Genomic DNA, 56851 nt, shown 5'->3' with positions numbered 1-56851 from the left:
TTTCGTGGACTTCCAGAACGGCAAGAATATTGTCCTCGACAGTCAGGCCGCGAAAGATCGATGCTTCCTGTGGAAGGTAGCCGACGCCAAGACGCGCACGGCGATACATCGGCATACCGGTCACATCGTTGCCGTTGATCGCGATCTTGCCGTCATCCACCGGCACGAGGCCGGTGATCATGTAAAAACAGGTTGTCTTGCCGGCACCGTTCGGCCCGAGAAGCCCGACAGCTTCCCCACGGCGCACGACGAGCGACACGCCATTGACGACACGGCGCGTATTATACGTCTTTGTCAGGCCATGCGCGATCAGCGTGCCTTCATAGCGAGCCTTCTCGGCTGCGCTCGCCGCATCTGCGGACGGACGTGCGGAATCTCTGCCAAGCAGCTTTGAAATCGAAGGCATTTTCACGATGATCAGACTTACTGCTTTTTCTGCGACTTGGGATCGAGCATGATGCGGACCGGGCCGCCACAGCTTTCAAGCTTCGCTTCGCCAGTATTCATCAGCACGGTCAGCTTGCAGCCGGTAAACACGTTGGTGTCCTGTGACAGGACGACTTGTTTGCCGGAAAGAGTGAAGGTCTGCGACGCCATGTCGAATTCGCCATGATCGGCGGTCGCCTTTTGCGTACCGGATGTGAGGTAAACTGAGTTGTCGACAAAAATTTTGTCGATATCAGCGTTGCCGCCGGTGACCGATGTCGTCTGCCCGTCACCCTTGTTCTTGTAGAGAACCGTCATCTTGCCGGCCTGCAGCGTCGTGGTTCCCTGAACCACTTTCACGTTGCCCGTGAAGTAGGCCTTGTGCTCCTGGTCGCGAACCTCGAGCTGATCGCTTTCAATCGCAATCGGCTGGTCGCTGGAAAGCTTCATGCCGTCCATCTTGCTGGTCGTGTTCTGCGCCAATGCTGGGGCAGCCAGGCACGACAGGAGAAAGAGTGCCGGGATGCCGGCGGTCGTCTTGAAGTGGGACTTGCGGGAAATCTGCATCATCTGGTCGGGCTCTCACTTGCCTGCGTTCTGAATGGTGGATGCAGCAATACGAGCTCGTACCTGCCCCGAAAATACAATCGTTTTGCCATTATCGGCTATGCGTAGGCTTTCCGCAACAATCGAGCCCTCCTTCGTGGTGATGTCGACCCGCTGGTCGCTCTCCATCGTTCCCGCTTTAAGGTCGACGTTTGCAGACTGAAATCTGGCTTTTAGGCCATTGCTCAGATTGATGTCAAAGGGCGCGGTCATTTTCAACCGATTTGTCGTCCTGTCCAGGATGCCTTCCTGCGCCACCACCTGCGCCACGATATCGTTCATAGGTACGGCTGCCAACACTTTCTCCAGCGTCATGAGGTTGGGACTGGAGATATCCTGCAAGGCCCGATCGGCATTCATCGAATAATCGAAACCCTTGTTGTTTCGCCCCGCGAGAGCCGGTTTCTCCATCACGATCTTGCCGTCCTCGATCGAGGCGCTCTGTAGCGAGACCTCATCCGGAATCCATGTGCGGGCGAGCGATACTCCAATAAAGGCAAGCGAAATAGCGGTTGCCGCAATCGGAAGCGCGACCTTCAGCCGTCTCACGCGCGCAGAGTGCCGCTTAGCCATAGCATACGCGTCTGACATCTTGTCAGCCGCCGCCATGCCGGGTGCCGCCTGGTTAAGTCTTTCGAGCATTCGTCAAATCCGGGGACCTCCTCATACACTCCAAGGTGGTATGCTGGCCCTCTACATGTTTATCTAATGTGTTTGGCACGATGGCCTTGCTCTGCCAATATGGTTTTTCTCAGAAAGAGCGCAAGAGCCGGGTGTTTTTTATAAATTTCAACCATCGTTAAGGTCTTGCGCTTGCAAGAGGCCGTTACAAGGTTCATATGCCGGAGGCGAGATTGGAGCTTGGAGCGCCTGGCGTCCATGGACGCAAAAAGGCCGCTCTGCCTTTTTTAATTTACGCATCGTGCTTTGCGAAAACCGTTCCGATTTTCGTGCCGATGCTGTTGTTGCCCTGAAGCGAAGGTGATTTGATGGACCAGATGGCAATCGCAGACCGCAGGCAACTGCGCCGCAAGCTCACATTCTGGCGGGTGGCTGCTGTTCTGTTGGCTGTTGCGGCTCTCTTTGCCCTTTACCGATTCACACTCGCAGCGCCTGAATCGAGTGCTCGGCCCCACATCGCCAAGATCGAGATCAGTGGCTTGATCCAGGACGACACCGAGCTCTTGGAGCGGCTTCAGAAAATCGCCGACAGCACCAGCGCTCAAGGCCTGATCGTCTCCATTTCTTCGCCCGGGGGCACGACTTACGGCGGCGAGCGCATTTTCAAGGCGATCCGCGCGGTGTCTGAGAAAAAGCCTGTCGTATCCGATGTCCGCACGCTTGCGGCGTCTGCCGGATATATGATCGCCACCGCTGGAGATACCATCATTGCGGGCGACACATCCATCACCGGTTCCATCGGCGTCATCTTCCAATACCCGCAAGTCGGGCCGCTGCTCGATAAGCTCGGCGTATCGCTACAGGAAATCAAATCCTCCCCGATGAAGGCGGAGCCGTCTCCTTTCCACGAACCGCCCGAAGAATCGAAAGTCATGATCCGCAATATGATCATGGACAGCTACAACTGGTTTGTGGATCTGGTGGCCGATCGCAGAAAGCTTCCTCGCGAAGAGGTGTTGAAGCTTGCTGACGGATCGATTTTCACCGGCCGTCAGGCTATTGCGGTCAAACTTATCGATACGCTGGGCGGCGAAAAGGAGATCAAATCCTATTTCGAAAGCCGCGGCCTGCCCAAGGATCTGCCGATCGTTGAATGGACTGCCCCCTCGAAGCGCTCGCCCTTTTCCATCTTCAGCATCGCAGGCCTTGCAAAAATGCTGGGCCTCGACGCGTTTTTGCCGATTGCAGCGCCGAGCCAACTCAGCACCGACAAGTTGTTTCTTGACGGTCTTGTTTCGGTTTGGCAGGTTGATGGCCGTTAAAAGACCAATCCTTTCAGGGGGCAATCGTGATTAAGTCTGAACTGGTGCAGATTGTTGCTGCGCGTAACCCGCACCTGTATCACCGCGATGTCGAAAATATCGTCAACGCGGTTCTCGATGAAATCACCGATGCGCTCGCAGCCGGTAACCGGGTCGAACTCCGCGGATTTGGCGCTTTCTCCGTCAAGAACCGGCCCTCTCGTTCTGGACGGAACCCGCGCACGGGTGAGTCCGTTTTTGTCGAGGAAAAATGGGTTCCCTTCTTCAAGACCGGCAAAGAGCTTCGCGAAAGGCTCAACCCGGGCATGGGCGACGTCGAAGACGAGGATTGAGCGTAATCGACGCTCGACAATCCTTAAGTCCGGCGTGACGTTCGTCCAGATTGCATGAAGGCCCCCAAAGACGGAGTACCTTGAATGTCGAAGAAGATCGTCAACCTGTTGATCCTTTTGCCACTGGCCATCATTCTGATCATCCTGTGCGTGGCAAACCGCGAGAGTGTGACACTGGCGCTCAATCCGTTCCAACCCAGTGACAGCGTTCTCTCGTTTACCGCACCCTTCTTCGTTTTCATTTTTCTGTCGGTTTTGTTCGGCATTCTGCTCGGCTCTGCAGCGACCTGGATTTCGCAGGGCAAGCACCGCAAGCGCGCTCGTCTCGAGGCGCGAGAAGCCATTCGCTGGCACGATGAGGCCACCAAGGCAGCGGCTAACACGCAAACGGCATCACCCGTTTCGAGACAGCTTGCCGCAAAATAGGCGGCGGCTCTTGGTTCTTTGATCCGTCGCCAAGGCGCATCATTTTGCCACGCCCTTTGATAATCCCCCATTCTAGTGATATGCGCTTTCCAACCGCATCCGGGCCGCCGTTGGCCCGGGATGCAGACAGGAAAGCGCGAGTGGTATGGCCATTCTCCGTACCTCTCGCGTCGAGACGTGGAAAGACCGTCGTTGAAGAAGAAAGACAACCGCCAGGGCGCAAAACCGCGCGCCGGACAGGACAATCGCTCAGGCAAGCTCGGCAGCAAGCCGCCTCGCCAGAAGGACGCTGCGCGCGCACGCGCTCCAGATTACGTTCGCCCCGCTGCCACCGCCCAAAAGGAAAAGGTGCAAGCCTCCGCTCCAGCCGTCGAAGCAACCCCTCCACGCCCGTTGAAGGAGCGTTCCGGGACACTTCCGACAGAACAGGTGCCGGTCATCCTCGAATCGCTCGGCGCCGGTGACTTTCACCTGATCGACAGCGGCAACGGCCTGAAGCTCGAACAATATGGCGAGTACCGAGTCGTTCGCCCCGAAGCGCAGGCGCTCTGGCGCCCAAGCTTGGCGGAGCGCGTGTGGGACAATGCCGATGCGATCTTTACCGGCGATACGGATGAAGAAGGCAGTGGCCGTTGGCGTTTTCCCAAACAGGCGCTTGGCGAGACATGGCCGCTCTCTCTGCTCGGCGTTGATTTTCTTGGCCGCTTCACCGCGTTTCGCCATGTTGGTGTTTTCCCGGAACAGATCGTTCATTGGGAATGGCTGAAGCAGACCATCGAGAAGGCCGACCGCCCGCTCAAGGTTCTGAACCTGTTCGGGTACACCGGTGTCGCCTCGCTTGTCGCGGCTTCCGCGGGAGCGGAAGTCACCCATGTGGACGCGTCGAAGAAGGCGATTGGCTGGGCGCGCGAAAACCAGAGGCTTGCTGGGCTTGAAAACGCGCCGATCCGCTGGATCTGCGAAGACGCCATGAAATTTATCTTGCGCGAGGAGCGTCGTGGCAACAGCTACGACATCGTCCTTACCGATCCACCGAAGTTTGGCCGCGGAACCCATGGCGAGATCTGGGATCTCTACGATCACCTGCCGCTAATGCTGGATGTCTGCCGCGAGATCCTGTCGCCCAAGGCGCTCGGCTTCGTGCTGACCGCCTATTCCATTCGCGCCAGCTTCTATTCCATGCATGAGTTGATGCGCGAAACCATGCGCGGTGCAGGCGGCGAAGTGGCCTCAGGCGAACTGGTGATCCGCGAAGCGGGTCTCGATGGGAAGACGCCGGGCCGCGTGCTTTCAACCTCTCTCTTCAGCCGTTGGGTGCCGAAATGAACGACCGCCATGAAAACGGCCCACGCAGGGTGGGGCAGGTCAAGGAAGTCACCAGCCTTGCCAACCCCATCATCAAGGACATCAAGAACCTTACCCAGAAAAAAGGCCGCGAAGAAAGCGGTACCTTCATGGCGGAAGGGCTGAAGCTCGTCATCGATGCGCTGGAGCTTGGCTGGACGATCCGCACGCTGGTCTATGCCAAGGCCGCCAAGGGCAAGCCGCTGGTCGAGCAGACCGCGGTCAAGACGGTGGCGTCGGGCGGTCTCGTGCTTGAAGTCAGCGAGAAAGTCATCTCGTCCATCACCCGTCGCGATAATCCGCAGATGGTCGTCGGCATATTCGACCAGAAATGGAAGCCTCTTCGAGACATCAGACCGGCTGCGGGCGAAACTTATGTCGCGCTCGACCGGGTGCGCGACCCCGGCAATCTCGGCACGATCATCCGCACGGCGGATGCAGCCGGTGCCTCGGGCGTGATCCTTGTCGGCGAGTGTACCGATCCCTTCTCCCTCGAAACCGTGCGTGCCACCATGGGTTCAGTCTTCGCCATGCCAGTGGCGCGCGCTTCGGTCGACGAGTTCCTGAGCTGGCGAAAGGGTGCTGGTGTCAGTGTCGTCGCAACCCATCTTGCCGGCTCGGTGGACTACCGCACGATCGATTACAAGCGGAAGCCGGTCGTGCTCCTCATGGGCAACGAGCAGTCGGGCCTTCCGCCGGAGCTTTCCTCTCAGGCCGACCAGCTTGCCCGCATCCCGCAACAGGGCCGCGCCGACTCTCTCAATCTGGCGATCGCAAGCGCAGTCATGCTGTTTGAAGCGCGCCGTCATCTTCTCGAACTTGCGACGGTAAAGTAATGGCTAAGCCCGCTCTCTTCTCCAGACCCGCTCCCGCCATCGCTTTTATTCTTCTGGCGGTGATTGCTGATCAGGTGATCAAGCTTCTGGTGGAAAAATATCTCCCTTTGCAGGAGATGGTGCCGGTCATTCCGTTTCTGGCGCTTTACCGCACCTATAATCTCGGCGTGGCCTTTTCCATGTTGTCTGGCATGGAGGGCTGGGCCATCGTCACCATGCGGCTCCTGATTGTCGCCTTCGTCATTTGGCTCTGGCGCAAGACCGATGGTGAGCGCACCTTCGCCCATCTCGGCTTTGCGCTGATCATCGCGGGTGCTGCTGGAAACATCTTCGACCGTTTTCTCTACGGGCATGTGGTGGACTACATTCTCTTCCACACCGACACATGGTCGTTTGCCGTCTTCAACCTAGCCGATTCCTTCATCACCATCGGTGCGGGCTGCGTCATTCTCGACGAATTGCTCCATGCAAAGTCAGCGAGAAAGAAGACTTAACGCACCTCCTGAGACAGTGCGCGGCAAAATTTAACTTACGCTACGTCACTTACGCGGCTAACTGTCACTGTTTTGTCGTCAAGAAGTGATTTATGACGCCAAGATCAAACGGTGGCGGGGCGATTCTCCATGGTCTCGGAAGTTCTGGAACGCAGCATCATTGGCAAGAGCTTGGGCGGCGCTGTTTTGCCGGCTGCCGAAATGCGAGAGACCGATGTTTTTGGCCGTATCGGCTCCCTCGAAACGCGCCTTGCCAGAAACGAACGCGAGATTGACGCGGCCCAGCAGGTCCGCTTCCGCGTCTTCGTCGATGAAATGGGTGCGAGGCTTCCGGCAGAGGCGATGCGCCGAGGACGCGATATCGATGCCTTCGATGCCGTTTGCGACCATCTTCTTGTTCTCGACAACGCTATCGAAGGGGATCCCGAAGATCAGATCGTCGGGACATATCGCCTGCTGAGGCAAGAGACGGCGCAGGCAAACAAGGGTTTTTATTCGGCGAGCGAGTTCAATATCGAAGGCCTGATTGCGCGCCATCCGGGCAAGCGCTTTATGGAGCTCGGCCGCTCCTGCGTCCTGCCGGAATACCGCACGAAGAGAACTGTCGAGCTCCTGTGGCAGGGCAACTGGGCCTATGCCGTTCGTCATCGCATGGATGCGATGATCGGCTGTGCATCCTTCCCCGGCATCCAGCCGGAAGCCCATGCGCTGGCGCTCTCCTTCCTGCATCACACCTGCGGTGCCAAGGACGACTGGCGCGCTGAAGCGTTGCCGGAACTCTATCGCGAGATGGACATGATGCCGCTCGAAGCCATCAATCCGCGCCGGGCGCTGAATGCCATGCCGCCGCTGATCAAGGGCTATATGCGCCTTGGTGCCATGTTCGGCACAGGAGCTGTGGTCGATCAGGCTTTCAATACCACCGACGTCCTGGTCATTCTGCCGGTGTCGTCGATAGCCGGTCGCTACATCACCTACTATGGCGGGGATGCCGAGCGCTTTAACGGCTGATGCCGTCCGAACCTTGCCGTCGATTGACGGTGGTTCTTGCGCAGACTGTCAAGCTTCCTGTGGGTTCGTCGTTGTGCGTGTTGTCCTTGAGGGATCGCACCGGTAGTCTCCGGCTTTGTTTTCTTGAGCCTCAAGCAGATACGATCAAGCCATTGACGGACGTCCATTCCACCGCCTCGCTCATTTCCGAAGAAAGCCGCGCATCGGCAACGCCGATGATGGAGCAGTATATCGAGATCAAGGCGAATAACCCCGGTTCGCTGCTTTTCTATCGCATGGGCGATTTCTACGAACTGTTCTTCGAAGATGCGGTGGAAGCGTCGAGGGCGCTCGGGATCACGCTAACCAAGCGTGGCCAGCATATGGGCCAGGATATCGCCATGTGCGGCGTGCCGGTTCATGCGGCGGACGACTATCTTCAAAAGCTCATCATGCGCGGTTATCGCGTTGCCGTCTGCGAGCAGGTGGAAGATCCTGCAGAAGCCAAGAAGCGCGGGTCGAAATCCGTCGTCAAACGCGATGTCGTGCGACTCGTGACCCCCGGTACCCTGACCGAGGAAAAGCTGCTCTCGCCGACTGAATCCAACTATCTTATGGCGCTTGCCCGCATCCGCGGCAGTTCGGAAGCGCAATTCGCGCTTGCCTGGATTGATATTTCCACCGGCGTTTTCCGGCTGGCGGAAACCACGCTGACACGTCTGCTTGCCGATATATGGCGCATCGATCCGCGTGAGCTGATCGTGGCGGACAGCCTGTTTCACGATGAGGAACTGCGCCCGACCTTCGACATGCTGGGTCGCGTGGCCGTCCCGCAGCCTGCCGTCCTCTTCGATAGCGCGACCGCAGAGGGGCGCATCGCCCGCTACTTCAACGTTTCGACGCTGGATGGCTTCGGCGCGTTCTCTCGCGTGGAACTGGCCGCCGCCGCCGCCGCCGTGGCCTATGTGGAGAAGACCCAGATTGCCGAACGTCCGCCGCTCGGTGCGCCGGAACGGGAAAGCTCTGCCTCGACGCTGTTCATCGATCCTGCCACCCGCGCAAACTTGGAGCTGACCAGGACGCTTGCCGGAGAGCGGGACGGATCGCTGCTTCAGGCCATCAACCGCACGGTCACCGGCGGTGGAGCGCGGTTACTGGCCGAAAGGTTGATGTCGCCGCTGACCGATCCCGACAGGATCAACGCTCGTCTCGATGCGGTCGCGTATCTGATCGACGATGTGTCCTTGAGCGATGGCTTGCGCGACGCGCTGAAACAGGTGGCGGACATGCCGCGTGCGCTGTCACGCCTGGCGCTCGAGCGTGGTGGACCGCGTGATCTTGGCGCCATCCGCCAAGGACTGGCCGCTGCGGCCATCGTCGGGCAATTGCTCGACCAGGGGCTGTTGCCGAATGAGTTGGCCGAGGCGCTCGCCGATCTGAAAGCATTGCCTTCTGCGCTCGAAGCCATGCTGTCGGAGATGTTGGCGGACGATCTGCCACTTCTGAAGCGCGATGGTGGCTTCGTCCGTGAAGGGTCGAATGCCGAGCTTGACGAGGTGCGTGCATTGCGCGACCAGTCGCGCCGGGTGATTGCCGGGCTGCAACTGCAATATGCAGAAGAGACCGGCATCAAGTCGCTGAAGATCAAGCATAATAATGTGCTCGGCTACTTCATAGAGGTCACGGCTGGCAATGCGGACGTGATGATGGGCAGCGACGAGGCCAAGGCCCGCTTCATTCATCGCCAGACAATGGCGGGCGCCATGCGCTTCACGACGACTGAGCTTGCCGATCTGGAAAGCCGTATCGCCAATGCCGCCGCCCAGGCACTGACCATGGAATTGCAGGCTTTCGATCGGATGGTGCAGGCGGTCGTGGCTGAGGCCGAAGTCATCAAGGCGGGCGCACTGGCGCTTGCGGCCATCGATGTCGCGACAAGCCTCGCGCATCTAGCCTCCGAGCAGGCCTATTGCCGCCCGGTGGTCGATAGCTCCATGACGTTTGCGATCCGCGGTGGGCGTCATCCGGTTGTGGAGCAGGCGCTGCGCCGACAGTCGAGCGGTCCTTTCATCGCGAACAACTGCGATCTCTCTGCCACCGACGGCAATCGCAATGGCGCGATCTGGATGCTGACCGGCCCGAACATGGGTGGTAAGTCCACCTTCCTGCGCCAGAATGCGCTGATCGCCATCCTCGCCCAGATCGGCTCCTTCGTGCCGGCGGAAGCCGCCCATATCGGCATTGTCGACCGCTTGTTCTCGCGCGTCGGCGCTTCCGACGATCTTGCCCGTGGCCGCTCCACCTTCATGGTGGAAATGGTCGAGACGGCGGCGATCCTTAATCAGGCAACCGAACGTTCGCTTGTCATTCTCGATGAGATCGGACGCGGCACCGCGACCTTCGATGGTCTCTCGATTGCTTGGGCAACGGTTGAGCATCTGCATGAGGTCAACCGCTGCCGCGGTCTTTTCGCCACCCACTTCCATGAGTTGACGGTACTCTCCGAAAAGCTCGGACGTCTTTCCAACGTGACGATGAAAGTGCGCGAATGGGAAAGCGATGTTATCTTTCTGCATGAGGTCGGACCAGGGGCCGCAGATCGCTCCTATGGCATTCAGGTGGCGAAGCTTGCAGGTCTCCCTTCCGCTGTGGTGGAGCGCGCGCGAGAAGTTCTAAATCAGCTTGAAGATGCCGATCGCAAGAACCCGGCGAGCCAGTTGATCGACGATCTGCCGCTTTTTCAGGTGGCGGTCAGGCGCGAAGCGGCGCGGGCAGGTGGCAACTCCCAGGTGGATGAGGCGTTGAAAGCGCTCAACCCCGATGAGATGACACCACGCGAGGCACTGGACGCGCTCTATGCGCTCAAGAAACAACTTGGCAATGCTTGACGCGTAGAGTGCCTGTCCATTCGGCCTAAAAATCGCTATAGCGCTGTGCCAGCAGCGCAAGACGCATGGAATGGATACCGCCTCAATGGCCTCTAAGGATTTGGATTTCTCCGCGATACTGGATGTCGCACCACTCAAGCACGAATGCGACCTCGTCTTTCAAGGCGATGGAAAGCGCGTTTCCGATGTGCGTTCCGATCTTCTGCCGATCTTCAAAAAGGCGAGCAATGATGGGCGGCAGAGAGCGCGTGATCTGTTGGATTCTGAAGGCGGCGGCATCGACTGCGCGCGGCGCATTTCCTGGCTCCAGGATCGTTTGATCGAGGTGCTGTACGATCTGGCCTGCCAATATGTTTATCCAAAGGATGCGCCCCACATCGCAATTACCGCTGTCGGTGGTTATGGACGCGGAACGCTGGCGCCGGGCTCGGACATCGACCTCCTGTTCTTGCTGCCGCTGAAGAACACGCCGGATATGCACAAGGCGATCGAGTTCATTCTCTACATTCTCTGGGATGTGGGGTTCAAGGTCGGTCACGCCACCCGTACTGTGGACGAGTGCATCAAACTGTCCAAGGCGGATATGACGATCCGTACCGCCATCCTCGAAATGCGTCCGATCTGCGGAAAGAAGTCTCTCGGCGACGAGCTGGAGCGACGCTTCGAAACCGAGGTCGTTACCAGTAGCGGCCCAGAATTCATCGCCGCCAAGCTTGCCGAGCGCGACCAGCGCCACCGCAAGGCAGGCGACACGCGCTATCTGGTCGAACCAAATGTGAAGGAAGGTAAAGGCGGTCTTCGCGACCTGCACACACTGTTCTGGATCGCCAAGTATTACTACCATGTGCGCGATACGGCGGAACTCGTAAAGCTCGGCGTTCTGTCCAGAAGCGAACTGAAGCTGTTCGAAAAGGCCGATGATTTTCTCTGGGCGGTGCGCTGCCAGATGCATTTCATCACTGGCAAGGCAGAGGAGCGTCTGTCCTTCGACATCCAGCGCGAAATCGCAGCTGCCTTGCACTATCAGCCACGACCCGGCCTATCGGCGGTCGAACGCTTCATGAAGCATTACTTCCTCGTGGCCAAGGATGTCGGCGACCTGACACGCATTCTCTGCGCCGCGCTTGAGGATCGTCAGGCGAAGGACGTTCCAGGCCTCTCCGGAGTCCTCAGCCGTTTTGCCCATCGGCTTCGCAAGATTCCTGGCTCCACCGAGTTCGTCGAAGATCGCGGCCGCATTGCGCTTGCCAATGCCGATGTCTTCCGCAACGATCCGGTCAGCCTGATCCGGCTCTTCCATGTGGCCGATATCAACAATCTCGAGCTACACCCGGATGCCCTTCGTGTCGTCACCCGCTCGCTCGGTCTCATCAATCACGAGCTTCGCGAGAATGAGGAAGCCAATAGGCTGTTTCTTGCGATCCTCACCTCGAAGCGCGATCCCGCGCTGACGCTGCGGCGGATGAACGAGGCTGGCGTTCTTGGCAAGTTCATTCCCGAGTTTGGCAAGATCGTCGCGATGATGCAGTTCAACATGTATCACCACTATACGGTCGATGAGCATCTGATCCGCTCGGTGGCCGTTCTCTCCGAGATCGAGAAGGGTCAGGCGATCGATACCCACCCGCTCGTCAATCAGTTGATGCCAGGCATCGAGGATCGCGACGCTCTCTATGTGGCTGTCCTTCTCCACGACGTGGCGAAAGGCAGGCAGGAGGATCACTCGATTGCCGGCGCGCGCGTTGCGCGTAAGCTCTGCCAGCGCTTCCGCCTCTCCACCAAGCAGACCGAAACGGTCATGTGGCTGATCGAGCAGCACCTCCTGATGTCGATGGTGGCGCAGACCCGCGATCTGCACGACCGCAAGACGATCACCGATTTTGCCGACAAGGTGCAGTCGATGGAGCGGTTGAAGATGCTCTTGATTCTGACCGTTTGCGATATTCGCGCCGTCGGGCCGGATGTCTGGAATGGCTGGAAGGGGCAGTTGCTGCGTACGCTGTACTACGAAACCGAGCTTCTTCTCTCCGGCGGCTTTTCGGAAAGCTCACGCAAGGAGCGTGCGAAGGTCGCCCGTCAGCGCCTTTACGATGCACTGGACGACTGGGGTCAGAAAGCACGGCGCAAATACATCAACCTGCATTACGATGCTTATCTGCTCTCGGTCGCGCTCGAAGACCAGATCCGCCACACCCGCTTCCTGCGCGAGGCGGACAAGCAGGAAAAAGCGTTGGCCACGATGGCCCGCACCCATTCCTTTCACGCCATCACCGAGATCACCGTCCTGGCGCCCGACCATCCGCGGCTGCTGTCAATCATCACCGGTGCATGTTCGGCCGCCGGCGCCAATATCGCCGATGCGCAGATCTTTACCACATCGGATGGCCGCGCACTCGACACCATCCTGATCAACCGCGAGTTCCCTATCGACGAGGATGAAACTCGCCGCGCCAATAATATCGGCAAGCTGATCGAAGAGGTTCTGGCTGGCAAGAAGCGGCTTCCGGAAATCATTGCGACGCGCACCAAGAGCCGCAAGAAGAGCAAGACTTTCAACATCCCGCCATCCGTCACCATCTCCAACGGGCTTTCCAACAAGTTCACCGTCATCGAGGTGGAATGCCTTGACCGCCCGGGCCTGCTTGCAGATATGACGGCGGTGCTGGCGGATCTGTCGCTCGACATCACCTCGGCACGCATTACCACCTTCGGCGAAAAAGTCATTGATACCTTTTACGTCACTGATCTCTTCGGCCAGAAGGTGATGACCGAAAACCGCCAATCCAACATCGCGCTGCGGCTGAAAGCCGTCATGGCCGAGCAGGAAGACGAGTTACGCGACCGCATGCCATCCGGCATCATCGCGCATCCCGATGTGGCAGCACTTCCTGCAGCCCGAACCGCAAAGGTTTGAACATAAAATGAGTCTGATCGGCAAATTCGCCACCGTCGGTAGCGCGACGCTCGGGAGCCGCCTGTTCGGCTTCATCCGTGAAATGCTAATGGCGGCGGCTGTGGGAACGGGACCGGTGGCGGATGCTTTCAATGCAGCCTTCCGTTTTCCCAATACATTTCGTCGCCTCTTTGCCGAAGGGGCCTTCAACTCCGCCTTCGTGCCGCTTTTTGCCAAGGAAATCGAAGCCCATGGCATGGAGGGAGCGCGCCGTTTCTCCGAAGAGGTCTTTGGGGTTCTGTTCACGGTTTTGATGGCGCTCACCATCATCATGGAGCTCTCCATGCCATTTCTGGTGCGCACCGTGATCGCGCCGGGCTTCGTGGAAGATCCCACGAAGTTTGAGAATACGGTGCGTCTCGCCACCATCATGTTCCCCTATCTCGCCTGCATGTCACTGGCGGCAATGATGGGCGGAATGCTCAATTCGCTGCATCGCTATTTCGCCGCCGCCATTGCGCCCGTCTTTCTCAACGTCATCCTGATCGGGGTGCTGGCGCTCGCGTGGTGGAAAAATTACGATCCGTTGCAGGTCGGCTACGCACTGTCCTGGGGTGTGATGGCCGCAGGTTTCGTTCAGCTTGCCATCGTCTGGGTGGCTGTACGTCATGCCGGAATTCGCATCGGCTTTCGCCGTCCAAAACTGACGAGCAACGTCAAGCGTCTGCTGATTCTGGCGCTCCCTGCGGCAATCACCGGCGGGATCACTCAGATCAATCTTTTGATCAACACCAACATCGCCTCCGGCGGCAATGGCGTGATCTCGTCGCTTGCCTATGCCGATCGCATCTATCAGTTGCCGCTCGGCGTCGTGGGGATTGCAGTGGCAACCGTCCTGTTGCCTGAATTGGCGCGCGCGCTACGCGGCGGCCAAGCGGCGGAAGCGGCCAATCTGCAGAACCGCTCGGTCGAATTCGTTCTGTTCCTGACCCTGCCTGCGGCAGCCGCGTTGCTCGTGATGGCAGAGCCAATCGTCCGCTTTTTGTATGAGCGCGGCAACTTCCAGCCCTCGGCCACAATCACGGTTTCGCAAATCCTTGGCATCTATGGTCTTGGTCTGCCGGCCTTCGTGCTGATCAAGGCCTTCATTCCCGGCTTCTTCGCCCGCGAAGATACGCGAACTCCTATGATTTTCGCTGCCATTTCCGTAGTGGTGAATGTCTCGCTGGCCTTGACGCTCTTCCCCATCTACGGCGGTCCGGGAATTGCTACGGCGGAAATTACTGCCGGCTGGGTCAATGCCGCACTGCTCTTCGGCATGCTGATGTGGCGCGGCCACTGGACGCTCGACATGCCGCTTCTTCTGCGCATTCCACGGCTCATTCTGGCGGCAGGGCTTATGGCGCTCGCTATTCACTATGCGCTATCTTACTTCTCCTATGAGCTGTCGTCCGCTTCCAATCTTGCGGTTAGGGCAGGGACGCTGCTCGCGCTCGTCTTCGGTGCCATGATCATCTATTTCGGCGTGGCCTTTGCCTCCGGCGGTGCAAATCTCGGCATGGTGAAACGCGGTCTGAAGCGCAAGGGCAAGGTCAAGTCGGATGTAAAGGCCGAGGCAGATACATGACGTCCGGCTTTACGTCTCTACGACACATTGCGCTCGTCTCGCTTGTTGTTGACGATTACGATCGCGCAAAGGCGTTTTATTGCGGCAGCCTCGGTTTCGAGTGCCTGTCCGATCAGTCGCTGCCGGACGGCAAACGCTGGCTTGTCGTCAGACCTAAAGGCCAAGCTGCAACCGGTCTGCTGCTGGCCCAGGCCGATGGCAAAGAGCAGACCGTCACTATTGGTAATCAAACGGGCGGGCGCGTTGGCTTCTTCCTTTATACGGATGATTTCAACGCCGATTTTCGCCGGATGAAAGACAACGGTATTTGCTTTCTGGAACAGCCCCGCCACGAGATTTACGGCACGGTTGCCGTTTTCGAAGACCTCTACGGCAACAAATGGGATCTGCTGCAGCCAGCCGCTGAAACCGCTTGATTGCAACGGGTTCCGGGTGCATAAGCGCGGGCCACATAACAGCGCGGGGCAAGGCCCTCCACAAGCCTTTTCGAGGACGATCATGAACGCATTCAAGCCGCTGGTTTTCTCCGGGGTCCAGCCGACCGGTAATCTCCACCTCGGCAATTATCTCGGTGCTATCCGCAAATTCGTCGCCCTGCAGGAAGACAATGACTGCATCTACTGCGTCGTCGATATGCATGCGATTACAGCGCAGCTCGTCCATTCCGACCTGAAGGCGCAGACACGCTCAATTGCTGCCGCCTTCATCGCGGCAGGCATTGATCCGGTCAAGCACATCGTCTTCAACCAGTCGGCTGTACCGCAGCACGCCGAGCTTGCCTGGGTATTCAACTGCGTGGCGCGCATCGGCTGGATGGAGCGCATGACCCAGTTCAAGGACAAGTCCGGCAAGAATGCCGAGCAGGTCTCGCTGGGACTGCTGGCCTATCCAAGCCTGATGGCGGCGGATATTCTTGTCTACCGCGCCACCCACGTACCGGTCGGCGACGACCAGAAGCAGCATCTGGAACTTGCCCGCGACATCGCCCAGAAATTCAACATCGATTTCGGTGATCATATCCGCAAGGCAGGTCTCGGCCTCGACACCACCGTCGGCGACGAACCTGTCCATGCCTATTTTCCGATGGTGGAGCCACTGATCGGTGGTCCGGCACCCCGCGTCATGTCCCTGAAGGACGGCACAAAGAAGATGTCGAAGTCCGATCCGTCCGACCTGTCGCGCATCAACCTGATGGACGATGTCGATGCGATCTCCAAGAAGATCAAAAAGGCAAAGACCGATCCCGACGCGCTGCCAAGCGAAGTCGAAGGCCTGAAGGGCCGCGCCGAGGCAGAGAACCTCGTCGGAATTTACGCAGCGCTCTCCGACAAGACCAAGGCGGACGTGCTTGCCGAATTCGGCGGCCAGCAGTTCTCGGCTTTCAAGCCGGCCCTCGTTGATCTCGCGGTCAACGTGCTTGCGCCGATCAACAGCGAGATGCGCCGCCTCCTCGACGATGTCAGCCATATCGATGCGATCCTGAAAGATGGCGGCGAGCGCGCTGGCGCCATCGCTCAGAAAACGATGGACGAAGTCCGCGACATCATTGGCTTCCTGCGCTGATCTTTGGATGCTTCTCGTCACGCGGCGAGAAGCTTTCTCTTGATGCTGAGGTTTCGCCTCCCTGCATCGACCCTCTTGGAAAATCGATTCCGCTTTGCGTCTTGATGCGATAAGCTCCGCCCGAACCGGCGGGTGAAGCGTCATACCACGGCGGAAATAGGGAGTGCTGAATGGTTTCAAAACGGCTGTCGCGCCTGGAAGGGCATCGGCGAAAATTTTTGGTTGTCATCGATGGCACCCCGGAATGCGAAAGAGCCGTGCATTATGCCGGTCGTCGCGCCAAGAACTCCAACGGCGCTCTCGTGCTCCTTTACGTCATTCCCGAGGGGGACTTCCAGCAGTGGCTGGGCGTCGAACAGATCATGCGCGCCGAAGCCCGTGAAGAAGCCGAAGCGTCTCTGGCAAAGGTGGCGCAACGTGTGCGCGAGACGGTCGGCATAGAGCCTGAGGCGGTGATCCGCGAAGGCAATGCAGCCGATCAGATCCACGGACTGATCGAAGAAGACCGCGATATCGCCATTCTGGTTCTGGCTGCCGGCTCCACCAAGGATGGACCAGGCCCGCTCGTCTCTTCAATCGCGGGGCGTGGCGCAGCCTTTCCCATTCCCGTCACGGTCCTTCCGGATACGCTGACCGATGAGGAAATCGACGCTCTCTGCTGATGACCCTCTGACTATCGCCGCCAGTCCTCTCGCTGTCCTCGCAAGAATCCAGTTCGGCTTTGATTAAAACGGGTGTAGAACAGCCTCGGAGATTTCTTGAACGGGATTGTCATGTCAGGGCTTGAAGTCGCTCTTCGTCCGGCATATTTTGGAAACATTCTAAATTACGGGGCTATGATGCCCCGATCCGAGGCCTTGCCTCGAAGGAGATCGAAATGTTCATTCAAACGGAATCCACGCCAAACCCGTCGACGCTGAAGTTCTTACCCGGCAAGGTGGTTCTGGAAAGCGGCACTGCGGAGTTCCTGAGCGCCGAACAGGCGCAATCCTCTCCGCTTGCGGCTACGCTGTTTGAAATCCCCGGCGTGACCGGCGTCTATTACGGCTTCGATTTCATCACCGTGACGAAGGATGGTGCCGAATGGCAGCACCTGAAGCCCGCAATCCTCGGCTCGATCATGGAACACTTTATGTCTGGTCGCGCGCTGATGGGCACGGCTATCCATGCCGAGATTTCCGACGAGGAGGAAGAGTTCTTCGAGGAAGGCGATGAAACCATCGTGGCCACCATCAAGGAACTTCTCGAAACCCGCGTCCGTCCAGCCGTGGCGCAGGATGGTGGAGATATTACCTTCCGTGGTTTTCGTGATGGCACCGTGTTCCTCAACATGAAGGGTGCATGCTCCGGCTGCCCGTCCTCCACGGCGACGCTGAAGCACGGCGTGCAGAATCTGCTCCGCCATTTCGTGCCGGAAGTGCAAGAGGTTGAGGCTGTCTGATAGACGGCTGAACCCATATATCGATGGTTAGGCGAGGCGCGTGACCGCGCCTCAATTCATATGCGGCATCTCGACAAGCGTCGTTGGTCTCGCTGATCGTTCGCTCTGAGTACATGCATAAGGTCCTGCTTTTCAGATGATCATTTTGTCCATCGATACATCCGGAGTGGATTGCTCGGCCTGTGTTTACGATAGCGAAAACGATGTTGTCCTGGGCGAAGTAACGGACAACATCGGCAAGGGCCATGCCGAATTGCTGATGGGCATTATCGATGGTGCGCTTTCCAAAGCTGGTCTGGCGCTCAACGCTGTGGAGCGTCTGGCTGTCACCATCGGCCCCGGTTCTTTCACCGGCATTCGAGTGGGTGTCGCGGCCGCACGCGGCTTTGCACTCTCGCTTGGTGTCGAGGCGTTGGGCATCACGACGCTCGAGACGCTTGCTGCCGATTACCTGCAGCAGCATCCAGGGCGGCCTGTCGCGGTCGGTCTCGATGCCAAGCGTGGCGAATGCTATCTCCAGATCTTCGCAGCCGATGGCGCGCCTCTGACGGAGGCCGCACTGGTGTCTCTCGACGATGCAAGGGAAACGCTTGCCGGTTTTGACGGTGCGATCGTGGGCTCCGCAGCACCTCTCTTTGCCGGAGAGGAAACCGGATCGGGTCCAGACCACTTTCCGATCGCCATCGTGGCGCGTGTCGCTGCGACGAAGCCCGCCCATCAGCCGAAGCCCGCACCGCTCTACCTACGTGGCCCCGACGCCCGACCGCAATCGGGATTTGCGCTGGAGCGGCTCTCACCAGCCTGACAGACTGCCATTATTCCCCGTCGAAAATCGATTTCGATTTGCTGGCTGATGCTGTAGCCATCTTGCATTCAAGGCGGATGATTCCCTGCAATGTTCGACGACTATCTGAGCTGGAAACCCTTTTTTGAGATCGTGCCGATGGCGCATAACGATTGCGCTGACGTTGCCGAGCTTCACACGTCCCGTTTTCCTCAGGCATGGAGCGAGAGCGAGTTTTCCAGTCTCCTATCGCAGAAAAGCGTCTTCGGCGCGGTCGCGCGCCAGACCAACGCGTTTTTCAGCCAGCCGCTTGGCGGCTTCGTCCTGTCTCGTGAGGCGTGCGGGGAAGCTGAAATTCTGACCGTGGCCGTCGGCGACAAGTTTGCCGGTGCCGGGCTTGGATGGCGCTTGATGCAGGCTGCCATGCGCGAAGCGCTGATGCGCGGTGCCGAAACCATGTTTCTTGAGGTGGATGGCGCCAACGGGCCTGCCGTGCATCTTTACCGCAAGCTTGGCTTCAAGACGGTCGCGGAACGCAAAGCCTATTACACGGCCAAGGATGGGACGAAATCCACAGCGCTTGTCATGCGGCGCGATCTTCGATAGTTCCGGTGACATTGAAACTCTCTGCCGCCAGTATGGCGGACCAACGACGCATCCAAAGGCCTGATTATCGTGGTAGACCTTTCGAAAACCCTTGAAGACATCTGTGCGGAGCGCGGCATGCGCATGACCGACCAGCGACGGGTCATTGCCCGCGTTCTTCAGGAGTCGGAAGACCATCCGGATGTGGAGGAGCTGTATCGCCGCTCATCCGCGGTCGATCCGAAGATTTCGATCTCTACCGTCTATCGCACCGTCAAGCTGTTTGAAGACGCAGGCATTATCGAGCGCCACGATTTCCGCGATGGCCGTTCGCGCTACGAGACCGTGCCTGAAGAGCATCACGATCATCTGATCGACCTGAAGAACGGCGTGGTGATCGAGTTCCGTTCTGCCGAAATCGAAGCCTTGCAGGAAAAGATCGCCCGCGAGCATGGGTTCAAGCTCGTCGATCACCGTCTCGAACTCTACGGCGTTCCGCTGAAACCGGAAGAGCGTTGAGGCGACGATCCATGGCCACGAAGCGGAGGCGGCGATGACGTGGCTTCGGATTGCCTATGCGGTTTTCGTTCTTTCCATTGTCACCGTGGCGCTGTTGCCCCTGCAATTGCTCGGGCTCTGGCTAGACTTACCGATCCGCCGCCGGATACCGCGCATATGGCATCGGTTCGCCTGTCGATCGATCGGCATCAAGGTCCATGTCCACGGCGCCCTCGAGACCGAAAGACCTTTGCTCCTGATCGCCAATCACGTGTCCTGGAAGGACATCCTGGTGCTGGGCAGCGTTGCGGATGTCGCCTTCATCGCCAAGACCGAAGTGCGCGACTGGCCGATTTTTGGCAAGCTGGCGCGCCTGCAGAAAACCGTCTTCGTCACTCGCGAACAGAAACGCAGCGCAGGCGTGCAGGTGAACGAGATCGCCGAAAGGCTTGCGGGCGGTGAGATCATCGTGCTCTTTCCCGAAGGCACGACATCGGATGGTAATCGGCTTTTACCAATCAAGTCCTCGTTGTTCGGTGCAGCATCCAGTGCCGCCGACCAGGTGCCGAGCAACCTCGTTCATGTGCAGCCGGTGGCTATTGCCTATACCGGTATCCAGGGCATGGCGATGGGACGTTACCACAGACCGGTTGCCGCCTGGCCGGGCAGTATTGGCTTGCTGCCGTCACTGGCGGGTCTCGTAAAGGCCGGGGCGATCGAGGTTGACGTCACCTTCGGGGAGGCGATCCCCTTTGCCAAGGGCGACAATCGCAAGGCGCTCAGCCTCGAAGCCACCAAGGCACTTCGCAACATGCTGAATTTCAGCCTGCGCGGCGGTTGGCGAAAGCCGCGATAGGGCTTGAATGTCCGCATTGAGGACCTGCGCGCGCCGGTTTCTCGCATTTTTCTATTTAATTGGTGCGCAAAAATCATTAGATACGCGCCATGACCCAGGACACGCTCGGCCTCGACGCCACCACGACCGCTTTGGCTCAAGCAGCCAACAGCCGCAAGGTCTTTATCAAGACCTATGGCTGTCAGATGAACGTCTACGATTCCGTCCGCATGAGCGATGCTCTGGCAAAGGATGGCTACGTTCAGACCGAGGATATGAGCGAGGCCGATCTCGTTTTGCTGAACACCTGTCACATCCGGGAAAAGGCGGCGGAAAAGGTTTACTCCGCGCTTGGGCGTCTGCGCGACATGAAAAAGTTGCGCGAGGAAGAGGGCCGCGAATTCGTCATCGGCGTCGCCGGTTGTGTGGCCCAGGCCGAAGGCGAAGAGATACTGCGCCGTGCGCCCGCCGTCGATGTCGTTATCGGTCCGCAGACCTATCATCGCCTGCCGCAGGCGCTTGCGCGCGTTCGCGACGGCGAGCGGGTGATCGAGACCGATTATGCGGTCGAAGATAAGTTCGAGCATCTGCCGGTGGCCGAAAAGGCAAAGCTTCGCTCGCGCGGTGTGACGGCGTTTCTCACCGTTCAGGAGGGCTGTGACAAGTTCTGCACCTTCTGCGTAGTCCCTTACACCCGAGGCTCCGAGGTCTCCCGTCCTGTCAGCCAGATCCTCGACGAGGCGATGAAGCTCGTGGATGCCGGAGTGCGTGAGATCACGCTTCTTGGGCAGAACGTCAACGCATGGCGCTCGACGGGTCCGAAAGGCGAGCAATGGGGACTGGCAGAGCTTCTCTATCGCCTGGCCGAAATTCCCGGTCTTGCACGCCTGCGCTACACGACGAGCCACCCACGCGACATGGATGACCGCTTGATCGAGGCGCATCGCGATCTGCGTGCCCTGATGCCCTATCTGCATCTGCCCGTACAGGCAGGGTCCGACCGCATTTTGAAAGCCATGAATCGCCGCCATACCGGCGATGAATATTTGAGGCTGATCGAAAGAATTCGTGGCGCCCGCCCTGATATCGCCATGTCCGGCGATTTTATTGTCGGCTTCCCCGGCGAGTCGGATCAGGACTTCGAAGACACGCTCGCCATGGTGGAAGCGGTGAAATACGCGCAGGCCTTCTCGTTCAAATATTCGACGCGCCCAGGGACGCCGGGCGCCGATCTGACCGATCAGGTGCCGGAAGATGTGAAGGCCGCGCGGCTTGAAAGACTACAGGCGCTGCTGTTGAAACAGCAGAACGACTTTGCCCAGTCGCTCGTTGGAAAGACCATGGAAGTCTTGCTGGAAAAGCCTGGTCGTATGCCCGGACAGCTGATCGGCCGGTCTCCGTGGCTTCAGTCTGTAAATCTTGATGCAAACGACATGAAAATCGGTGACATTATTCATGTACGAATCACTGCGACCGGTCCAAACAGCTTGTTTGCCGAGGTGGCATAGAGTTAGAGTTGGGAACCGGAACTGACCTCGGACAGGAGCCTGACCGCTTGAACGCACACGAATTGGCCTCACCTTCATCGCGCCAGCCACGCTCACCCGCGACCGACGCCAATCACTTCGTCCTCACGTTCGAGAATAACAGAATAGCAGGAGAGCTATTCGGTCAGTTCGATCAAAACCTGAAATTGCTGGAGCAGCGGCTCAACATCGATGCCCGCCCACGCGGCAATTCAGTCGCGATTACGGGCGACATGGTTGCGACCAACCAGGCCCGGCGCGCGCTGGATTTTCTCTATCAGCGCCTGTTGAAGGGTGGCACAGCCGAACTTTCCGATGTCGAAGGCGCAATCCGCATGGCGGTCGCAGCAGACGACCAGTTGACCCTGCCAACGATGGAGCGCAAAGCCAAAGTGTCGATGGCCCAGATTTCCACCCGCAAGAAGACAATTGCCGCCCGCACGCCGACACAGGATGTCTATATGCGGGCGCTGGAACAGTCTGAACTCGTCTTCGGTGTGGGACCGGCCGGTACCGGCAAGACCTATCTGGCCGTCGCCCATGCCGCACAGCTTTTGGAGCGCGGCGCGGTGGATCGCATCGTTCTGTCTCGCCCAGCCGTCGAAGCGGGCGAGCGTCTGGGCTTCCTGCCGGGCGACATGAAGGAAAAGGTCGATCCCTATCTTCGTCCGCTCTATGACGCGCTTTACGACATGATGCCGGGGGATAAGGTGGAGCGTGCCATCCAGGCAGGCGTCATCGAAATCGCACCGCTCGCCTTCATGCGTGGCCGCACGCTCGCCAATGCTGCCGTTATCCTCGATGAGGCGCAGAACACCACGACCATGCAGATGAAGATGTTCCTGACGCGTCTGGGTGAAAACGGTCGCATGATCGTGACCGGCGACCCGAGCCAGGTCGACCTTCCGCGTGGCGTAAAATCCGGTCTGGTAGAGGCCCTGCAAATCCTCGGTGATGTCGAAGGCGTCTCCGTTGTTCGCTTCAAGGACGTCGATGTCGTGCGTCACCCGATGGTGGCGCGTATCGTCAAGGCCTATGAATCGCACACGGCTGTGCCGGATGAGAGCCTTCCGAGACAAGGTTATTGAAGCCGAGACGATGACGGTTCTGGATATTCAAATCTCTGTCGAGGCGGATGACTGGCCCTCGGAGGAAGAGCTTTTTGCCTTCAGCACCAAAGTGCTGGAGGCCACTGTCTCCTATCTGAGAAAAGAAGAGCAGCAGCCGTTTCCCGGCATGCCGGTAGAGGTGTCGCTGGTTTTCACCGATGACGCTGCGATCAAGGACATAAATGCGCAGTGGCGCAGCAAGGATAAGGCGACGAACGTCCTGTCTTTTCCTGCCTTTCCCCTGGAGCCGGGCGGGATGCCGGGGCCGATGCTTGGCGACATCGTTATTGCACATGAAACTGTCATGCGCGAAGCCCTTGATCTTGAGAAGAGTTTCGAGGATCATTTGACCCATCTGCTGGTGCATGGATGTCTGCATCTCTTTGGTTATGACCATATGGAAACCGAAGAGGCGGAAGAAATGGAAGGTCTTGAGACTCGCATTCTGGCGTCTCTTGGCCTATCTGACCCTTACGCGGGCCAGGAACCGCTTTGATCGAACTGTTTGGGACAATGAACGAACATTCTGCAAGACCGCCCCAAGAGGGCAAAGACGCCGGGGAACAATCCTCATCGGAGGAGGGCAGTAGTCCGTTACGACAGGACTACCAAGCAAAGCCCCGCTCCTCCATCTGGTCGAGAATTTCCCGGATATTGAAGCCGTCGCAGGGCGAGCGTCTTCGTGAAGACCTGACCGATGCGCTGATGACCGATACCGATATCGGCGCTGCCTTTACGCCCGACGAGCGGGCGATGCTGAACAATATTCTCCGCTTCAGAGAAGTCCGGGTCGAGGACATCATGATCCCCCGCGTCGATATAGACGGGCTCGATCAGGAGACCACGATCGGTGAAGCGATGATCCGCTTCGAGGCGACGGGCCGCTCCCGCATGCCGGTCTATGACGAGACGCTCGACGATCCCAAGGGCATGATCCACATTCGTGATCTTCTGTCCTATGTGGGCAAGCAGGCACGCAACAAGCGCCGCGGCGGCACGCGCACGCCTGCCAATGGTGAGGCTAAGGCGACGCGCACACCCCGCTCCAACTTCGATCTCTCCCGCGTCGATCTCGAAACGACGTTGGCCGAAGCCGGGATCATTCGCAAGATCCTGTTCGCGCCACCCTCCATGCTTGCATCCGATCTCTTGAAGACCATGCAGGCGCAGCGCACCCAGCTCGCGGTGATTATCGACGAATATGGCGGCACCGATGGGCTCGTCTCCCACGAAGACATTGTGGAGATGGTGATTGGCGACATCGACGATGAGCACGACAAGGACGAGGCCATGTTCGTTCGTGTCTCTTCCGACGTTCTGATTGCAGATGCGCGCATCGAACTGATGGAGCTGGCTGAGGCGATCGGCCCCGAGTTCGACGTCCGTGAGCATGTCGAGGAGATCGACACGCTGGGCGGTCTCGTTTTCTTCGCGCTCGGTCGCATCCCGTCCAAGGGCGAGATCGTTCGCGCCGTTCCAGGCTTCGAGTTCCACATTCTCGATGCCGACAGCAGGCGCATCAAGCGCGTCCGCATCCGTCGCGATGAATCGTCGATGGGCGAGGACGATCAGGCTCCGGCCGCAGTGGTGACAGGCGAGATGATCGCACTTCCGGCACCGTCCGATAATTCCGATAAGGCCGCTGTGTAACGGCTTCGATCCGGGAGTAGCCGGGTCGAAGCTTCGCTCCTTGGTCGCTGCGGCACGGGGAGCGCCGCGCGTTGTTGGTACGTACGCAAGACGCTCTGAAGCGTATTACGTGCTTGCACGCTGACTAGACGTTGAATCTCTGGATCCATGTATCGGCCCGAAAATCGCTTCCGATTTTCGGGCCGATACTGTCTTGCCTGTAAGGATTGTGATCTGTGCAGGCCCGGCAAGGTTGCGCTGTGGACGTTCGTTTTGTTTTGAAGTAAGCCGGAAATGCAGGCCGTATAATTGTTCGGCGTCCAGCAAACAAAGTGCGATCAGCGGGCTTTCGCGCTGGCCGGATTTTGGAGGCAAGTCAGTTCTGGTATCCGCTTCTCGTCTTGCGTCATTGAACGGTGCCCCTCAAGGAGATTGATACTGCATGGAGCGGCTCGCGGGCACGATCATGTTGAGCAGTGGCTTCAACCGGATTCTCATTGCTTTGATAGCGGGCGCCATCGGCGCGCTTGCCCTGCCTCCCGTCGGGTTTTTCGCCAGCCTCTTTGTCTCTTTCACCCTCTTGGTCTGGTTGATAGACGGCACCACTGGAAGCCCTGATGGTGGTCTGCTTTCGCGCACGTTCAAGGTATTTCTGCTCGGTTGGATATTCGGTCTCGGCTACTTCGTGGCAGGCCTCTGGTGGCTTGGAAATGCCTTGCTGCTCGAAGCGGATGAGTTTGCCTGGGCACTGCCGCTGGCGATCCTGGGTCTGCCAGCCTTTCTCGCGCTCTTCTACGGCCTTGCTGTCATGATGGCCAATAGTCTCTGGTCCGATGGCTGGGGCAGGATCGCCGCTCTTTCTGCATCCTTCGGACTGGCCGAGTGGCTGCGAAGCTTTGTCGCCACGGGCTTCCCGTGGAACGCGGTCGGTTACGGTCTTATGCCTGTACCGTTGATGATGCAGACCTCCAACCTCATCGGTATCTTTGGCATGTCGATGCTGGCGGTCTTCATCTTTTCCAGCCCGGCACTGCTTGGAACCCGTCGAGGCATGGTTTCCGGTCTATCGCTTGCGTTCCTGCTTCTGGCGGGACATGTAGGCTACGGCCTTTACCGCATGCATCAGCCATTGCCGGAGATTGCTGACGTAACCACGATCCGCATCGTTCAGCCCGGCATCGATCAGTCGCGCAAGATGCTGAATGCCGATCGGGTCGAGATCTTTCAGGAGCATTTGCGTCTCTCCGCACTGCCGCCATCACCGGGCAAGAAGCGACCGGATATCATCGTCTGGCCGGAAACCTCCGTCCCGTTCATTCTGACCCAGAACCCGGATGCGTTGGAAGAAATCGCCAAGACGCTGGACGACGGCCAGATTCTACTGACGGGCGCCGTGCGAATGGAGGATGCCGGCGCTGGTCATCCACCGCGATACTATAATTCCGTCTATGCCGTGGATGGTCAGGGGCAAATCATTGGAGCGACGGACAAGGTTCATCTCGTCCCCTTCGGCGAGTATGTGCCGTTCGAGGATGTATTGCACCGCCTCGGCATTGAGAATCTCATAAGCTTGCCAGGTGGCTTCTCGCCGGCGCTCAGCCGAACCCCAATCACATTGCCGTCGGGAAAGAAGCTCTACTCCTTTATCTGCTATGAAATCATCTTTCCCGATGATGTACCGGCGGATATCGCCTCTTCCGAAGCGATCCTGAATGTCACCAATGACGGATGGTTCGGTGACACACCTGGGCCCTATCAACACTTCCAGCAGGCAAGAGTGAGAGCGGTCGAAACGGGTCTGCCAGTGATTCGCGCCGCTAACACTGGCATTTCCGCCATGATTGACCCGTTAGGTGGTATCGAGGCTGGTCTTGATTACGGTCAAACGGGCATAATCGATACGACCTTAAGTGGTGCGGCCATCGACGCATTGAATGGCGAAGCCCGCAAAACGAACTTTTGGTTGTTCTTTATAACAATGTTCGCAGTCGCTTTGATTTCTCGGCATGGTTTAGCTGGTCGCAAGAATTGACCCAAAACCCCTAAAATTGCATAGTGTGATTGTGGGGTAGTACAACGCATGTGATATGACGGCGTGTTGCACTGATCTAAGCCACAAGGCTTTTCGTTAAGGTGTAACAAGCCACCGACAACAGGATGTCAGGACTAACATATGACCGAAAATAAGAAGAAGCCGAACCCGATCGACATTCACGTCGGAAGTCGCATCCGGCTGCGCCGCACGATGCTTGGCATGAGCCAGGAAAAGCTGGGAGAAAGCCTCGGAATTACCTTTCAGCAGATTCAGAAATACGAGAAGGGCACCAATCGCGTCGGCGCCAGCCGTCTTCAAAACATTTCAGCCATCCTGAACGTACCGGTTTCCTTCTTCTTCGAAGACGCGCCGGGAGAACAGTCTGCCTCTGCCTCCAGTTCTGCGGAGGCATCGAGCTCCAACTATGTGGTTGATTTCCTGTCTTCTTCCGAAGGGCTGCAGCTAAACCGCGCCTTTGTGAAAATCAACGATCCCAAGGTACGCCGTCGCATTGTCGACCTGGTCAAAGCGCTCGCTGCTGAGGGCGACACTGACTAAGCTCCATACATTAGCTTAGAACATTTTGAACGGCCCTACGGGGCCGTTTTTTATTGTCTGTTAGGAACAATGGAATATCGATATAAAGATATATTTATGTCGTTCTGTCCTTGTTTTTTTGTCGTAGAATGACTAACACAACGCTCAGTCACGTTCTTTGAGGGGAATCCCGCATGCGCGCCAACTACCTGTTCACCAGCGAATCCGTTGCTGAAGGTCACCCAGACAAGGTTTGCGACCGAATTTCCGATGAAATCGTCGATCTGATTTATCGTGAAGCGTCCAAGACCGGCGTTGACCCATGGACCGTCCGCATCGCCTGCGAGACGCTCGCCACCACCAACCGCGTGATCATTGCGGGCGAAGTGCGCGTTCCCGATACGCTGCTGAAGAAGGATAAGGATGGCAACGTCGTCAAGGATGCCGCTGGCCATCCGATGATCAATCCTTCCAAGTTTAAGTCCGCAGCGCGCAAGGCCATCCGCGACATTGGCTACGAGCAGGACGGCTTCCATTGGAAGACGGCGAAGATCGACGTGCTGCTGCATCCGCAGTCTGCCGATATCGCCCAAGGCGTCGATAACGCCTCCGACAAGCAGGGCGACGAAGGTGCTGGCGACCAGGGCATCATGTTTGGTTACGCTTGCAAGGAAACGCCGGACCTTATGCCGGCGCCGATCTATTATTCTCACCGCATCCTTCAACTGCTCGCCAACGCCCGCAAGAGCGGTGAAGGCGAAGCCGCCAAGCTCGGCCCCGACGCCAAGAGCCAGGTGACCGTCCGCTACGTAGACGGCAAGGCCGCTGAAGCCGTGTCCATCGTGCTTTCCACTCAGCATCTGGACGCTAGCTGGGATTCCAAGAAGGTTCGCGCAGTCGTCGAACCTTACATACGCGAAGCGCTTGGCGATCTGAAAATTGCCGACGACTGCAAGTGGTACATCAACCCGACGGGCAAGTTCGTCATCGGCGGTCCTGATGGTGACGCCGGCCTGACTGGCCGCAAGATCATCGTTGATACCTATGGTGGCGCAGCACCTCACGGCGGTGGCGCATTCTCCGGCAAGGACACCACCAAGGTCGACCGTTCTGCAGCCTACGCCGCGCGTTATCTGGCTAAGAATGTGGTTGCTGCCGGTCTCGCCGACCGCTGCACCATTCAGCTGTCCTACGCCATCGGTGTGGCTCAGCCGCTGTCGGTCTATGTCGATCTGCACCAGACGGGCAAGGTCAGTGAAGACGAAGTCGAAGCCGCCATCCGTAAGGTTATGGACCTGTCGCCATCGGGCATCCGTCGTCACCTCGACCTCAACAAGCCGATCTATGCAAAGACCGCATCCTATGGCCATTTTGGCCGCAAGGCTGGCCGCGACGGTTCCTTCTCCTGGGAGAAGATCGACCTCGTCAAGCCGCTCAAGGAAGCGCTCAAAGCCGCTTGAGCCCAACGGTTCGAAACATAGCTTCCCTTACTCCGGTCTTGCCATGGGCGAGTGTTTGGGGGATAGGTCTGAAAACTTTGAAACCCGCGCAATACCGATGAAACGGTAAGGTGCGGGTTCATCTATTTTGCTTGAGAGAGTTCACTATGACGGAAGAGCGGCGTTCACGATCGACGGAAGCGTTCTATGGCAGGCGCAAGGGCAAGCCGTTGCGCAACCAGCAGGTGGAAAGCATCGAGAGCCTTTTGCCGCTGTTAAAGGTCGATCTTGCAACACCGGCGCCGAAGCCGTTGGCCGCACTGTTTCCGGCTGACGTCAAATCCATTCGTCTCGAAATCGGCTTTGGCGGTGGCGAGCATCTGGTTCATCGCGCCGCTGAAAATCCGGCGACGGGTTTCATCGGCGTCGAACCTTTCGTCAATTCCATGGCGAAGCTTCTCGGTGCGGTTAAAGAGCGCGAGTTGATGAACATCCGCCTCTATGACGACGATGCTACTCAGCTTTTGGACTGGCTTCCAGATGCATGCATCGATCACATCGATCTGCTGTACCCGGACCCCTGGCCGAAGAAGAAGCACTGGAAGCGCCGTTTCGTCTCGGATGTCAATCTGGCCCGCTTCCATCGGGTGTTGAAGCCCAAGGGCAAGTTCTGCTTTGCCTCTGACATCGATACCTACATCAACTGGACGCTGCAGCACTGCGCCCGCCATGGCGGCTTCGAGTGGACGGCCAAGACCTCCGCTGACTGGCTGACGCCCTATGACAACTGGCCGGGAACGCGCTACGAGAACAAGGCAAAGCGCGAGGGGCGAAGCTCTGCCTACCTCACCTTCCTTAAAGTCTGATCTCAGGCTTTTAGAATCGCTGGTCCCGTCACGCTGTATTGCTCGAGCAACTTGTCTGGCACGTCGGCATCCACGACGATGGTCGCAATCTCTTCCAATGACAGGATGAGATAGGGCGATGCCGCGCCGATCTTGTCCTGCGTCGCGACCAAGATCGTCTCGGCGCATTGTCGGGCAATTAGCCTCTTGATTGCCGCTTCTTCGCGGTTTCCCGTCGTGGCGCCGGTCTCGGGATGGATACCGGTTGCTCCTAGGAAAAACAGATCAGCGCGAATGCCGGAAATGGCCTCGGCGCTTGCCGCACCCATTGACACGATCGAGTGCTTGAAAAGCCGCCCGCCAATCAACTCCACCTCGACCGACGGATGTTGCGCCAATTCGACGGCAATGCTCGGACTATGGGTGATGATCGTCGCCTCCAGTTTCGGTGGCAGATTGCGGGCAAGCTGGAGATTGGTAGTGCCGCCGTCGAGAAAGACGATCTGTCCCGGCTTGATCAATCCGGCTGCTGCCCGGCCAAGCTTCTCCTTGGCGGAGGACGCCATCTGTTCGCGCACATGATAATCGGCAATGGCGGGTGAAGATGGCAGCGCACCTCCGTGGACCCGTTGCAACAAACCGTCCTTCGCCAGTTCGCGCAGATCGCGGCGAATCGTATCCTCGGAGACGCCGAGTTCTTCCGCGAAGCTCTTTGCAACGATCCTCCCATCTCGCCTTAGAACGTTCTGGATGAGGGTCTTGCGTTCCAATGTCAGCACTTAACTCAATCCTGTTGCACGAAATTTCTTGACTCTGCACGAAAATACACGAAATTGCTCGTACGTCCAATATCCGTTGGATCTAGCCGCAGGGAAAACTTCATGAGTATCGCGCATCGCATTAAGGTGCAGGACGTTCAGGTCCTTTCCAATGATTGGTATCTCCTCAAGAAGACGACTTTCTCCTTCTTGCGAGAAGATGGCACATGGCAGAAGCAATCGCGGGAAACCTATGATCGCGGCAATGGCGCGACGATCCTTCTCTACGATTTAGCACGCCGCACGGTGATCCTGACGAAACAGTTCCGCTATCCGGCCTTCGTTAACGGCCATGACGAGCTTCTCATCGAAACCCCGGCGGGCCTTCTGGACAATGCAGAGCCGGAGGCGCGTATCCGCGCAGAGACGGAGGAAGAGACGGGCTTCATGGTCCGCGATGTCCGTCAGGTCTTCGATGCCTTTATGAGCCCCGGATCCGTTACCGAGCGGCTACATTTCTTCGTCGGCGAATATCAACCGGGAGACAGAACCTCAGCCGGTGGCGGTAATGTCGAAGAGGGCGAAGAGATCGGCGTCATGGAAATGGGGATAGACGATGCGCTGGCGATGATCGCCTCCGGTACCATTCGCGATGGCAAGACGATCATGCTGCTGCAATATGCGGCGCTCAATCTGTTCAAGGACGCTTGATCGGATGATACCGGCAGTTGCCCACATTTGCTTGGCACCCGCCGCTCTTGATCCGTTACAACTTTTGATCCACTTCGGCGGCGACGGGAATAGAGGGTTGGGCGCCTTCACGAGTGCAGGCCAGCGAACCGGCAACCGCCGCACGGCGCAAGGCCTTTTCGAAGTCCATTCCGGCATCGAGACTTGCAGCGAGATAGCCGCAGAACGTATCGCCTGCACCCACAGTATCGACGGGCTCGATCTTGAGGCCCATGGATTTGAAGAGCTTGCCGTTACGAATGGCAATCACACCCTCGGCACCCAGAGTGACGATCAGGGTCTGGCCTGTCTCTACGTGCAGTGCGGCCAGTTCTTTCTCCCGATCCGCAGCCGAGAGACCGCTCTTGCCGATCAGCAGTTCGAACTCCGTTTCATTGGCGATGACGATCGTCGCAAGTCGTGACAAGCGGGCTGCATCTGCGGTCAAAGGAGCCGTATTGATGATCGTCGTCACGCGCTTGGCTTTCGCAGCTTTCAGTGAAGCCTCGATCGCATCGGCTGGAATTTCAAATTGCAACATCAGCGTATCGCCCTCGGCCATTTCCGAGACAGCGCGCTCGGCATCCTGTGGCGAGACCGTGCCGTTGGCCGCGGGAATGACCGAGATCATGTTCTCGCCGCCCTCACCAATCAGGATAACGGCTGTTCCAGTCGGCTCGGCCACCGTCTTCACCAGCGAGAGATCGGTGCGCGCATCACGCAGCAGCGTGAGTGCGGGGGCTGCAAAGGTATCGTCACCAATGGCACCCGCCATCTTCACGTCCGCCCCGGCGCGACTCGCCGCAAGCGCCTGATTGGCACCCTTGCCGCCAGCTGCCGTGGAAAAGCTTCTGCCGGTGACCGTCTCGCCCGGCTTCGGCAAGCGTTCGGAGGTGGCGACGAGATCCATGTTGATGGAGCCGAAAACAGTAATCATGCGAGGCTGATCCAAAGGACGAAGTTGATATAGTCGGATATTGCTACAGCATCGGTCCGAAAATCGGAAATCGAATTTGCGCTGGCTACGGCCTGTCGCGATCTTTCAGATGCGCTCCCTACGCTTCAGATCCTCTTTTTGCCGTGCCGATTACTCGTCATCCACAATGCGAAGCTTTGCGGCCCCTGCACGGGCTTCAGCAATGCGGCGCTGATGCTCCACTTCCGCATGCGGAAGCTCCGTGGTGCTTGCGGAAAAATCGAGGCTTTCGATCTTGCCGCCACGCGCCAAGACTTTTTCCGACGAGGTCAGCATCATTTCCACGTCCCGCTGCGCCTGGCCGAAATGCGTCTGAAGCTTGCGGGTGCGCTCATCCAGACGTCGCACATCGTCCATCAACAGCGCCACTTCGCCCTGGATCAGGTGAGCTTGCTCGCGCATCCGCTGATCCTTCAACACCGATTGAATGACCTGGACCGACAGCATCAGGAGAGACGGTGACACGATCACCACACGGGCGCGGTGGGCACGCTGCACCAGATACTCGAAATGCTGGTGAATATCGGCAAAGATCGATTCCGACGGCACGAAGATGAAGGCGGTGTCCTGGGTCTCGCCGGCGATCAGATACTTCTCCGCCACATCGCGAATATGAACTTCCATGTCCCGGCGGAACTGCTGGGTCGCAGCGCGCTTTGCCTCCGGCGATTCATCCGCCTTCAAGGCGTTCCAGGCTTCCAGAGGAAATTTCGCGTCGATCACCAGCGACGGCGCATTGTTCGGCATCTTGATGATGCAGTCCGGTCGAAAGCCGTTCGAAAGGGTTGGCTGAAGCTGGTAGGTACCAGAGGGCAGCGCATCGGCAATCAACGCTTCCATGCGGGCCTGTCCAAAGGCGCCGCGTGTCTGCTTGTTGGAAAGAATCGCTTGCAGCCCGATGACGTCCTTTGCGAGGTCCTGGATATTTCCCTGCGCGGCATCGATGACCGCGAGCCGCTCCTGCAGCTTGCTCAGGTTCTCATGTGTTGAACGGGTCTGTTCGGTCAGCGTTGTGCCGAGACGCTGAGACATGCCATCCAGCCGCTCGTTCAACGTCTGGCTCATCTCGTTCTGTCGTGCGGAGAAGGCCTCTGCCATGGCAGCGATGCGGCCTTGCAGTTCTGTCTGGGTTTTCAGAAGCTCGGTAAGCTCTTCGCGCGGCTGATCCGGTGTTGCCGGTTTGCGCAGGAGGAAGAGGACAGCCACAAGTCCGGCAAAAGCCAGAACGAGCAGCATCGCGCCGATCGAGATACTGACCGTTCCGACGCTGAAAGCCGTTTGACCGAGGGCATTGAGATCGATGTTCATGGCGCAATCTAGCAGAGTTATTCTGATTCGTACAAAACAAGAACATGTCCACGGCGAAAATGAGTCGGCTATCCAGTCTCAGCGTTGAATCGACCGTATTTTTTCGTTTCCTCGGTTGATGAGATGGGTTATGGGAAGCCATGACGATCAAGCCTCTTATCATTTTGCCCGATCCGCTGCTGCGCCAGCAGTCCAAGCCTGTCGAGACTGTGGATTCGGAAATCCAGCGTTTGGCAGACGACATGCTGGAGACCATGTATGACGCGCCGGGAATCGGCCTCGCCGCGATCCAGATTGGCGTTGCCCGCCGTATGCTGGTGATCGACCTGTCGCGCGAAGACGAGGAAAACAAGCCGCAGGTCTTCATCAATCCGGAAATCCTGAAAGTTTCGGATGATGTCTCGACCTATGAAGAGGGCTGCCTCTCCATTCCGGATTACTATGCCGAGGTCGAGCGTCCGGCCTCGCTGACAGTTGGATATATTGATCGCAATGGCAAGCAGCAGACGATAGAGGCCGACGGTCTTCTTGCGACCTGCCTGCAGCATGAAATCGACCATCTGAACGGCGTACTCTTCATCGACCATATCTCGCGTCTGAAGCGCGACATGGTCATCAAGAAATTCACCAAGCTGGCCCGCGCCAAGGTCTGATTCGCCCGGCGAGAGGCCCTTCGATATCAGCAGCAGGGCAGGGGGCAAAAATGGCTCTTCGCATCATATTCATGGGAACGCCGGAGTTTTCGGTCCCCACACTGCGCGCTCTGAAAGAGGCGGGCCACAATGTGGTTGCGGTTTATACCCAGCCGCCGCGCCCAGGCGGACGCCGTGGGCTGGACCTGCAAAAATCCCCTGTGCATCAGGCCTCTGAGCTTTTGGGAATACCGGTTCTGACCCCGCTGAATTTCAAGGCGGACGACGATCGCAAGCAATTTTCCGATTTCGATGCCGATGTTGCCGTGGTTGTCGCCTATGGTCTTCTTCTCCCCGAGGCGATTTTGAATGGCACGCGCCTTGGATGCTATAACGGCCATGCATCGCTTCTGCCACGCTGGCGGGGTGCAGCCCCCATTCAGCGCGCCATCATGGCAGGCGATGCCGAGACGGGCATGATGGTGATGAAGATGGAAAAGGGGTTGGATACCGGCCCCGTGGCGCTGACAGCGCGTGTCTCCATCGATGAAAACATGACGGCTGGCGAGTTGCATGACGCGCTCATGCTGAAGGGCGCGCGATTGATGCGCGACGCCATGGCAAAGCTCGAAAATGATGATTTGCCGCTCACGGTGCAGGCCGAGGAAGGCGTTGTCTACGCCGCCAAGATCGACAAGGCGGAAACGCGGATCGATTTCTCCCGCCCCTCGCAGGATGTCCACAACCACATTCGCGGTCTGGCGCCTTTTCCAGGCGCCTGGTTTGAACTGGAGATCGGCGGCAAACCCGAACGCGTCAAGGTATTGGCAAGCGAACGAGCAGAGGGCATGGGCGAGGCAGGTTCGGTCTTGGACGATCAATTGACGATTGCCTGCGCCAGTGGGGCGGTCCGTCTCACCAAACTGCAAAAGGCAGGTGGCAAGCCAATGCTGGCTGCAGATTTTCTGCGCGGAACGCCTGTTTCTGTCGGAACGAGGCTGTAGGTTATGCCTCGTTTTCGCATGACCGTGGAATATGATGGTACGCCTTACGTCGGCTGGCAGCGGCAGGACAATGGCAAGTCGGTTCAAGGCGCACTGGAAGCGGCGGTTCTTTCGTTAACGGGCGAAAAGGTCGGCATTCGTGGCGCCGGCAGAACAGACTCCGGTGTGCATGCGGTTGGTCAAGTCACCCATGTGGACCTGGCGCGTGATTGGCAGCCCTACAAGCTGCGCAACGCGCTCAATGCCCATCTGGCCATGGCAGGCGACGCGGTCTCGGTCCTTGACGTGGAGGCTGTGACGGAGGATTTCGATGCGCGCTTTTCCGCCATTCGTCGCCATTATCTCTATCGTATCATCTCTCGTAAATCGCGCTTAGCGCTGGAGCACAAGCGCGCCTGGTGGGTCTCGAAAGACCTGGACCATGAGGCGATGCATGCAGCCGCACAGATGCTGGTGGGGCGACATGACTTTACCACTTTCCGCTCCGTTCATTGCCAGGCCAACAGCCCGGTGCGGACGCTGGACAGGCTGGATGTGACGCGCACTGGCGTCCTGATCGAGATCCGTGCGACGGCGCAGAGCTTCCTGCACAACCAGATCCGCTCCTTCGCCGGAACGCTGAAGCTGGCAGGCGAGGGTGCCATGACGCCCGACGACGTGCGGGCAGCACTAGAGGCGCGTGACCGCACGGCCTGCGGTCCTGTTGCTCCGCCGGAAGGCCTCTACTTTATGCAAGTGGATTATCCCGACGTCATACCGCCGCGAATGCCGCCAACAAAAAAGGTCCTTGGCGATACTAAATGACCGCGCAGGCAAACATCTTCACGTCGGATAGATGCCGAGAAAGCGTTGCAACAGTTCCGAGAGGATCATCCCAGGGACAAGCAGTGTCATAACGAGCGCTGTTACCAAGAGCGGTTGATCGCGCACGAACAACCGCAAGATCCTCGAAAAGGCGAAGACCAGAGAAAGGAGCAGTGCGAACCAGAGGATTGCGACGAGCCCGTGCAATGCGGGCAGGAACAGCGCAATCAGGATCAGAAGTGAATAGGCGTAGGAAAAAGGAACGGAAAGCCAGTTTGCAACCACGATGATCGCTTGAAACTTGCCTCTCGCTCCAAAGGCATAAAGCAGCACCCCGATCAGGATCAGCGGCACCATCCAGCAGATCGCTTCGACGATGGCGAGACGGATGAAGAAGATCGCACCCGTGCGCACCCCTTCCGGCATCCCGGACAGATAGGCATCGTGCCACCAGTACCAGGACAGCGCCATGGACGGCAGGCACCACAGGGCGGCGTAGAAGGAGCGCAACATGCCGCGATCGCTGATGTCGAGAAGGCGCAAGCCCTCTTTCTTGCCAAGAAACAGCAACCAGAGACCGCGCAGATAGAAGGCGACTTCGCTACTGGGCGGCATGGCCGAACCAGCGTTCGATGAAGGTTTCATAGATGCGTGTCAGCGTTTCCAGATCGGCGACGGCGACGCGCTCATCGACCATATGCATGGTCTGGCCGACAAGGCCGAATTCCACCACCGGGCAGTAATCCTTGATGAAGCGGGCATCCGAGGTGCCGCCAGTCGTGGAGAGCTTCGGCTCCAGACCTGTGACCTCCGCTACCGCACCCGAGAGCGAGGAGATCAGCGCATTGTTGCGCGTCAAGAAGACATGGCTCGGCCGATCGGCCCAGACGATCTCGTAATTGACGGGTGTCCGAGCCGGACGAAGCGCGCCGTCAGCGGCAGCCGCATCCAGACGACGGATGATCTCGGCCCGCAGCGTCTCTGCCGTCCAGGTGTCGTTGAAACGGATATTGAAGGACGCCGTCGCTCTGGCCGGAATGACATTGGTCGCGGCATTCCCCGTGTCGATGGTTGTCACTTCCAGATTAGAAGGCTGAAAATTGTCGGTCCCGTTATCGAAAGGCGGGTCCATTAGCGCGTGCGTCAATTGCAGCATTCCGCGAATGGGATTGTCTGCAAGGTGCGGATAGGCTGCATGGCCCTGTACGCCTTGAACTGTGATGCGGCCCGAAAGCGAGCCGCGGCGACCGATCTTGATCATGTCGCCCAGCTGGTTCGGATTGGTTGGCTCACCGACAACGCACGCATCCCAACGTTCGCCCTTGGCGGCGGCCCATTCCAGAAGCTTCGAGGTGCCGTTGATCGACGGCCCTTCTTCATCGCCGGTGATTAGAAAGGACACGGAGCCCTTCGGCTTACCATGCTTTTCGATGTGACGTGCTATCGCTGCGACGAAGCAGGCGATCCCGCCCTTCATGTCGACGGCGCCACGACCAAACATCTCGCCCCCGGCAATTTCTGCTGCAAAAGGAGGGTGGCTCCACGCGGCTTCGTCACCTACCGGCACGACATCGGTATGGCCCGCAAACATCAGATGCGGTCCATCGGTGCCGAGCCGGGCGTAAAGATTTTCCACGTCCGGCGTGCCGTCTTCTGTGGCCACCACACGATCGACCTCAAAGCCCAGCGGCGAGAGCAACGTTTCGAGCAGGGCAAGCGCCCCGCCTTCTGCCGGCGTTACCGACGGGCAACGGATGAGGCCGGCAAGATTGGAGACGGGATCGGTGGCGTTCATGGGGCTGTCTCTTCTATGCCAGTCTTTTAATTTCAGTCGCGCAGAAGCTCGTTGATACCCGTCTTGGAGCGTGTCTTCTCGTCAACGGTCTTGACGATGACGGCGCAATAGAGGCCTGGGCCAGGCTCGCCATTCGGGAAGGGCTTACCAGGCATCGTGCCAGCAACCACGACGGAATAGGGTGGCACTTCGCCATAAGAGATTTCGCCGGTGGCGCGGTTCACGATCTTGGTGGACTTGCCGATGTAGACGCCCATGCCGAGCACCGAGCCTTCGCGGATGATGCAGCCTTCGACCACTTCCGAACGCGCGCCGATAAAGCAATTGTCTTCGATGATGGTGGGGCCTGCCTGAAGTGGCTCAAGCACGCCGCCAATGCCAACGCCGCCGGAAAGATGAACATGCTTGCCGATCTGGGCGCAGGAGCCGACGGTCGCCCATGTGTCGACCATGGTACCTTCATCGACATAGGCGCCGAGATTGACGAAGGATGGCATCAGCACGACGTTCTTGGCCACATAGGCGGAACGGCGAACGACGGCATTCGGCACGGCGCGGAAGCCTGCCGCACGGAACTGATTTTCGCCCCAATTCTCGAACTTGGAAGGCACCTTGTCCCACCATGTGGATTCGCCTGGGCCACCGGTGACAATTTCCATATCGTTCAGGCGGAAGGAGAGCAGAACGGCCTTCTTCAGCCACTGGTTTACTTTCCAGTTGCCGCTTGCTTCGCGCTCGGCCACACGTACCTCGCCAGCATCGAGAAGGTTGAGCGAAGTCTCCACCGCATCGCGAATTTCTCCCTTGGTGGAGGTATTCACACCGTCGCGGTTTTCGAATGCGGTTTCGATGATGTTTTCGAGAGTGCCGAGTTCCGAGCTGCTCATGAGAATTCCTTAAACTTCGCTGACTATCGTCATTTTCAGGGAAACATCCGCACCGCTGGCCGGACACGGTCAATTGCTCTAAGCGAGTGTTTCAAGTGCGTCAATGCGATTTGGGCGATTTGACGTCAGCATCGGAAAGGCATGGAAATGGCGAAACTGAAAAACGGCAAGCTGCATCGCAAGGATGGGGTTTGGGACCCGCTGAAAAGCAGCTCGGATGACAAGCATCAGGCCGAAGTCATTCCAAAAACACCGCAAAGCGCTTCGCCATCCTACCGTCTTGCCTATACCGATACCGACTTCCTCTGCCGGGAGGAATTGCGCCCTGTTCGTCTTCAGCTCGAACTGCTGAAAACGGAAATGATCCTCTCCGAACGCGGCATCAAGTCCACCGTCGTCATGTTTGGCGGCGCTCGTATTCCTGAGCCCGGCGCTGCCGCCTGGGCGGCGCGCAACGAAACCCAGAAAAAGAACCTTGAAGCGGCATCGGTCTATTATGACGAAGCGCGAAAATTCGCCAAGCTTTGTGCCAGTGCCGCAGAGAAACTGGATCATCGCGAATATGTGGTGGTGACCGGGGGCGGCCCCGGCGTGATGGAGGCGGGCAACAGAGGGGCGTCGGAAGCCGGCGCTCCCTCGATCGGTCTCAATATTCTTTTGCCACACGAGCAGGCACCGAACCCTTATGTAACGCCGGAGCTCAGCTTCAACTTCCACTATTTTGCCATTCGCAAGATGCACTTCCTGATGCGCGCCAAGGCCGTCGTCATCTTTCCGGGCGGCTTCGGCACCATGGACGAGCTATTCGAAACCGTAACGCTGATCCAGACTAAGCGCATGGCACCGATCCCGCTCATCCTTTTCGGCAAGGACTTCTGGCATTCGATCATCAATTTCAAGGCATTGGCTGATTTCGGAACCATCGCGCCGGACGATATAGACCTGTTTCACTTCGCCGAGACGGCGGAAGAGGCCTGGAAGATCGTAGCCGATTTCTACGAACTGTAAGAGCTTCCGATCCTCGGAAGGATAAACATCATCTATAAATGCCCGGGCTCGATTGTTTGTGAGCCCGGGCATGATGATCAAGCGGCGATCAGAGCCGCGCAAAACGCTCTGTCAAAAGCGCGAAGAAGCCGTCCGCATCCACGTCGCGCAACACCTTGGCATTGACCGGACGGTTGGTCACCTTCCACCAGTCGACCACTGTCATGCCCATGGTCAACTCGGATGATGTTTCGATTTCCACGTTGCAATCGCGCCCAGCGAAAAGCTCAGGCTTGATCAGATAGGCAATCACGGTTGGATCATGCAGAGGCCCGCCGTCGGAACCGTATTTCTCCACGTCAAAGCGTTCGAAGAATTCCAGCATCTCGGCCATGGCGATGGCTGGATGTGTGCCAATATCGCGAATGCGGGCGACGCGGGCCTTTGTGGTCAAAAGCTTGTGCGTCACGTCGAGCGGCATCATGACGAGCGGAATGCCGGAACGGAACACGATATCGGCAGCATGTGGATCGACATAGATGTTGAATTCGGCCGCTGGCGTAATATTGCCGCCTTCGAAAAAACCGCCGCCCATCAGCACCAGTTCCTTCACCCGCGGCGCGATATCCGGCGCCTTTTGAAGAGCGGTAGCGATATTGGTGAGTGCGCCGAGCGTGCAGAGCGTCACCGTGCCTTCCGGCTCGCGACGAAGCGTTTCGATAATGAAATCTACCGCATGCTGCGGCTGTGCGGCAAGTGTCGGCTCCGGCAGGGTCGGGCCGTCTAGACCTGTGCTGCCATGCACATGCTCGGCGGTGATCGGCGGACGAACCAGAGGACGCTCGCAGCCTTCGTAAACAGGGACGTCCGAACGGTTGCAAAGTTCAAGGACGATGCGGATATTGCGGCTCGTGAGTTTAAGTGGCACGTTGCCGGCCACAGCGCAGAGACCGAGAATTTCGATCTCTTCGGGACTTGCAAGAGCGAGCATGATCGCTGCCGCGTCGTCCTGCCCGGGATCGGTGTCGATAATGATTTTTCTGCGCTCGGCCATGATAATCCTGTTTGTCTTGATCGATGTCTTTTCAAGCTGCTTTTGCCGCCTTGTCAATGGCCTCTCTGAGGTCCTGTCGGGTGCGGCGCTTTTCGAGAAGTCGTGTTCTTGCGTTTCGAACACCATGTTACCATATGCGAAAGAGCTGCCGAACCGGGGCTGGGTGCCGCATCATGACGCGCGCGCCACAAGATCGTCGCTTGGATGCAAGGACACTGGATTATGAGCCGTATGACACCCTTCACGCACCCGCTTATGCTGGGCTTCGATGCCATGGAAAAAACGCTAGAGCGCATGGCAAAGTCGAATGACGGCTATCCTCCTTATAATATCGAGCGTTTGGCCGCCGACGGATCGCAGCCGGAGCGGCTTCGCATCACCATCGCCGTTGCCGGTTTTTCCGAAGACGACCTAGACGTGACCACGGCGGATAATCAGCTCATCATCCGCGGGCGCCAGCAGGATCAGGAAAAGCGTGACTACCTCTATCGCGGTATCGCGGCGCGGCAGTTTCAGCGCGTGTTCGTGCTGGCCGACGGCATGCAGGTGAATGCCGCACGTCTGAAGAATGGTCTTCTTTCCATTGAACTCACCCGTCCGGAAATCTCCAACGTGGTGAAGAAAATTAACATTTCCGTCTCACAGTAGTCTTCAGGCCATCATGCTGATTCCGGTCAGTATTCTGGTTCTGAAGCAATGAATCGGCGCGAAGTTCCTGGTGATTTCGCTCAGGCAAATCACGCGCCGACGTGAAGTTCAGAGCGTCTCAAGCATGTTCTTGACGGACAGGCGGCGCTCTATGGAGGCTGAAATATGCTTTTAAAAGAAGCGCATGCGCGCCTGACCAAATCCCAGCTTGCCCATCTTGGTGCCGGTGAAGTGGGCTACATTCGCAAGATGCGGGCTGAACAGGTATCCAAATGCTTTCCCGAAGCGCCTGAGCTTGATCCAGGCCTCGATCTTTGGGCTCTTTTCGGAGCTGACGGAACGCCCATTCTTTTGACCGACAACCGCTCCAGCACCTTTTTCAAGGCGGCTGAGGACGAGTTGCGCACCATCAGCTTGCACTGAACGCCCTCTCAAGGACGCCAGTTGGTCCTGACGGAAACGCCCCATATCAAAAGGCCCACCCTCGTGGGGCGGGCCTCATGAAACGCAACTGAGTTTTACAGCCAGGGACGGTCCGGCATGTCATCAATGCTGATGACGCCATCACCATTGCTGTCGAGGCGTGTGAAGATCTTTTCGCCAGCAGCCATGAATTCAGGCTTGCTGAGCTGGCCGTTGCCGTCCGTATCGGCCGTGGCGAACATGCCGCCCATCTTGCCTTTACGACCTTTACCCTTGCCGTCTTCGCGTGCCTGACGAGGCTTGCTCTCGCGCTCGCTGTCCTTCTTGTCGCCTTCGGCCTTCTTCTCGCTGCCTTCGGTGGCAGCTTTTTCAGGCTTCGGATTGGCCGCGCGCCATGCGTCCATCTTCGTCTTGCGATAATCACGCATTTCCTTCGGCGTGATAGATCCATCCTTGTCGGCATCGATCTCGGTGAACAGGGCTTCCTGGCGCGCGTTGAACTCCTCCTTGGTGATCTTGCCGTCCTTATTGGTATCGGCGACCTTCAAGAGATGAACGAACATCGGCTCCGGGCGCATGCGCGGACCATCCCGGTCGGCGCCACCACGAGGAGCTGCAATCGTCATGGACGCAGTGGTGCTGAGCATCAGGGCAGCGCCAAGTGCGGTGATGGCGATCTTCCGTTTTAGCATATCGAAACCTTTCCTTTGATGTCCCTCATAAGACGCTAGAGGCGACGCTTCGTTCCCACCAGTTAAACATCGGTAATGCATATGAAATATCGGTAATATACGGCGTGCCTTAATCCCGGCTGGATTGAAGGCCCGTCAAAAATTCCGACAGGTTATCGGTGATGTAATCGATATGGTCGTCGGTCTCGGCAGGAATTTCCCAGCGCTCCATGACAATGCCTTCGAGGTTGCGTGGAACGAGGAGCACAGTCCGCATCCCCATGGCCTTGGGCGCAGCAAGGTTGCGCGGCAGGTCCTCAAACATCGCAGCCTTTTTGGTGTCGAGCTGTGTCAATGCGGCAAATTTCTCGTAGGTCTGTCCTGCAGGTTTCGGCAGATAGCCTGCTGCCACGATGTCGAAGATATCCTCGAAGTGCTCGAGAATCCCCAATGCGCCAGCCGCCGCCTGCGCGTGCTTGACGCTGCCATTGGTCAGAATGAATTTGCGGCCAGGCAGAGCCTTGATCGCCTCCCCGAGCGCCGGATCGGGGAGAAGAGCCGAGTAATCAATCGCATGGGCCTTTTCCAGAAAGTCGTTAGGGTCGATGCCGTAATGGATCATCAGTCCTTGGAGCGTCGTTCCGTGCTCATGGTAGTAGCGCTTCTGAAGAACGCGCGCCTCCTCGGGGTCCATCTGCAACAGCTCCGCCACATAGGCGGTCATGTTGCGGTCGATCTGGGAAAAGAAGTTGATGTGATGCGGATAGAGCGTGTTATCGAGATCGAAGACCCACTCCGTCACATGGGCGAAATCGGCGGGCTCGGCTGTGTTTTTTGGCTTTGTGTTCATGAAAGGCTTTATGCCCTTTTCATCGGTCAAATAAAATCGAAAACGCGCTTACAGTCACGAAAACCGTCCTTGGCGGTTGACCTGCGCGGATGCTAATCGAGAGCATGGAATTGTGGATCGGCATCACCCTGGTCAGCGCTTTCTTGCAGAATTTGCGCTCGACCTTTCAAAAACACCTGAAAAAGAGCATGGGCACCACTGGCGCGACCTTTGTGCGCTTCGGTTTCGGCATGCCCTTTGCGCTCGTCTATCTTGCCATCCTGCATTTCGGGTTGGCGAGGCCACTGCCATCGATCAACGGAGACTTTGTACTCTGGTCGGCGATCGGTTCGATGACGCAGATCGGTGCGACCTTCCTGCTCGTGCATTTGTTTTCCTTCCGCAACTTCGCCGTCGGCACAGCCTATTCGCGCACGGAACCCGCACAGGCTGCACTGTTCGCTCTCGTTTTCGTTGGGGAAAGCGTGAGTGCCGGGACGCTGCTGGCCATTGCCATCTCGGTCTCAGGTGTCATGCTGATTTCCGTAGCGAGAACGGCGCTTTCGCCCGTTTCCATCATAACATCCGTGTTCAGCCGCATTGCGGGCATTGGCCTCGCATCGGGCGCTCTTTTCGGTCTTTCCTCGGTCGCCTATCGGTCCGCATCGCTGTCGATTGCGTCCAGCCTGCCAGCACCGGACGCAGTCATGCAGGCGAGCTTTACACTGGTCGTGGTCATCGTGACCCAGACTGTTGCAATGCTCATCTGGATTTTGTTGCGAGAGCGCGAGGAGCTTGCGCGTATCGCCAAAGCTTGGAAGTCGGGGATCGCCGTCGGTTTTGTCGGCGCTACCGCCTCATTCGGCTGGTTCACGGCGATGACGCTGCAACAGGCCGCAATCGTCAAGGCTCTGGCGCAGGTGGAAATGCTCTTTGCATTCGCCTCGACGGTGTTCGTCTTCAAGGAGAAGATCAACAGACTTGAATTGATGGGCTGTCTGTTGATCGTCCTCGGCGTTTTGGCTCTTCTCGCCTTCGGCTAGAACGTTTCCATAACGAGGAAACGCTCTCACCAAAGCCGAAGGCTTGTGTCTCAAGGCACGATCAGTGTGCCGGCGCCTTCCGTAAAGATCTCCAGAAGAACCGAGTGGGCAGTCTTGCCGTTCAGAATGACGACGCCCTGAACACCCGCCTTAATCGCCTCGATGCAGGTTTCCACCTTCGGGATCATCCCGCCGGAAATCGTGCCGTCCTTGATAAGGGCCTTGGCCTGGGAGACCGTCAATTCCTTGATCAGTTCCTTGTTCTTGTCGAGAACGCCTTCGACATCGGTAAGGAACAGCAAGCGTGTCGCGTGCAGCGCACCGGCAATGGCGCCGGCAAATGTATCGGCATTGATGTTGTAAGTGGCGCCGTCGCGGCCAGGCGCCACGGGAGCGATGACCGGGATCATCTCGGATTTCGCCAGAAGATCGAGAAGGGTGCGATCGACTTCCACGACTTCACCGACGAAACCGAGATCGAGCACCCGCTCGATATTGCTGTCCGGATCGATCACGGTCTTGCGCGCCTTTTCGGCAAAAACCATGTTGCCGTCCTTGCCGCACAGCCCGATGGCCCATTCGCCGGTCTGATTGATGAGCGCGACGATCTCCTTGTTGATCGAGCCCGCCAGCACCATTTCGACGATTTCGACAGTCTTGGCGTCGGTGACGCGCAGGCCACCTTCGAACTTCGATTCGATCCCCATCTTGGACAGCATCGCGCCGATCTGCGGACCCCCTCCATGCACCACGATCGGGTTGATCCCGGACTGTTTCAGGAGTGCAATGTCTTCGGCGAAGGCTTTTCCGAGCGCCGTGTCTCCCATGGCGTGGCCGCCATATTTTACGACGATTGTCTTGTTTTCATACTTCTGCATGAAGGGAAGGGCCTGAGCCAGAAGCCGGGCCTGCATTTCGCTTTCAAAACTCGCCATGTGGAAACCTCGTCTTTGATTGCGCCGCTTGTAACGCAAGTTTTTGACGGATGAAACACGGATGGGCCAAGTGGGGAGCATAAAATTCACAGAGGATGCCATATGCGCAGTCAATAAGATTGACACGGCGGCGCATTAGGGCGAGCCTCGTTTTGGGAGTCTGCGTCCGGCCCACCGAGATTCGATTGGGCGGGCCGTCATGATGACGGTGGCGCGAAGCAGCGGAGTTTGATGAAGACATGGCCTTGCCGGATAAGGATATGCGCGGCGGTTTGAAGGATCAGGTGCTGGCGGGCAAATATGTGCTCGGCGCACTGCCGGAAGACGTGAAAGCCGAGCTTGCCGTAAGGGTTAAGAACGACCAGCAATTCGCCAACATTGTCCGGCGCTGGGAAGACAATCTCGCCAAGACGGAAGTCCGTGAGCAGCGCAACTTCGCATCCTATGTCGATGCCTCAATGGATCACGCGCTCCGTCGTTCAGACGACAAGCTGCATCGCAGCATCTATGGCCGTTTCGCCATCCTCACCGCATTGTGGAATTCGGCGCGTTTCTGGCGCATGACCACGCTCGCCGCCGTTCTTTGGGCCGGGGTGCTGCTCTTTACCAGCATCTGATTTGCTGATGAGCCCTGACTGCGTCAGGGCTGCGGGTAGCCGACCGTCTTGAGAATTTCGGCGCGCAACTCGTCCAGTCCTGATGATTTTTCAGAGGACGTAGCCAGAACTTCGGGATAGGCTGCCGGGCGCTTTTTGATCTTTTCCAATGTCTCGGTGATCAGACGCGGAACGGCTGGTTCTTTGATCTTGTCCGTCTTCGTCAAAACGATCTGGTAGGACACGGCTGCCTTGTCGAGCAGGCTTAAGACATCCTCGTCATTCTTCTTGATGCCATGGCGAGAATCGATCAGCACATACACGCGCTTCAGCGTCGCCCGACCGCGCAGATAGTCGAAGACGAGTTTCGTCCAGTTATCGACCTGATCCTTGGGAGCCTGCGCGTATCCATAGCCTGGCATATCGACCAGCGCCATTGGCGGAAGGTCGTCTCCGGCACCGGAATAGCCTTCGGGCACGAAGTAGTTGAGCTCTTGAGTGCGGCCTGGCGTATTCGAGGTGCGCGCCAGTCCCTTGTGACCGACGAGCGCGTTGATCAGCGAGGACTTGCCGACGTTCGAACGCCCGGCGAAAGCGATCTCTGCCGGGCCCTCGGGTGGAAGGAACTTCATGGCCGGAACGCCGCGGATAAAAATCCACGGCCTTCCGAAGAGGGGCTTGTCAGCCGTCATTTGGATTGCACCGGCTTTCGTTTGAACAACCCTTTAAGATTGTCGAAGAGCTCTATCTTGGCGCCATGGCGCTTCATGATAACCGCCTGCTGCGAGATCGACAGCGTGTTGTTCCATGCCCAGTAGATGACGAGACCGGCCGGGAAAGACGCCAGCATGAAGGTGAAGATCAGCGGCATCCAAGTGAAGATCATCGCCTGGGTCGGATCCGGCGGTGTCGGGTTCATGCGCATCTGCAGGAACATAGTGATGCCCATGATGATAGGCCAGACACCGATCATCAGGAAGTGCGGCACGTCATAAGGCAGAAGCCCGAACAGATTGAAGAGCGAGGTCGGATCTGGCGCGGACAGGTCGTGGATCCAGCCGAAGAAAGGCGCGTGACGCATTTCGATGGTGACGTAGATGACCTTGTAGAGCGCGAAGAAGACCGGGATCTGCAAAAGCATCGGCCAGCAGCCGGCAATCGGATTGATCTTTTCTTCCTTATAGAGCTGCATCATCGCCTGCTGCATGCCCATGCGGTCGTCGCCGAACTTGGCCTTCAACTCTTCGATCTTGGGCTGCATGCGCTTCATGTTCGCCATGGAAGCGTACTGCTTGCTGGCAAGCGGGAAGAACAGAAGCTTGACGACGATGGTGGTGAGCAGGATCGCCACGCCGAAATTGCCAAAATAACGGAAGAAGAAATCCATCAATTTGAACATCGGCTTGGTGATGAAGTAGAACCAGCCCCAGTCGATCAAAAGATCGAACTTCGGAATGGTATACTGCGTCTCGTAGCGGTCGACGAGCGGCACTTCCTTGGCGCCAGCGAAGATAAGGTTCTTCAGTTCGGCAGACTGCCCCGGTGCCACGGTCAGCGCATCGCTGCGGTAGTCGGCCTGGTAGCGCGGCTGACCATCGGTGAAGTGGGTATAGCGGGTTTCGACAGCCTTGTCCTGAGGCGGAACGATTGCCGCCGCCCAGTACTTGTCGGTAATGCCGAGCCAGCCACCGGTTGCCTTCGGCAGAACGAATGGCTGTTCCTCTACCTTCTTGTAAGTCTCTTCCGTCAGGCTGCCATCAGCGCCGGCAACGCCCAGAAAGCCTTCGTGAATGACGAAGACAGGCGGGGTAACAGGCTTGTTGTTACGGGTGATACGGCCATAAGCCGACAGCGTGATCGCCTCCTGACCTGGGTTCTCGATCTTGTCGGTGACGGTGATCATGTAGTGATCGTCAATCGAGACCGTGCGGTTGAACACCACGCCCTTGTCGTTGGTGTAGGAGAGCGTCACCGGTGTCGTCTCGGTCAGCTTTGCTCCAGCGGGAGCCGTCCATACCGTGGCCGGGCCAGGCACGGAGCCAACGCCGTCATTGCCGATATAGCCAAGCTCGGTGAAGTAGCCATCATGTGTATCGGAAGGCGAGAAGAGGGTGATGATCGGGCTCGAGTCATCCACCGTCTCGTGGTAATCCTTCAAGCGAATGTCATCGATACGCGCGCCCGTCAGGTTGATGGAGCCGGCGATTGCGTTGGTGTCGATCTCGACGCGCTGCGTCTTTGCCAGTGCATCGGCACGCGAAATGGTCGCGGCCTGCTGGCTGCTCGCACCGGGGAGCGTGCCGCTCGGCGTGGTTGCCGGGGTCGCTGTGCCATCGGCTGGCGCCGGTGCCGTCGTGGTCTGTGTCTGCTGCGTGGCCTGCTGCGCCTGGCGTACCTCTTCGGCGCGGCGCTGCTGCTCGATACGCGGGTTCATGTAGAGGAACTGCCAGGCAAGTACGATGACAACCGAAAGGGCGATCGCGATGAAGTAATTGCGGTTTTTTTCCATCATTCTTTCCTGGAGCGGGTCTCCCGGGAGCGTCCGTTTTTCGCGCGTCCCTCGATCCGCTCTATGAGCAAGTTTTCCAGTACGGCGAAATCGGTATTCAATGCGTCCCTTCGGGCGACAATCACATAGTCATGCCCGGGTTTCATTGCAAACCCGGCAGAAAGCCTGACGGCTTCCCTGAGACGGCGGCGCATACGGTTGCGTTCGACCGCGTTTCCCTGGCGCTTGGTGACGGTAAAACCGACTCTTGCTTCGGTTTCAGGAGCCTGCCGATCCAGAACCTCCAGAAGAAAAGTGCTTCCGCGCCTTTTCTCACCCGCCTGAACGGCAAGGAAATCCGGCCGGTTTTTCAACCGACCGGGCATTTTCTTCTCATCTGTCATCTGCCGCGACTTTCATCGGGCAACCACTTGATTAAGCGGACAGACGTGCGCGACCGCGGGCGCGGCGAGCTGCAAGAACCTTGCGGCCGCCAGCTGTAGCCATGCGAGCACGGAAACCATGACGGCGCTTGCGAACAAGCTTGGACGGTTGGAAAGTACGCTTCGACATTTATTTAATACCGCGGGGTGCGGCCCTTCTTGACTTTGCCCTTAAGGGCAAGAGCGTTTCGACTAATGCCCGGAAAGCCATCATAGACTGCGAAATGCCCGGACGTGCGGGCTTATAAGGGCTTATCACCCGCAAAGTCAATTGCAGAACCGCATCACGCACCCACGGCGCAAGAGCCCTTTTTGCTCAACCGAAGCCGACAGCTATTCTTTGCACTTTCCCATGATCGGCCTTTTCAAAGATTCTGAGACATAATTAAAATCTGAAATTGTTTCTTAATTGACATTAAATAACGTTCTCTCGACCAAATGGCCGGATGTTTATTCTCCGGTCTCGGTGGGTTTGGAATATCGGGGGAATTCGCAGTGAAAATTCGGAGCAAGATCAATTTACTCGTCGGCTTTCTGAGCCTGGTGGCCTGTAGTATTGGTGGCCTTTCGATTTACGCCATCAACAAATATCAGGCACACACCGTCGCCTTGGATTCCGTTGCAGATCGTGCCCGTTACGGCGAAACTCTCAACAGGCTTGTAAGCGCTGTCGTTATGGAAGCCCGTGGCGTGTACGCGGCAAAGGACACCGCGGCGGCAGGCAAGTTCGCCGATGGCATCATCACCAATCTCGATGCCATGGCAGCGCTTCTCAAGGAGTGGAAGCCGCAGGTTCCGGCCCATCAGGCCGCTACCTTTGACAATATCGAAAAGCGCTTTGCCGAGTTTCGCGCCTTCCGTACCGAGACCGCCCGTCTGGGCCGCGAAGTAGGTCCTCAGGAAGCAAGCGTCCAGGGCAACAATGAAGCCAACCGAGAAAATCGCAAGGCATATCAAGCCGAAATTGACGCAGTTGTGAAGGGCGATCTTAAAGATCTCGACGCGATCAAGTCGGAGATCGAGGCCTTCGGCCAGTTTATCTTCCTCGCCGTCGCCCTTGTCACCGTCACCGGTGTCGGTGCTGGAGCCATTATCGGCCTCTATGTCGGCTCCAAGCAGCTGAGTGCGCCGATACTTGATGTTTCGGAGGTGATGAAGTCTGTTGCCAACGGGAATCTTGAGGCCAAAGTCCCATATCTCGATCGCAAGGATGAGATTGGCGAAATGGCTGCCGCCGTCGAAGTCTTCAAGCGCAATGGCCTGGAAGTGCGACGCATGAACGCGCAGGAAACCGCGATGCGCGCCAAGAGCGACGATCTACAATCGGGCATGGCGGATGTGGTTGGTGCCGCGGCACAAGGCGATTTCAGCCGTCGCATCACCAAGGATTACGGTGACGACAACCTCAACCGCTTCGCAAAGACCATCAACGACCTTCTGAGCAGCGTCGATAGCGGTGTCTCCGAGGCAGGCCGCGTCATGGCCGATCTTGCGCAGGGTGATTTGACGCGCGCCATGACCGGCAACTTCCACGGCGTCTTCGCGGAGCTTCAGGCCAACATCAACGACACGATGGCCAAGCTCAAAGCGACGATGTCGGAAGTGCAAGAAAGCACCGAAGGCATAAATGGCAATGCCAACGAACTCCGCTCCGCGGCTGACGATCTCTCCAAACGAACGGAGCAGCAGGCGGCAGCGTTGGAAGAAACGTCGGCCGCGCTGGATGAGATTACCGCAGTTGTGAAGAACTCCACGGCGCGCGCTCAGGAAGCAAGCACCATGGTGTCGGACGCCAAGGAGAAAACGGCTCATTCCGCGAAAGTGGTTCGCGACGCCGTCACCGCGATGGGCCGGATCGAGCAGGCATCGGGTGAAATCGGCCAGATCATCAACGTCATCGATGAGATTGCATTCCAGACAAACCTCCTGGCTCTCAACGCAGGTGTGGAGGCAGCGCGCGCAGGTGAGGCTGGCAAGGGCTTTGCGGTCGTTGCGCAGGAGGTGCGCGAACTCGCCCAGCGTTCGGCCAATGCTGCAAAGGACATCAAGGCGCTCATCACCAAGTCTGGAGAAGAGGTTGGGAGTGGCGTGACGCTCGTTCGCCAGACGGGTGCTGCGCTGGAAGACATCGAGACTCGCATCTTGAGCATCAATGACCACATCCACTCCATTGCCACAGCCGCACAGGAGCAGGCGACGGGACTTCAGGAAGTCAACACCGCCATCAACCAGATGGACCAGGTCACCCAGCGAAATGCCGCAATGGTGGAGGAAACATCTGCTGCGACCCATAAGCTGAGCAGTGAAGCGGCAACGCTGGTGTCGCTGGTCGGTCGATTCCGTCTTGGAAACGAGGCGCAGCAAGGCTCCAGATATGCAGCGCCAGCCCGCCCGTCCTCCGCGCCGGTAGCATCGCCCGCCCGCCGGATGATGGGTAATGTCGCCCGTGCCTTCAACGGCTCTGCCGCGATTGCGCAAAGCAGGGACGAGTGGCAGGAGTTTTGATCTCAGTCGTTTCCATCGAGACAGCGCCGCCCATACGGGCGGCGTTTTTCGTTTCGCCTCTTCAATCGTGGATCGTCCTCGCATCCGTTTGAATTTTCGGCTCGAATCTTTATGATGACCTGAAATGACGCTGTTTGCCCAAGTGGATGCCGCCATGGCCTCTAACTGCTGCCGGCAGACCAACGGGAAAAGCCCTGGTGTTTTCGACACTCAGAAACCAGAAGAATGGCGGGGAGGACGATGGGGCGCCCAGGCGATCCTTGCGTGAGGTGCCGGGCCTGACCCAGGGCTTATCGGGCCGCCTGCTTCTGTTGACGATTGTCTTCGTCATGATCGCCGAAATTTTGATCTTCGTGCCATCCGTTGCCAATATGCGTCTCGCCTGGCTGCGTGACAGGCTCAACACCGCCGCTGCCGCAGGCGTTGTGATTGACGGTCTGCAGACGGAGCTTCCCCGCAGCGTCCAGAACGACACTTTGCTGGCAACTGGGGCAAAACTCATCGCGCTGAAAAAGGACGGCACCTCGACGCTGCTTGCGGCAACGGAAGTGCCGCCAAGCGTCGATGACCAGTACGACCTGTCGGACGTCTCGCAATTGCAGGCGGTTCGCGACGCTTTTTCGGTGCTGCTTTTCGGCAAGGATCGCGTCATCCGCGTCTTCGACGTCATCGGTGACAGCAACATGATCATCGAGATCGTGATGAGTGAAAACAGGTTGCGCGCCGCTATGATTGCTTATGCGGGTAACGTGTTGATGATTTCGGTGGCTCTGTCGCTGATTACGGCAAGTCTAATCTTCGTGTCCATCAATCGCATTCTGATCCGTCCCATCCGTCGGTTGACGGTCGGCATGCAGACCTTTGCCGAGAGGCCGGACGATCCCGCAAGCCTCTTCAGGCCGGAGGAGGGGGCGGATGAATTGGCGGTCGCCGGGCGGCATCTGGCGGATATGCAGGTTCAATTGCAGAAAACGTTGCGACAACAGAAAAACCTGGCCGATCTCGGGCTCGCCGTGTCCAAGATCAATCATGACATGCGCAATATTCTCGCCTCCGCTCAGCTCATGTCGGACAGGCTGGTCGATGTGGAAGATCCCATGGTGCGTAGCTTCGCGCCGAAGCTTCTGAGAACGATCGACCGGGCTGTCGGATATACGAGTGAGGTGCTGGCGTATGGTCAGGCTACCGAAGGGGCGCCGAAGCGCCGCCTGATCGAACTTGCCGAAGTCGTTCAGGATGTCAGGGATATTCTCGCAATCGAGCCGGAGAGCGGCATCGAGTTCGTCGATAACGTGCCTGCCGGACTGGCAGTTGACGCCGACAGCGAGCAACTGTTTCGCATTCTCTACAACATCTGCAAGAACGGCGTTCAAGCCTTGCAGCAGGCAGGCGGGCAGGATTATCCCTCCAAGCGCCTGACGGTGGCCGCACAGCGAAGCGATAACGTCGTCAGCATCGTCATCGATGACAATGGACCCGGCATGCCGCAGAAGGCGCGCGAAAACCTGTTCTCCGCGTTTCGTGGTTCGGCCCGTTCAGGCGGAACCGGTCTTGGTCTCGCCATAGCGCGCGAACTCGTCCTCTCACACCGCGGAACGATTGCGCTAGTCGAAAAGGCAGACCGCGGCACACAATTCCGCATCGAAATTTCGGATCGCCCGCAGCCAGGATCCGCTGCTATCGCAAGCTAAAGATCCACGCTTCTTCCAACCGTTTAAAGCCGCATGGACATCGATCATTTTCGATCGCGAATTTGATGCTCAAATTCGCCTAGTCCATAAGTCTTTAAAATTCAATGGCTTGTAAAATTCATTGCAGGAAAATGACGTTTTGAAAACAAAATCGCTTGCATTCGAAGGTGGGACGTTTTAGAGGATCGCCACGCCAGCAGAACAGCTTCTGCGGCACGCACCCGTAGCTCAGCTGGATAGAGCACCAGACTACGAATCTGGGGGTCAGGAGTTCGAATCTCTTCGGGTGCGCCATTTCTCTTTTCTGTTTCAATGTGTTAGTCATTTGGATTCCCTTCTGGTCATGATGGTCAGCAGGAAATGTAATGACTCTGTAATGACGAACCCGTTGGCACTACCAAATCCCCTGCGCCACTCGAATGGTCGAGCAAAGCTCTTAAGAACGTCCGGTTCGCTATGATGAGGATTTCTCCAGCTTTTGGTCTTGGCCCTTGGGTCCCGGTAGCAGGGGAACGCGGGTTCCTAAAGCTATAGTGTATTGCACCCAAAGATTTTCTCAGAAAAATTCCCGATTTCGGGGGATGGTCGACATGCGGTCTTACACTTGAATTTTAGTGAGCTAATATATCCTCTGCGATTCTATGTCGGTGGATGGTATGGCTGTATTTCATCTTTATTCGAAGCGTCAAAAGCGAATTAGGGGCGAAGTCCCTGACGTATACACATATGATGAGTTACCTAAAACCTTAAGAGTTCAGATTGAGTACCTAATAAAGCAGGGTCTCAATCCACGTGGCGATCTATATGCAGGCCGTACACATAATACATTTTCGTTAATTGTGAGTACTTTACGCAAGGAGTATGGAGTTCACCGGCTGGCTGGAAATGAATATAGGGAAATTGATCCCGATAAAGAGCTGTTTCAATTTTTTGAACTGGAAGAAAATATCGAGCGCTGCCTCGATGTTGTTGAAATTTCAATCCGAGCTGTTGATAAATTTACTCGTTCTTTCGATTATTGTAGCTATCGACGCTATGATGAAAATGCCGACGACGTAATTGAGGAGTTGAATGCTCGGTTCAAAGAAAACGGGGTCGGCTACCAGTTCGTGGACGGAGAAATCATCCGCATAGATTCGGAACTCGTCCACAAAGAAGCAGTTAAGCCAGCAATCCGGCTTCTGAATACAAAGGACTATGCAGGACCCCACGAAGAGTTCCTGTCAGCCTACGAGCACTACAGGCACGGTAACAACAAGGAAGCCCTGAACGATTGCCTAAAGGCGTTTGAATCGACCCTAAAGGCCATCTGCGACAAAAGGGGCTGGACATATAAGGCGACCGACACAGCCAAGGCATTGATTGACGTATGCCTGTCCAACGGTCTTATTCCCCCATTCTGGCAACAGCAGATGACGTCACTGAGAAGCCTTCTCGAAAGCAGCATTCCGACTGGGCGGAACAAGCTGAGCGGTCATGGGCAAGGTGCCGTTCCCCAAGAAGTTTCCGACTACCTCACGGCTTACATGCTCCATATGACGGCCTCCACACTTGTCTTCCTGACGACGGCAGAGAAGGAACTGAAGTGACTGAGAATGATAAACAACGTCAGTTGGCCGTGACGATTGCAAAGCAGGTTAGTCAATCCGAAGGGGATGAGATAAGGGAATGGGCAGTAAAGCTCTTAGAAATAAGAGGGGAACCAATCCCTGCTCCGATGAAAGCCAAGAAGGCCCTGATCTTGACGGCGAAAAGCAAGGTAGTGTTGCCTGCCCTAAAGATAATAGCCAAGCAATCAAAGAAATATGGTTGGGATAATCGCTCTGTTGCACAGCGACTAGGGATGGGTGCAGCAGCAGTGGGGATCACCTTATTTGGTGGCGCCAACGCAGGAATAGCAGCCCTCGGAGGAGCCATAGGGGTTCCACTATGGATGGTTCTTGGGGGAGGGGCGATGTTTGCGAAGTACCTCATCGATGAAATCACCCAGAAAGATACCTCTGGCGCGACATACAAAGTCATTGATGCCGAGGAAGAAGACTGATCGATCGGACTTGTTAGCCTTTTCAAAAACTGTTCCCCGCTTTTCCCACAGCCCACGTGGTTAGTCTGAGGCAAGCTTTTGGCACTACGACCATTCGATAGTCTAATGATGGGACATCGAATGCTTAACGTATCAGAGAAAACAGCTCCCATTTCCCTTGATGCTGATCAATTGCTGTCGCGAACGTTCACGTTCAAAGTCGAGCCTCAAAATGGCATCATCAGTGACGATTTTGTATTTCATAAAAACGGATTTCTGATTGGTTACAGTCATGCCAATGAGGCGCATTGGGAGATAGAGGGAAGTTTCCTCAACCTGTTCGACCAGGACGGCAGGATCACGTGCCAGATGTCTCTTCTGTCGGGGCCGGGTGAAGCGATACGTCTCGGCGGGTACTTCCATAACCCGGCGCTGGGATATGAAGAGACGGCCAACTTTCATGTGCTCGAAGAAAATGCGTCCGACAGTCATACCAAGATTCAGAGCTTTGACCTTTTCGACACGCTTGTCGCCAGACGCTGTTATGATCCGCTGGAGGTCTTCCGCATTGTAGAGCGCAAGGCCGCTGTTCCGGGTTTTGCAGACTGGCGGCACAAAACCGAGATGAGCATATTCGGGCGTCGACCCTACGGGATCGACGATATTTACCTGATCATGGTATCCGAAGGCTTCATCACGCAGAAACAGGCGGCTGTCCTGAGATGGATGGAACTGGAAGAGGAGTGGGAGCATCTCTTTCCAATCGGTGACGTCGTGGCGCGCGTCGGTGCAAACGACATCGTCATCTCTGACATGTATCTGCCGCGCCCCTTTATCGAGCGTGTGCTGCGAGAAAAGTGCGGACTGGAAAACCGGCTCTACCTGAGCAACTACGGCAAGCATCATCGGCAGATATGGCCGGAAATTCTCTCAAATCATAATGTGCGCACACACTTCGGTGACAACATCCAGGCCGATATCATCAGTCCCGCTTCCTTCGGGATCGACGTGGCGCTCGTCAGCATCTCCAAATGGGACCAGACCGAACAAGTCCTGCACGCCATCGGGCTCGGGGCTTACGCGCATGCGGTTCGGGAAGCACGCTTGCGCTCGTTCCACCCCAGCGTTGCCGTCCGTCACGCCAAGAGGGCTCAGGCGTCCATCAATATTCCGTTGATGCTCCTCGCGTCCTTCTGGCTCAAAGCCTGCGCACAAGAGCGTGGCGTCGACAAGATTCTGATGGCTGCGCGCGATTGTAACCTGTGGCAGGAGATGCTCGCATCGCGCCATTTTGCGCGGGCGAATATGCCGCCTTCCGAGTATATTCGTATCTCGCGCGCGGTCTGCTACACCGAGTCGGTCGAGTATGAAGCCTATCTGCAAAACAAGCTGGGTCTTCGAAACCTGCTTGTCGATTTCGTCGGAACGGGCAAATCGCTCGGAACGATCATCGATCGGATGGAGCGAAGAGCAACCGTCACACCTTGCATCCTGTTGGGTGAACCCCGCAGCGCCGAAATCGTCGAGACCTTGCCTGAGACGTTTCTGCTTCGGGATTTCACGACCTACCGCGTGTTCTTCGAGGCTTTGAACGCTTCGCTCGAGGGATCGACGGTTCTGACCGTTCCCGACAATTATCGTTTGGCGGTGCTTTTGCAGGAAAATGAGTTCAGTGACGTCGTCAAAACGATGATTGGCGAAATGAGGAGCACGTTTCAGCACTTCATGCGGGACCTCGACCGAATTGATCCGCCTCGAAATCCACCTTCGCTCGATATCTTGCGGCAGGCCGGCGGCGCAATCGTAGAATTATTGCCCGCCTGGAGTGGGAAGCTCTCTGTCCTGGAGGCCGAGCAGAAAAGCAATGTGGCGCAAGGGAATGCGTTCAGGGCGGCTTACGCTACGCATTGACGTCAAAGGGGTCGGGTGCCGGGTAGGCGTGAGAGGCGGCAGGGACACACCGCCTGTCAAAAGTCATGTCTAAGACCGGC

The 56851-nt window shown here is 57.5% G+C and carries 57 protein-coding genes and 1 tRNA gene (1 of these 58 running past the window's edge); 41 read left to right on the top strand and 17 right to left on the bottom strand.

What is annotated here, in order from left to right; genetic code table 11:
* The 3 genes in view from lptB to lptC are tightly spaced (at most 17 nt apart) and all read right to left on the bottom strand, a layout consistent with a single transcriptional unit that may run on beyond the window.
* Window positions 1–406 carry the 5' portion of an LPS export ABC transporter ATP-binding protein gene (gene lptB / locus QZ862_RS20310; protein WP_296016007.1) on the bottom strand. Its footprint begins 401 nt before the window's first position, so 406 of the gene's 807 nt are visible here — the first part of the coding sequence; it begins with the start codon at window positions 404–406; its stop codon lies off the left edge, out of view.
* Between the two features lie 17 nt (window positions 407–423).
* Entirely contained in the window at window positions 424–996 is a 573-nt protein-coding gene (locus QZ862_RS20305; RefSeq protein ID WP_296016008.1) for an LptA/OstA family protein, read from the bottom strand.
* Between the two features lie 12 nt (window positions 997–1008).
* On the bottom strand, window positions 1009–1674 hold the full coding sequence (gene lptC / locus QZ862_RS20300; protein WP_296016010.1) for an LPS export ABC transporter periplasmic protein LptC: 666 nt from the start codon (window positions 1672–1674) through the stop codon (window positions 1009–1011).
* A gap of 347 nt (window positions 1675–2021) precedes the next feature.
* Between lptC and sppA the strand changes: the two genes are divergently transcribed.
* The 26 genes from sppA to QZ862_RS20170 all read left to right on the top strand — a co-directional run bounded on the left by sppA (window position 2022) and on the right by QZ862_RS20170 (window position 29652).
* Complete coding sequence (gene sppA / locus QZ862_RS20295; protein ID WP_296040804.1) at window positions 2022–2975, top strand: signal peptide peptidase SppA; 954 nt, start codon at window positions 2022–2024, stop codon at window positions 2973–2975.
* A 26-nt stretch (window positions 2976–3001) separates the two neighbouring features.
* Entirely contained in the window at window positions 3002–3307 is a 306-nt protein-coding gene (locus tag QZ862_RS20290) for an integration host factor subunit beta (RefSeq protein ID WP_062427118.1), read from the top strand.
* An 84-nt stretch (window positions 3308–3391) separates the two neighbouring features.
* A complete protein-coding gene (locus tag QZ862_RS20285; protein ID WP_062443025.1) occupies window positions 3392–3733 on the top strand; it encodes a LapA family protein in 342 nt (113 codons plus the stop codon).
* Between the two features lie 192 nt (window positions 3734–3925).
* A complete protein-coding gene (locus QZ862_RS20280; RefSeq protein WP_296101549.1) occupies window positions 3926–5059 on the top strand; it encodes a class I SAM-dependent rRNA methyltransferase in 1134 nt (377 codons plus the stop codon).
* Complete coding sequence (locus QZ862_RS20275; RefSeq protein ID WP_296101548.1) at window positions 5056–5913, top strand: RNA methyltransferase; 858 nt, start codon at window positions 5056–5058, stop codon at window positions 5911–5913. Before QZ862_RS20280 ends, QZ862_RS20275 begins: the two co-directional genes overlap by 4 nt.
* Entirely contained in the window at window positions 5913–6407 is a 495-nt protein-coding gene (lspA, locus tag QZ862_RS20270; protein ID WP_296017670.1) for a signal peptidase II, read from the top strand. The genes QZ862_RS20275 and lspA overlap by 1 nt, the downstream gene beginning before the upstream one ends.
* A 201-nt stretch (window positions 6408–6608) precedes the next feature.
* Complete coding sequence (locus QZ862_RS20265) at window positions 6609–7418, top strand: GNAT family N-acetyltransferase (RefSeq protein WP_296101666.1); 810 nt, start codon at window positions 6609–6611, stop codon at window positions 7416–7418.
* 152 nt (window positions 7419–7570) lie between these two features.
* Complete coding sequence (mutS, locus tag QZ862_RS20260) at window positions 7571–10285, top strand: DNA mismatch repair protein MutS (protein ID WP_363315957.1); 2715 nt, start codon at window positions 7571–7573, stop codon at window positions 10283–10285.
* Window positions 10286–10370: 85 nt separating this feature from the next.
* Complete coding sequence (locus tag QZ862_RS20255) at window positions 10371–13199, top strand: [protein-PII] uridylyltransferase (protein WP_296101663.1); 2829 nt, start codon at window positions 10371–10373, stop codon at window positions 13197–13199.
* A 7-nt stretch (window positions 13200–13206) separates the two neighbouring features.
* Window positions 13207–14805, top strand: a complete 1599-nt coding sequence (gene murJ, locus QZ862_RS20250) for a murein biosynthesis integral membrane protein MurJ (protein WP_296101547.1) — start codon at window positions 13207–13209, stop codon at window positions 14803–14805.
* Window positions 14802–15221 carry a VOC family protein gene (locus QZ862_RS20245; RefSeq protein ID WP_296017663.1) on the top strand — a complete coding sequence of 140 codons (420 nt, stop codon included), beginning with the start codon at window positions 14802–14804 and terminating at the stop codon, window positions 15219–15221. The genes murJ and QZ862_RS20245 overlap by 4 nt, the downstream gene beginning before the upstream one ends.
* A gap of 82 nt (window positions 15222–15303) precedes the next feature.
* Window positions 15304–16368, top strand: a complete 1065-nt coding sequence (gene trpS, locus QZ862_RS20240) for a tryptophan--tRNA ligase (protein WP_296101546.1) — start codon at window positions 15304–15306, stop codon at window positions 16366–16368.
* A 170-nt stretch (window positions 16369–16538) separates the two neighbouring features.
* Entirely contained in the window at window positions 16539–17030 is a 492-nt protein-coding gene (locus QZ862_RS20235) for a universal stress protein (protein ID WP_296101545.1), read from the top strand.
* A gap of 215 nt (window positions 17031–17245) precedes the next feature.
* Complete coding sequence (locus tag QZ862_RS20230; protein ID WP_296101544.1) at window positions 17246–17809, top strand: NifU family protein; 564 nt, start codon at window positions 17246–17248, stop codon at window positions 17807–17809.
* Window positions 17810–17945: 136 nt separating this feature from the next.
* Window positions 17946–18614 (top strand): tRNA (adenosine(37)-N6)-threonylcarbamoyltransferase complex dimerization subunit type 1 TsaB, encoded by a 669-nt coding sequence (gene tsaB, locus QZ862_RS20225; RefSeq protein WP_296101543.1) that lies wholly within the window; start codon window positions 17946–17948, stop codon window positions 18612–18614.
* Window positions 18615–18704: 90 nt separating this feature from the next.
* Window positions 18705–19199 (top strand): N-acetyltransferase, encoded by a 495-nt coding sequence (locus QZ862_RS20220; RefSeq protein WP_296101542.1) that lies wholly within the window; start codon window positions 18705–18707, stop codon window positions 19197–19199.
* 69 nt (window positions 19200–19268) lie between these two features.
* Window positions 19269–19697, top strand: a complete 429-nt coding sequence (locus QZ862_RS20215) for a Fur family transcriptional regulator (protein WP_296017649.1) — start codon at window positions 19269–19271, stop codon at window positions 19695–19697.
* A 34-nt stretch (window positions 19698–19731) separates the two neighbouring features.
* Complete coding sequence (locus QZ862_RS20210; RefSeq protein WP_296040768.1) at window positions 19732–20532, top strand: lysophospholipid acyltransferase family protein; 801 nt, start codon at window positions 19732–19734, stop codon at window positions 20530–20532.
* 89 nt (window positions 20533–20621) lie between these two features.
* The gene (miaB, locus tag QZ862_RS20205; protein ID WP_296101541.1) at window positions 20622–22019 is read left to right on the top strand and encodes a tRNA (N6-isopentenyl adenosine(37)-C2)-methylthiotransferase MiaB; all 1398 of its coding nucleotides are present in this window, start codon (window positions 20622–20624) and stop codon (window positions 22017–22019) included.
* Between the two features lie 47 nt (window positions 22020–22066).
* Window positions 22067–23125 carry a PhoH family protein gene (locus tag QZ862_RS20200; protein WP_296101540.1) on the top strand — a complete coding sequence of 353 codons (1059 nt, stop codon included), beginning with the start codon at window positions 22067–22069 and terminating at the stop codon, window positions 23123–23125.
* Window positions 23126–23135: 10 nt separating this feature from the next.
* Window positions 23136–23642, top strand: coding sequence for an rRNA maturation RNase YbeY (gene ybeY, locus QZ862_RS20195; protein ID WP_296101662.1), 507 nt, complete (start codon window positions 23136–23138; stop codon window positions 23640–23642).
* Between the two features lie 17 nt (window positions 23643–23659).
* On the top strand, window positions 23660–24796 hold the full coding sequence (locus tag QZ862_RS20190; protein ID WP_296075369.1) for a hemolysin family protein: 1137 nt from the start codon (window positions 23660–23662) through the stop codon (window positions 24794–24796).
* Between the two features lie 421 nt (window positions 24797–25217).
* Window positions 25218–26807, top strand: a complete 1590-nt coding sequence (gene lnt, locus QZ862_RS20185; protein WP_296021381.1) for an apolipoprotein N-acyltransferase — start codon at window positions 25218–25220, stop codon at window positions 26805–26807.
* Window positions 26808–26948: 141 nt separating this feature from the next.
* Window positions 26949–27368 carry a helix-turn-helix domain-containing protein gene (locus tag QZ862_RS20180; protein ID WP_296021382.1) on the top strand — a complete coding sequence of 140 codons (420 nt, stop codon included), beginning with the start codon at window positions 26949–26951 and terminating at the stop codon, window positions 27366–27368.
* Window positions 27369–27541: 173 nt separating this feature from the next.
* A complete protein-coding gene (gene metK, locus QZ862_RS20175) occupies window positions 27542–28807 on the top strand; it encodes a methionine adenosyltransferase (protein WP_296021384.1) in 1266 nt (421 codons plus the stop codon).
* Window positions 28808–28953: 146 nt separating this feature from the next.
* Window positions 28954–29652 (top strand): tRNA (guanosine(46)-N(7))-methyltransferase TrmB, encoded by a 699-nt coding sequence (locus tag QZ862_RS20170; RefSeq protein ID WP_296101539.1) that lies wholly within the window; start codon window positions 28954–28956, stop codon window positions 29650–29652.
* A 2-nt stretch (window positions 29653–29654) separates the two neighbouring features.
* On the opposite strand, the gene QZ862_RS20165 is transcribed toward QZ862_RS20170, so the two are convergent.
* Entirely contained in the window at window positions 29655–30410 is a 756-nt protein-coding gene (locus tag QZ862_RS20165) for a DeoR/GlpR family DNA-binding transcription regulator (RefSeq protein WP_296101538.1), read from the bottom strand.
* A gap of 102 nt (window positions 30411–30512) precedes the next feature.
* Here QZ862_RS20165 and QZ862_RS20160 point away from each other — a divergent pair, with 102 nt between their 5' ends.
* Entirely contained in the window at window positions 30513–31100 is a 588-nt protein-coding gene (locus QZ862_RS20160) for an NUDIX domain-containing protein (RefSeq protein ID WP_296101537.1), read from the top strand.
* Window positions 31101–31155: 55 nt separating this feature from the next.
* Here the strand turns inward: QZ862_RS20160 and QZ862_RS20155 are convergent, their stop codons facing one another.
* Complete coding sequence (locus QZ862_RS20155) at window positions 31156–32055, bottom strand: ribokinase (protein ID WP_296101535.1); 900 nt, start codon at window positions 32053–32055, stop codon at window positions 31156–31158.
* Between the two features lie 150 nt (window positions 32056–32205).
* Window positions 32206–33402, bottom strand: a complete 1197-nt coding sequence (locus QZ862_RS20150) for a DNA recombination protein RmuC (RefSeq protein ID WP_296021395.1) — start codon at window positions 33400–33402, stop codon at window positions 32206–32208.
* A 140-nt stretch (window positions 33403–33542) separates the two neighbouring features.
* Here QZ862_RS20150 and def point away from each other — a divergent pair, with 140 nt between their 5' ends.
* Genes def through truA form a run of 3 tightly spaced genes read left to right on the top strand, consistent with a single transcriptional unit; the run spans window position 33543 to window position 35842 of the window.
* Window positions 33543–34055, top strand: coding sequence for a peptide deformylase (def, locus tag QZ862_RS20145; protein WP_296040739.1), 513 nt, complete (start codon window positions 33543–33545; stop codon window positions 34053–34055).
* A 50-nt stretch (window positions 34056–34105) separates the two neighbouring features.
* Window positions 34106–35038, top strand: coding sequence for a methionyl-tRNA formyltransferase (gene fmt / locus QZ862_RS20140; protein WP_296073874.1), 933 nt, complete (start codon window positions 34106–34108; stop codon window positions 35036–35038).
* A 3-nt stretch (window positions 35039–35041) separates the two neighbouring features.
* On the top strand, window positions 35042–35842 hold the full coding sequence (truA, locus tag QZ862_RS20135) for a tRNA pseudouridine(38-40) synthase TruA (protein WP_296073872.1): 801 nt from the start codon (window positions 35042–35044) through the stop codon (window positions 35840–35842).
* Window positions 35843–35860: 18 nt separating this feature from the next.
* On the opposite strand, the gene QZ862_RS20130 is transcribed toward truA, so the two are convergent.
* The 3 genes from QZ862_RS20130 to dapD are packed head-to-tail and all read right to left on the bottom strand — an operon-like array spanning window position 35861 to window position 38524.
* Window positions 35861–36457, bottom strand: a complete 597-nt coding sequence (locus QZ862_RS20130) for a hypothetical protein (RefSeq protein ID WP_296101534.1) — start codon at window positions 36455–36457, stop codon at window positions 35861–35863.
* Entirely contained in the window at window positions 36444–37637 is a 1194-nt protein-coding gene (gene dapE / locus QZ862_RS20125; protein ID WP_296021406.1) for a succinyl-diaminopimelate desuccinylase, read from the bottom strand. The genes QZ862_RS20130 and dapE overlap by 14 nt, the downstream gene beginning before the upstream one ends.
* Window positions 37638–37669: 32 nt before the next feature.
* Entirely contained in the window at window positions 37670–38524 is an 855-nt protein-coding gene (gene dapD, locus QZ862_RS20120; protein ID WP_296021408.1) for a 2,3,4,5-tetrahydropyridine-2,6-dicarboxylate N-succinyltransferase, read from the bottom strand.
* A gap of 147 nt (window positions 38525–38671) precedes the next feature.
* Between dapD and QZ862_RS20115 the strand changes: the two genes are divergently transcribed.
* Window positions 38672–39532, top strand: coding sequence for an LOG family protein (locus QZ862_RS20115; RefSeq protein WP_296101533.1), 861 nt, complete (start codon window positions 38672–38674; stop codon window positions 39530–39532).
* 88 nt (window positions 39533–39620) lie between these two features.
* Here the strand turns inward: QZ862_RS20115 and QZ862_RS20110 are convergent, their stop codons facing one another.
* The gene (locus tag QZ862_RS20110; RefSeq protein WP_296021481.1) at window positions 39621–40565 is read right to left on the bottom strand and encodes a nucleoside hydrolase; all 945 of its coding nucleotides are present in this window, start codon (window positions 40563–40565) and stop codon (window positions 39621–39623) included.
* 222 nt (window positions 40566–40787) lie between these two features.
* Between QZ862_RS20110 and QZ862_RS20105 the strand changes: the two genes are divergently transcribed.
* Together QZ862_RS20105 and QZ862_RS20100 are read left to right on the top strand one after the other, a co-directional pair.
* Window positions 40788–41213, top strand: a complete 426-nt coding sequence (locus tag QZ862_RS20105; protein ID WP_296035406.1) for an Hsp20 family protein — start codon at window positions 40788–40790, stop codon at window positions 41211–41213.
* A gap of 165 nt (window positions 41214–41378) precedes the next feature.
* The gene (locus QZ862_RS20100; protein ID WP_062427086.1) at window positions 41379–41636 is read left to right on the top strand and encodes a DUF1150 family protein; all 258 of its coding nucleotides are present in this window, start codon (window positions 41379–41381) and stop codon (window positions 41634–41636) included.
* A gap of 95 nt (window positions 41637–41731) precedes the next feature.
* On the opposite strand, the gene QZ862_RS20095 is transcribed toward QZ862_RS20100, so the two are convergent.
* Both QZ862_RS20095 and QZ862_RS20090 read right to left on the bottom strand, forming a co-directional pair.
* Window positions 41732–42328, bottom strand: a complete 597-nt coding sequence (locus QZ862_RS20095) for an EF-hand domain-containing protein (protein WP_296021415.1) — start codon at window positions 42326–42328, stop codon at window positions 41732–41734.
* A gap of 109 nt (window positions 42329–42437) precedes the next feature.
* Window positions 42438–43157 (bottom strand): pyrimidine 5'-nucleotidase, encoded by a 720-nt coding sequence (locus tag QZ862_RS20090; RefSeq protein ID WP_296101532.1) that lies wholly within the window; start codon window positions 43155–43157, stop codon window positions 42438–42440.
* A gap of 104 nt (window positions 43158–43261) precedes the next feature.
* On the opposite strand from QZ862_RS20090, the gene QZ862_RS20085 reads away from it, so the two are divergent.
* On the top strand, window positions 43262–44179 hold the full coding sequence (locus tag QZ862_RS20085) for a DMT family transporter (protein ID WP_363315965.1): 918 nt from the start codon (window positions 43262–43264) through the stop codon (window positions 44177–44179).
* Between the two features lie 50 nt (window positions 44180–44229).
* Here the strand turns inward: QZ862_RS20085 and argB are convergent, their stop codons facing one another.
* A complete protein-coding gene (argB, locus tag QZ862_RS20080; RefSeq protein WP_296021421.1) occupies window positions 44230–45114 on the bottom strand; it encodes an acetylglutamate kinase in 885 nt (294 codons plus the stop codon).
* A 239-nt stretch (window positions 45115–45353) separates the two neighbouring features.
* Between argB and QZ862_RS20075 the strand changes: the two genes are divergently transcribed.
* Window positions 45354–45731, top strand: coding sequence for a hypothetical protein (locus tag QZ862_RS20075; RefSeq protein WP_296021424.1), 378 nt, complete (start codon window positions 45354–45356; stop codon window positions 45729–45731).
* A 23-nt stretch (window positions 45732–45754) separates the two neighbouring features.
* On the opposite strand, the gene yihA is transcribed toward QZ862_RS20075, so the two are convergent.
* From yihA to rpmH, 4 genes are read right to left on the bottom strand one after another with little or no spacing between them, the layout of a single operon-like run.
* Window positions 45755–46402: a ribosome biogenesis GTP-binding protein YihA/YsxC gene (gene yihA, locus QZ862_RS20070; RefSeq protein ID WP_296021425.1), complete on the bottom strand. Its 648-nt coding sequence runs from the start codon at window positions 46400–46402 to the stop codon at window positions 45755–45757.
* Window positions 46399–48219 carry a membrane protein insertase YidC gene (gene yidC, locus QZ862_RS20065; RefSeq protein ID WP_296021427.1) on the bottom strand — a complete coding sequence of 607 codons (1821 nt, stop codon included), beginning with the start codon at window positions 48217–48219 and terminating at the stop codon, window positions 46399–46401. The genes yihA and yidC overlap by 4 nt, the downstream gene beginning before the upstream one ends.
* Window positions 48219–48602: a ribonuclease P protein component gene (gene rnpA / locus QZ862_RS20060; RefSeq protein WP_296021428.1), complete on the bottom strand. Its 384-nt coding sequence runs from the start codon at window positions 48600–48602 to the stop codon at window positions 48219–48221. The genes yidC and rnpA overlap by 1 nt, the downstream gene beginning before the upstream one ends.
* Window positions 48603–48633: 31 nt before the next feature.
* Window positions 48634–48771 carry a 50S ribosomal protein L34 gene (rpmH, locus tag QZ862_RS20055; protein ID WP_010972613.1) on the bottom strand — a complete coding sequence of 46 codons (138 nt, stop codon included), beginning with the start codon at window positions 48769–48771 and terminating at the stop codon, window positions 48634–48636.
* Between the two features lie 365 nt (window positions 48772–49136).
* Between rpmH and QZ862_RS20050 the strand changes: the two genes are divergently transcribed.
* The 6 genes from QZ862_RS20050 (at window position 49137) to QZ862_RS20025 (ending at window position 56771) form a co-directional block, all read left to right on the top strand.
* Window positions 49137–51146 carry a methyl-accepting chemotaxis protein gene (locus tag QZ862_RS20050; RefSeq protein ID WP_296101530.1) on the top strand — a complete coding sequence of 670 codons (2010 nt, stop codon included), beginning with the start codon at window positions 49137–49139 and terminating at the stop codon, window positions 51144–51146.
* A gap of 329 nt (window positions 51147–51475) precedes the next feature.
* Window positions 51476–52837 carry a HAMP domain-containing sensor histidine kinase gene (locus tag QZ862_RS20045; RefSeq protein WP_296078441.1) on the top strand — a complete coding sequence of 454 codons (1362 nt, stop codon included), beginning with the start codon at window positions 51476–51478 and terminating at the stop codon, window positions 52835–52837.
* Between the two features lie 217 nt (window positions 52838–53054).
* Window positions 53055–53131: transfer RNA gene (locus tag QZ862_RS20040), tRNA-Arg, on the top strand.
* 362 nt (window positions 53132–53493) lie between these two features.
* Window positions 53494–54426 (top strand): STM4504/CBY_0614 family protein, encoded by a 933-nt coding sequence (locus QZ862_RS20035; protein WP_296101529.1) that lies wholly within the window; start codon window positions 53494–53496, stop codon window positions 54424–54426.
* Entirely contained in the window at window positions 54423–54881 is a 459-nt protein-coding gene (locus QZ862_RS20030) for a hypothetical protein (RefSeq protein ID WP_296101527.1), read from the top strand. Before QZ862_RS20035 ends, QZ862_RS20030 begins: the two co-directional genes overlap by 4 nt.
* A gap of 348 nt (window positions 54882–55229) precedes the next feature.
* Window positions 55230–56771, top strand: a complete 1542-nt coding sequence (locus tag QZ862_RS20025) for a hypothetical protein (protein ID WP_296101526.1) — start codon at window positions 55230–55232, stop codon at window positions 56769–56771.
* The last annotated feature ends 80 nt before the right edge of the window (window positions 56772–56851 follow it).

Source organism: uncultured Agrobacterium sp., assembly GCA_913777615.1.
Classification (GTDB): domain Bacteria; phylum Pseudomonadota; class Alphaproteobacteria; order Rhizobiales; family Rhizobiaceae; genus Agrobacterium.
The sequence above is the reverse complement of the archived record's forward strand: the minus strand, read 5'-3'. Positions and strand labels throughout refer to the sequence as shown.

Excerpts from the sequence above, each read along its gene's own strand:
- QZ862_RS20305 (WP_296016008.1), bottom strand. The coding sequence starts at position 996 with ATGATGCAGATTTCCCGCAAGTCCCACTTCAAGACGACCGCCGGCATC.
- lptC (WP_296016010.1), bottom strand. The coding sequence starts at position 1,674 with ATGCTCGAAAGACTTAACCAGGCGGCACCCGGCATGGCGGCGGCTGAC.
- sppA (WP_296040804.1), top strand. The coding sequence starts at position 2,022 with ATGGACCAGATGGCAATCGCAGACCGCAGGCAACTGCGCCGCAAGCTC.
- QZ862_RS20285 (WP_062443025.1), top strand. The coding sequence starts at position 3,392 with ATGTCGAAGAAGATCGTCAACCTGTTGATCCTTTTGCCACTGGCCATC.
- QZ862_RS20275 (WP_296101548.1), top strand. The coding sequence starts at position 5,056 with ATGAACGACCGCCATGAAAACGGCCCACGCAGGGTGGGGCAGGTCAAG.
- lspA (WP_296017670.1), top strand. The coding sequence starts at position 5,913 with ATGGCTAAGCCCGCTCTCTTCTCCAGACCCGCTCCCGCCATCGCTTTT.
- QZ862_RS20265 (WP_296101666.1), top strand. The coding sequence starts at position 6,609 with ATGCGAGAGACCGATGTTTTTGGCCGTATCGGCTCCCTCGAAACGCGC.
- QZ862_RS20255 (WP_296101663.1), top strand. The coding sequence starts at position 10,371 with ATGGCCTCTAAGGATTTGGATTTCTCCGCGATACTGGATGTCGCACCA.
- murJ (WP_296101547.1), top strand. The coding sequence starts at position 13,207 with ATGAGTCTGATCGGCAAATTCGCCACCGTCGGTAGCGCGACGCTCGGG.
- QZ862_RS20245 (WP_296017663.1), top strand. The coding sequence starts at position 14,802 with ATGACGTCCGGCTTTACGTCTCTACGACACATTGCGCTCGTCTCGCTT.
- trpS (WP_296101546.1), top strand. The coding sequence starts at position 15,304 with ATGAACGCATTCAAGCCGCTGGTTTTCTCCGGGGTCCAGCCGACCGGT.
- QZ862_RS20235 (WP_296101545.1), top strand. The coding sequence starts at position 16,539 with ATGGTTTCAAAACGGCTGTCGCGCCTGGAAGGGCATCGGCGAAAATTT.
- QZ862_RS20230 (WP_296101544.1), top strand. The coding sequence starts at position 17,246 with ATGTTCATTCAAACGGAATCCACGCCAAACCCGTCGACGCTGAAGTTC.
- tsaB (WP_296101543.1), top strand. The coding sequence starts at position 17,946 with ATGATCATTTTGTCCATCGATACATCCGGAGTGGATTGCTCGGCCTGT.
- QZ862_RS20220 (WP_296101542.1), top strand. The coding sequence starts at position 18,705 with ATGTTCGACGACTATCTGAGCTGGAAACCCTTTTTTGAGATCGTGCCG.
- QZ862_RS20210 (WP_296040768.1), top strand. The coding sequence starts at position 19,732 with ATGACGTGGCTTCGGATTGCCTATGCGGTTTTCGTTCTTTCCATTGTC.
- miaB (WP_296101541.1), top strand. The coding sequence starts at position 20,622 with ATGACCCAGGACACGCTCGGCCTCGACGCCACCACGACCGCTTTGGCT.
- ybeY (WP_296101662.1), top strand. The coding sequence starts at position 23,136 with ATGACGGTTCTGGATATTCAAATCTCTGTCGAGGCGGATGACTGGCCC.
- QZ862_RS20190 (WP_296075369.1), top strand. The coding sequence starts at position 23,660 with ATGAACGAACATTCTGCAAGACCGCCCCAAGAGGGCAAAGACGCCGGG.
- lnt (WP_296021381.1), top strand. The coding sequence starts at position 25,218 with ATGGAGCGGCTCGCGGGCACGATCATGTTGAGCAGTGGCTTCAACCGG.
- QZ862_RS20180 (WP_296021382.1), top strand. The coding sequence starts at position 26,949 with ATGACCGAAAATAAGAAGAAGCCGAACCCGATCGACATTCACGTCGGA.
- metK (WP_296021384.1), top strand. The coding sequence starts at position 27,542 with ATGCGCGCCAACTACCTGTTCACCAGCGAATCCGTTGCTGAAGGTCAC.
- QZ862_RS20170 (WP_296101539.1), top strand. The coding sequence starts at position 28,954 with ATGACGGAAGAGCGGCGTTCACGATCGACGGAAGCGTTCTATGGCAGG.
- QZ862_RS20160 (WP_296101537.1), top strand. The coding sequence starts at position 30,513 with ATGAGTATCGCGCATCGCATTAAGGTGCAGGACGTTCAGGTCCTTTCC.
- QZ862_RS20155 (WP_296101535.1), bottom strand. The coding sequence starts at position 32,055 with ATGATTACTGTTTTCGGCTCCATCAACATGGATCTCGTCGCCACCTCC.
- QZ862_RS20150 (WP_296021395.1), bottom strand. The coding sequence starts at position 33,402 with ATGAACATCGATCTCAATGCCCTCGGTCAAACGGCTTTCAGCGTCGGA.
- def (WP_296040739.1), top strand. The coding sequence starts at position 33,543 with ATGACGATCAAGCCTCTTATCATTTTGCCCGATCCGCTGCTGCGCCAG.
- fmt (WP_296073874.1), top strand. The coding sequence starts at position 34,106 with ATGGCTCTTCGCATCATATTCATGGGAACGCCGGAGTTTTCGGTCCCC.
- truA (WP_296073872.1), top strand. The coding sequence starts at position 35,042 with ATGCCTCGTTTTCGCATGACCGTGGAATATGATGGTACGCCTTACGTC.
- QZ862_RS20130 (WP_296101534.1), bottom strand. The coding sequence starts at position 36,457 with ATGCCGCCCAGTAGCGAAGTCGCCTTCTATCTGCGCGGTCTCTGGTTG.
- dapE (WP_296021406.1), bottom strand. The coding sequence starts at position 37,637 with ATGAACGCCACCGATCCCGTCTCCAATCTTGCCGGCCTCATCCGTTGC.
- dapD (WP_296021408.1), bottom strand. The coding sequence starts at position 38,524 with ATGAGCAGCTCGGAACTCGGCACTCTCGAAAACATCATCGAAACCGCA.
- QZ862_RS20115 (WP_296101533.1), top strand. The coding sequence starts at position 38,672 with ATGGCGAAACTGAAAAACGGCAAGCTGCATCGCAAGGATGGGGTTTGG.
- QZ862_RS20110 (WP_296021481.1), bottom strand. The coding sequence starts at position 40,565 with ATGGCCGAGCGCAGAAAAATCATTATCGACACCGATCCCGGGCAGGAC.
- QZ862_RS20105 (WP_296035406.1), top strand. The coding sequence starts at position 40,788 with ATGAGCCGTATGACACCCTTCACGCACCCGCTTATGCTGGGCTTCGAT.
- QZ862_RS20100 (WP_062427086.1), top strand. The coding sequence starts at position 41,379 with ATGCTTTTAAAAGAAGCGCATGCGCGCCTGACCAAATCCCAGCTTGCC.
- QZ862_RS20095 (WP_296021415.1), bottom strand. The coding sequence starts at position 42,328 with ATGCTAAAACGGAAGATCGCCATCACCGCACTTGGCGCTGCCCTGATG.
- QZ862_RS20090 (WP_296101532.1), bottom strand. The coding sequence starts at position 43,157 with ATGAACACAAAGCCAAAAAACACAGCCGAGCCCGCCGATTTCGCCCAT.
- QZ862_RS20085 (WP_363315965.1), top strand. The coding sequence starts at position 43,262 with ATGGAATTGTGGATCGGCATCACCCTGGTCAGCGCTTTCTTGCAGAAT.
- argB (WP_296021421.1), bottom strand. The coding sequence starts at position 45,114 with ATGGCGAGTTTTGAAAGCGAAATGCAGGCCCGGCTTCTGGCTCAGGCC.
- QZ862_RS20075 (WP_296021424.1), top strand. The coding sequence starts at position 45,354 with ATGGCCTTGCCGGATAAGGATATGCGCGGCGGTTTGAAGGATCAGGTG.
- yihA (WP_296021425.1), bottom strand. The coding sequence starts at position 46,402 with ATGACGGCTGACAAGCCCCTCTTCGGAAGGCCGTGGATTTTTATCCGC.
- yidC (WP_296021427.1), bottom strand. The coding sequence starts at position 48,219 with ATGGAAAAAAACCGCAATTACTTCATCGCGATCGCCCTTTCGGTTGTC.
- rnpA (WP_296021428.1), bottom strand. The coding sequence starts at position 48,602 with ATGACAGATGAGAAGAAAATGCCCGGTCGGTTGAAAAACCGGCCGGAT.
- rpmH (WP_010972613.1), bottom strand. The coding sequence starts at position 48,771 with ATGTCGAAGCGTACTTTCCAACCGTCCAAGCTTGTTCGCAAGCGCCGT.
- QZ862_RS20045 (WP_296078441.1), top strand. The coding sequence starts at position 51,476 with ATGATCGCCGAAATTTTGATCTTCGTGCCATCCGTTGCCAATATGCGT.
- QZ862_RS20035 (WP_296101529.1), top strand. The coding sequence starts at position 53,494 with ATGGCTGTATTTCATCTTTATTCGAAGCGTCAAAAGCGAATTAGGGGC.
- QZ862_RS20025 (WP_296101526.1), top strand. The coding sequence starts at position 55,230 with ATGTCTCTTCTGTCGGGGCCGGGTGAAGCGATACGTCTCGGCGGGTAC.